The 44,374-nt window shown below is 69.1% G+C and carries 41 protein-coding genes and 2 pseudogenes (1 of these 43 cut by a window edge); 28 read left to right on the plus strand and 15 right to left on the minus strand.

What is annotated here, in order from left to right:
• The 3 genes and pseudogenes from ACZ7KI_RS32755 to ACZ7KI_RS32765 form a co-directional block, all read left to right on the plus strand.
• A pseudogene (locus tag ACZ7KI_RS32755) lies at positions 1-620 on the plus strand (dienelactone hydrolase family protein) (it extends 69 nt beyond the left edge of the window).
• 390 nt (positions 621-1,010) lie between these two features.
• Positions 1,011-1,805, plus strand: coding sequence for a PIG-L family deacetylase (locus ACZ7KI_RS32760; protein WP_470276906.1), 795 nt, complete (start codon positions 1,011-1,013; stop codon positions 1,803-1,805).
• Between the two features lie 3 nt (positions 1,806-1,808).
• Entirely contained in the window at positions 1,809-2,273 is a 465-nt protein-coding gene (locus tag ACZ7KI_RS32765; RefSeq protein ID WP_465330260.1) for a YfbM family protein, read from the plus strand.
• A 56-nt stretch (positions 2,274-2,329) separates the two neighbouring features.
• On the opposite strand, the gene ACZ7KI_RS32770 is transcribed toward ACZ7KI_RS32765, so the two are convergent.
• On the minus strand, positions 2,330-2,728 hold the full coding sequence (locus ACZ7KI_RS32770; RefSeq protein WP_470276907.1) for a RidA family protein: 399 nt from the start codon (positions 2,726-2,728) through the stop codon (positions 2,330-2,332).
• Between the two features lie 61 nt (positions 2,729-2,789).
• Here ACZ7KI_RS32770 and mtnA point away from each other — a divergent pair, with 61 nt between their 5' ends.
• Entirely contained in the window at positions 2,790-3,755 is a 966-nt protein-coding gene (gene mtnA, locus ACZ7KI_RS32775) for an S-methyl-5-thioribose-1-phosphate isomerase (RefSeq protein ID WP_470276942.1), read from the plus strand.
• On the opposite strand, the gene ACZ7KI_RS32780 is transcribed toward mtnA, so the two are convergent.
• From ACZ7KI_RS32780 to ACZ7KI_RS32795, 4 genes are all read right to left on the minus strand, one after another.
• Positions 3,727-4,614 (minus strand): nuclear transport factor 2 family protein, encoded by an 888-nt coding sequence (locus ACZ7KI_RS32780; protein WP_470276908.1) that lies wholly within the window; start codon positions 4,612-4,614, stop codon positions 3,727-3,729. The two genes, mtnA and ACZ7KI_RS32780, sit on opposite strands and share 29 nt — an antisense overlap.
• A gap of 135 nt (positions 4,615-4,749) precedes the next feature.
• The gene (locus tag ACZ7KI_RS32785) at positions 4,750-5,970 is read right to left on the minus strand and encodes a GNAT family N-acetyltransferase (RefSeq protein ID WP_470276909.1); all 1,221 of its coding nucleotides are present in this window, start codon (positions 5,968-5,970) and stop codon (positions 4,750-4,752) included.
• A gap of 53 nt (positions 5,971-6,023) precedes the next feature.
• Complete coding sequence (locus tag ACZ7KI_RS32790) at positions 6,024-6,239, minus strand: ferredoxin (protein WP_465330256.1); 216 nt, start codon at positions 6,237-6,239, stop codon at positions 6,024-6,026.
• Positions 6,240-6,241: 2 nt separating this feature from the next.
• A complete protein-coding gene (locus ACZ7KI_RS32795; protein WP_470276910.1) occupies positions 6,242-7,432 on the minus strand; it encodes a cytochrome P450 in 1,191 nt (396 codons plus the stop codon).
• 113 nt (positions 7,433-7,545) lie between these two features.
• On the opposite strand from ACZ7KI_RS32795, the gene ACZ7KI_RS32800 reads away from it, so the two are divergent.
• Both ACZ7KI_RS32800 and ACZ7KI_RS32805 read left to right on the plus strand, forming a co-directional pair.
• A complete protein-coding gene (locus ACZ7KI_RS32800; RefSeq protein WP_470276911.1) occupies positions 7,546-8,112 on the plus strand; it encodes a TetR/AcrR family transcriptional regulator in 567 nt (188 codons plus the stop codon).
• A gap of 41 nt (positions 8,113-8,153) precedes the next feature.
• Positions 8,154-9,068, plus strand: coding sequence for a phosphotransferase family protein (locus ACZ7KI_RS32805; RefSeq protein ID WP_470276912.1), 915 nt, complete (start codon positions 8,154-8,156; stop codon positions 9,066-9,068).
• Here ACZ7KI_RS32805 and ACZ7KI_RS32810 read toward each other — a convergent pair.
• Positions 9,049-10,251, minus strand: coding sequence for a cytochrome P450 (locus ACZ7KI_RS32810; RefSeq protein ID WP_470276913.1), 1,203 nt, complete (start codon positions 10,249-10,251; stop codon positions 9,049-9,051). The two genes, ACZ7KI_RS32805 and ACZ7KI_RS32810, sit on opposite strands and share 20 nt — an antisense overlap.
• 76 nt (positions 10,252-10,327) lie before the next feature.
• Entirely contained in the window at positions 10,328-10,888 is a 561-nt protein-coding gene (locus ACZ7KI_RS32815) for a TetR/AcrR family transcriptional regulator (RefSeq protein WP_470276914.1), read from the minus strand.
• Positions 10,889-10,940: 52 nt separating this feature from the next.
• On the opposite strand from ACZ7KI_RS32815, the gene ACZ7KI_RS32820 reads away from it, so the two are divergent.
• The gene (locus ACZ7KI_RS32820; protein ID WP_470276915.1) at positions 10,941-11,486 is read left to right on the plus strand and encodes an SRPBCC family protein; all 546 of its coding nucleotides are present in this window, start codon (positions 10,941-10,943) and stop codon (positions 11,484-11,486) included.
• Positions 11,487-11,876: 390 nt separating this feature from the next.
• Here ACZ7KI_RS32820 and ACZ7KI_RS32825 read toward each other — a convergent pair whose 3' ends face one another.
• Entirely contained in the window at positions 11,877-14,642 is a 2,766-nt protein-coding gene (locus tag ACZ7KI_RS32825) for an FAD-binding and (Fe-S)-binding domain-containing protein (protein ID WP_470276916.1), read from the minus strand.
• A 94-nt stretch (positions 14,643-14,736) separates the two neighbouring features.
• Here ACZ7KI_RS32825 and ACZ7KI_RS32830 point away from each other — a divergent pair, with 94 nt between their 5' ends.
• The 7 genes from ACZ7KI_RS32830 (at position 14,737) to ACZ7KI_RS32860 (ending at position 21,711) form a co-directional block, all read left to right on the plus strand.
• On the plus strand, positions 14,737-15,906 hold the full coding sequence (locus ACZ7KI_RS32830) for a GAF domain-containing sensor histidine kinase (protein WP_470276917.1): 1,170 nt from the start codon (positions 14,737-14,739) through the stop codon (positions 15,904-15,906).
• The gene (locus ACZ7KI_RS32835; RefSeq protein ID WP_470276918.1) at positions 15,876-16,517 is read left to right on the plus strand and encodes a response regulator; all 642 of its coding nucleotides are present in this window, start codon (positions 15,876-15,878) and stop codon (positions 16,515-16,517) included. The genes ACZ7KI_RS32830 and ACZ7KI_RS32835 overlap by 31 nt, the downstream gene beginning before the upstream one ends.
• A gap of 327 nt (positions 16,518-16,844) precedes the next feature.
• Complete coding sequence (locus tag ACZ7KI_RS32840; protein ID WP_470276919.1) at positions 16,845-17,654, plus strand: ABC transporter ATP-binding protein; 810 nt, start codon at positions 16,845-16,847, stop codon at positions 17,652-17,654.
• Positions 17,651-18,427, plus strand: coding sequence for an ABC transporter ATP-binding protein (locus ACZ7KI_RS32845; protein ID WP_470276920.1), 777 nt, complete (start codon positions 17,651-17,653; stop codon positions 18,425-18,427). Before ACZ7KI_RS32840 ends, ACZ7KI_RS32845 begins: the two co-directional genes overlap by 4 nt.
• Entirely contained in the window at positions 18,424-19,302 is an 879-nt protein-coding gene (locus ACZ7KI_RS32850) for a branched-chain amino acid ABC transporter permease (RefSeq protein ID WP_470276921.1), read from the plus strand. Before ACZ7KI_RS32845 ends, ACZ7KI_RS32850 begins: the two co-directional genes overlap by 4 nt.
• Complete coding sequence (locus ACZ7KI_RS32855; RefSeq protein ID WP_470276922.1) at positions 19,295-20,464, plus strand: branched-chain amino acid ABC transporter permease; 1,170 nt, start codon at positions 19,295-19,297, stop codon at positions 20,462-20,464. The genes ACZ7KI_RS32850 and ACZ7KI_RS32855 overlap by 8 nt, the downstream gene beginning before the upstream one ends.
• Entirely contained in the window at positions 20,461-21,711 is a 1,251-nt protein-coding gene (locus tag ACZ7KI_RS32860) for an ABC transporter substrate-binding protein (RefSeq protein WP_470276923.1), read from the plus strand. Before ACZ7KI_RS32855 ends, ACZ7KI_RS32860 begins: the two co-directional genes overlap by 4 nt.
• Here ACZ7KI_RS32860 and ACZ7KI_RS32865 read toward each other — a convergent pair.
• Positions 21,653-22,726, minus strand: coding sequence for a Glu/Leu/Phe/Val dehydrogenase dimerization domain-containing protein (locus ACZ7KI_RS32865; protein ID WP_470276924.1), 1,074 nt, complete (start codon positions 22,724-22,726; stop codon positions 21,653-21,655). The genes ACZ7KI_RS32860 and ACZ7KI_RS32865 overlap by 59 nt on opposite strands.
• 111 nt (positions 22,727-22,837) lie before the next feature.
• Here ACZ7KI_RS32865 and ACZ7KI_RS32870 point away from each other — a divergent pair, with 111 nt between their 5' ends.
• The 3 genes from ACZ7KI_RS32870 to ACZ7KI_RS32880 all read left to right on the plus strand — a co-directional run bounded on the left by ACZ7KI_RS32870 (position 22,838) and on the right by ACZ7KI_RS32880 (position 24,339).
• Complete coding sequence (locus tag ACZ7KI_RS32870) at positions 22,838-23,317, plus strand: Lrp/AsnC family transcriptional regulator (RefSeq protein ID WP_470276925.1); 480 nt, start codon at positions 22,838-22,840, stop codon at positions 23,315-23,317.
• Between the two features lie 132 nt (positions 23,318-23,449).
• Positions 23,450-23,716, plus strand: coding sequence for a hypothetical protein (locus ACZ7KI_RS32875; protein WP_470276926.1), 267 nt, complete (start codon positions 23,450-23,452; stop codon positions 23,714-23,716).
• Positions 23,717-23,757: 41 nt separating this feature from the next.
• The gene (locus tag ACZ7KI_RS32880) at positions 23,758-24,339 is read left to right on the plus strand and encodes a GNAT family N-acetyltransferase (RefSeq protein ID WP_470276927.1); all 582 of its coding nucleotides are present in this window, start codon (positions 23,758-23,760) and stop codon (positions 24,337-24,339) included.
• 398 nt (positions 24,340-24,737) lie between these two features.
• Here the strand turns inward: ACZ7KI_RS32880 and ACZ7KI_RS32885 are convergent, their stop codons facing one another.
• Positions 24,738-25,373 carry a YigZ family protein gene (locus tag ACZ7KI_RS32885; RefSeq protein ID WP_470276928.1) on the minus strand — a complete coding sequence of 212 codons (636 nt, stop codon included), beginning with the start codon at positions 25,371-25,373 and terminating at the stop codon, positions 24,738-24,740.
• A 551-nt stretch (positions 25,374-25,924) separates the two neighbouring features.
• Between ACZ7KI_RS32885 and gltB the strand changes: the two genes are divergently transcribed.
• The 4 genes from gltB (at position 25,925) to ACZ7KI_RS32905 (ending at position 34,691) form a co-directional block, all read left to right on the plus strand.
• Positions 25,925-30,463 (plus strand): glutamate synthase large subunit, encoded by a 4,539-nt coding sequence (gene gltB / locus ACZ7KI_RS32890; RefSeq protein WP_470276929.1) that lies wholly within the window; start codon positions 25,925-25,927, stop codon positions 30,461-30,463.
• The gene (locus tag ACZ7KI_RS32895; protein WP_470276930.1) at positions 30,456-31,907 is read left to right on the plus strand and encodes a glutamate synthase subunit beta; all 1,452 of its coding nucleotides are present in this window, start codon (positions 30,456-30,458) and stop codon (positions 31,905-31,907) included. The genes gltB and ACZ7KI_RS32895 overlap by 8 nt, the downstream gene beginning before the upstream one ends.
• Before the next feature lie 286 nt (positions 31,908-32,193).
• Positions 32,194-33,606: a Dyp-type peroxidase gene (locus tag ACZ7KI_RS32900; RefSeq protein WP_470276931.1), complete on the plus strand. Its 1,413-nt coding sequence runs from the start codon at positions 32,194-32,196 to the stop codon at positions 33,604-33,606.
• Between the two features lie 296 nt (positions 33,607-33,902).
• A complete protein-coding gene (locus tag ACZ7KI_RS32905; protein ID WP_470276932.1) occupies positions 33,903-34,691 on the plus strand; it encodes a DeoR/GlpR family DNA-binding transcription regulator in 789 nt (262 codons plus the stop codon).
• 162 nt (positions 34,692-34,853) lie between these two features.
• Here ACZ7KI_RS32905 and ACZ7KI_RS32910 read toward each other — a convergent pair whose 3' ends face one another.
• A complete protein-coding gene (locus ACZ7KI_RS32910; protein WP_470276943.1) occupies positions 34,854-35,747 on the minus strand; it encodes an ROK family protein in 894 nt (297 codons plus the stop codon).
• A 208-nt stretch (positions 35,748-35,955) separates the two neighbouring features.
• Here ACZ7KI_RS32910 and ACZ7KI_RS32915 point away from each other — a divergent pair, with 208 nt between their 5' ends.
• Positions 35,956-36,165, plus strand: a complete 210-nt coding sequence (locus ACZ7KI_RS32915; RefSeq protein ID WP_465501614.1) for a CbtB domain-containing protein — start codon at positions 35,956-35,958, stop codon at positions 36,163-36,165.
• Positions 36,166-36,179: 14 nt separating this feature from the next.
• Positions 36,180-36,944, plus strand: coding sequence for a CbtA family protein (locus ACZ7KI_RS32920; RefSeq protein WP_470276933.1), 765 nt, complete (start codon positions 36,180-36,182; stop codon positions 36,942-36,944).
• On the opposite strand, the gene ACZ7KI_RS32925 is transcribed toward ACZ7KI_RS32920, so the two are convergent.
• Positions 36,925-37,734, minus strand: coding sequence for an SDR family NAD(P)-dependent oxidoreductase (locus tag ACZ7KI_RS32925; RefSeq protein ID WP_470276934.1), 810 nt, complete (start codon positions 37,732-37,734; stop codon positions 36,925-36,927). The two genes, ACZ7KI_RS32920 and ACZ7KI_RS32925, sit on opposite strands and share 20 nt — an antisense overlap.
• 58 nt (positions 37,735-37,792) lie before the next feature.
• On the opposite strand from ACZ7KI_RS32925, the pseudogene ACZ7KI_RS32930 reads away from it, so the two are divergent.
• A pseudogene (locus ACZ7KI_RS32930) lies at positions 37,793-38,353 on the plus strand (TetR/AcrR family transcriptional regulator); the annotation flags it as partial.
• A gap of 33 nt (positions 38,354-38,386) precedes the next feature.
• Here ACZ7KI_RS32930 and ACZ7KI_RS32935 read toward each other — a convergent pair.
• Both ACZ7KI_RS32935 and ACZ7KI_RS32940 read right to left on the minus strand, forming a co-directional pair.
• A complete protein-coding gene (locus ACZ7KI_RS32935) occupies positions 38,387-39,844 on the minus strand; it encodes a cobyric acid synthase (protein WP_470276935.1) in 1,458 nt (485 codons plus the stop codon).
• Complete coding sequence (locus tag ACZ7KI_RS32940) at positions 39,841-40,773, minus strand: cobalamin biosynthesis protein (protein WP_470276936.1); 933 nt, start codon at positions 40,771-40,773, stop codon at positions 39,841-39,843. The genes ACZ7KI_RS32935 and ACZ7KI_RS32940 overlap by 4 nt, the downstream gene beginning before the upstream one ends.
• Before the next feature lie 36 nt (positions 40,774-40,809).
• Here ACZ7KI_RS32940 and ACZ7KI_RS32945 point away from each other — a divergent pair, with 36 nt between their 5' ends.
• Genes ACZ7KI_RS32945 through ACZ7KI_RS32960 form a run of 4 tightly spaced genes read left to right on the plus strand, consistent with a single transcriptional unit; the run spans position 40,810 to position 43,615 of the window.
• The gene (locus ACZ7KI_RS32945; RefSeq protein ID WP_470276937.1) at positions 40,810-41,415 is read left to right on the plus strand and encodes a bifunctional adenosylcobinamide kinase/adenosylcobinamide-phosphate guanylyltransferase; all 606 of its coding nucleotides are present in this window, start codon (positions 40,810-40,812) and stop codon (positions 41,413-41,415) included.
• A gap of 9 nt (positions 41,416-41,424) precedes the next feature.
• Positions 41,425-42,444 (plus strand): nicotinate-nucleotide--dimethylbenzimidazole phosphoribosyltransferase, encoded by a 1,020-nt coding sequence (gene cobT / locus ACZ7KI_RS32950; RefSeq protein ID WP_470276938.1) that lies wholly within the window; start codon positions 41,425-41,427, stop codon positions 42,442-42,444.
• Entirely contained in the window at positions 42,441-43,187 is a 747-nt protein-coding gene (locus tag ACZ7KI_RS32955; protein ID WP_470276939.1) for an adenosylcobinamide-GDP ribazoletransferase, read from the plus strand. Before cobT ends, ACZ7KI_RS32955 begins: the two co-directional genes overlap by 4 nt.
• 53 nt (positions 43,188-43,240) lie before the next feature.
• A complete protein-coding gene (locus ACZ7KI_RS32960) occupies positions 43,241-43,615 on the plus strand; it encodes a hypothetical protein (protein ID WP_470276940.1) in 375 nt (124 codons plus the stop codon).
• Here the strand turns inward: ACZ7KI_RS32960 and ACZ7KI_RS32965 are convergent.
• Entirely contained in the window at positions 43,596-44,228 is a 633-nt protein-coding gene (locus tag ACZ7KI_RS32965) for a hypothetical protein (protein WP_470276941.1), read from the minus strand. The two genes, ACZ7KI_RS32960 and ACZ7KI_RS32965, sit on opposite strands and share 20 nt — an antisense overlap.
• Between the last annotated feature and the right edge of the window lie 146 nt (positions 44,229-44,374).

Genomic DNA, 44,374 nt, shown 5'->3' on the forward strand with positions numbered 1-44,374 from the left:
CCCGGACTGGTGCTGATCCAGGAGATCTTCGGGCTCGACGACTACCTGAAGTCCGTCGCCGCCGACCTGGCCACGCTCGGCTACGTCGTCGCCGTGCCCGAACTGTTCTGGCGGATCTCCCCCGGCTGGTCGGCCACCCACGACGAAGCCGGTATCTCCGCCTCGATGGAGTCTCCGGCAAACTCGACCCGGCACGCGCGGTGACCGACGTGCTCGCGACGCTGGTGATGCTGCGGTCACTGCCCGAAACCGACGGCCGCGCGGGCGTCTTCGGCTTCTGTCTCGGCGGCTCGATGGCCTACGCGGCCGCCGCCGAGGGCGACCCGGACGTCGCCGTGTCGTACTACGGCTCGACCGTGCCGGGGCGGCTTCCGTTGCTGGACAAGATCACCTGCCCGATCCAGTTCCAGTTCGGCGGCGCGGATCCCTACATCCCGGTGGAGGGCGTGCGGAAACTGGCCGACGCGGTGGCCACCCACGAGGGGGCGGAGATCCACATCCACGAGGGTGCCGGGCACGCGTTCCACAACCATGTGGCGCCGATGTTCCACCAGCCCGAACCCGCCGCGGCGGCCTGGGCGCTGACGCTGGAGTTCCTCGGGCGGGTCTTCCCGGCGTGAGTCAGCGGCCGGGTCGTGAATGGTGATGACGGTTGGAACGAACCCTCTCTTAGGTACCTGCTTGTGGCCTGCGGACTGGCTCGCGTGAAGTACATGAAGGCCTCCTTGGCGATCACTGATTTGTTGACCTACTGGTGGAGTTCTCACCCCAGTAGGTCAGCGCCGAGCCGGTGCGACGCGCGGCCGTTGTGACTGGTGGTGCTGCTGAGGCTCGTGACGGCCGTCCGAGCCGGATGAGGGGAGCTTTGAGGGACTCTGAGTCCCTCAAGGAGTCCTTCACGGCCCGGCCGCTATCGCGGCTTACCCGCCGTAGGCACCTAAAACACCCTTGGTCAGAACCGTCACCACTCATGACGGAATATGTCGGTACCTCGCGGTAGTTTCCCCAGCATGGCCACATTGGTGAGTTTTCACGCCCACCCCGACGACGAGTGCATCGTCGCGGGCGGCGTCATGCGCAAGGCCTTCGAGGAAGGCCACCGTGTCGTGCTCGTCGTCGCGACCAGGGGCGAGGCCGGCGAGGTGCCGGAGGGCTTCCTCGACGACGGAGAGGAGTTGTGGCAGCGCCGCGTCCAAGAGACGCACGCTTCGGCCGAGGTACTGGGGGCCAAGCGCGTGGAGTTCCTGGGGTACACCGATTCCGGCATGATGGGCGAACCGCGCAACGACGAGGCGGGCACGTTCTGGCAGGCCGACGTCGAGGAGGCAGCGCAGCGGTTGGCCGCGATCCTGCGCGAAGAGCAAGCCGACGTCCTGACCATCTACGACGACAACGGCGGTTACGGGCATCCGGACCACATCCAGGTGCACCGCGTCGGCAAGCGCGCGGCCGAGCTGGCGGGGACGCCGCGGGTCTACGAGGCCACGAGCAACAGTGACGAGATGCGCCGCGGCATGGAGGAGGCGGTGCGGACCGGGCAGATGAAGCCCGAGGACCTCCCCGATTTCGAAGACGGCGCCGAGTTCGGCAAGCCGGAGGCGGTGCTGACGGCGAGGGTCGACGTCACCGAGTACCTGCCGCACAAGCGGGCGGCGATGCGCGCGCACGCCAGCCAGATCAGCGAGGACTCGTTCTTCCTCGCGATGCCCGATGAGGGTTTCGCGCAGGCGTTCGGCGTCGAGTGGTTCATCCGCGAAGGGCAGGGGCCGGGCATCACCGAGACCGACCTCATGGCGGGCCTCTGATCGATGGGAATGTACGGCGCTTATCTCCGGGTCACGGCCGAGGAACTCCGTGAGCTGAGCGAGAAACCCGAGCGGTACTGGGAGTACGCCGACGACGCCCGGGACACCGAGCGGGCGGCGGACATCGACAAGGCCTGGCACGCGCTGTGGTACCTGATCGACAAGGCCGGGTTCGAAGTCGACTTCGTGCTGGGCGGGGCGCTGCTGGGGGAAGCCGACAGCGACGGGCCGCCACGGTACTTCACCGCGGCCGAAGTCGAGACGATCTCGGCGGAGTTGTCCCGGACAGGGTTCGAACGACTCTCCAGCGGCGTCACCCTCGCGGAACTCGACGCCAACGAAATCTACCCACGGTTCTGGGACGACCCCGACGCGCTGGACTACGTACGGGCGGGCTACGACGACCTCGTGACCTTCTTCGCACGTGCCGCGAAGGCCGGTGACCAGGTGGTCACCGTCATCACCTGAGCACGCGATTCGGCGCCTGCTCGCGCGCGAAGCAGGTGCCGAATCGCGGCGGGGGTTCAGGCCGTCGCGGCGGTGACGTCGAGTTCGACGAGCTGCCCGGGGTAGCCGAGCTGCGCGACACCGAGCAGGGTGCTCGCGGTCGTGAAGGCCTCGCCGATCTCGGACTCGACGAACCGGTCCCATACGGCCGAAAGAACATCTCTGTCCGGCGTCACCACGTAGATCACCGTGCGCACGACGTCGGCCGGGGTCGCCTTGGCGAAGGCGAGCGCGGCGGCGGTGTTCGCGACGACCTGGTCGACCTGGGCGAGCACGCCGCCCTCGACGACCTTGCCGTCTTCGGCGAGCGGGCACTGTCCGGCGAGGTGGACGTCCCGCCGTCCTTCGACGATGGTCACGTGGTGGTAGGTGGGCGTCGGATGCAGACCGGGCGGATGGTGGCGTTCAATGGTCACGAGCCGCATCCTCACCGAACCGGCAACGACCGGCCAACTGGATTTCCGGGGGAACCTCGCCATGCGCAGGACGATCGACTGGACCGGTGACGCGGTCACCATCATCGACCAGACGGCGCTGCCCGCCGAATACCGCGTGCTCGAACTGCGCACGGTCGGCGAACTCGTCGACGCCATCAAACGGCTGGCCGTCCGCGGCGCCCCGGCGCTCGGCGCGGCCGGTGCGCTCGGGGTCGTGCTCGCGACCCGCGCCAGAGGCGACGTCGAGGCCGAGGCTGACCGCGTCGCCAAGGCCCGGCCGACCGCGGTCAACCTGAGCTGGGGCGTCTCCCGCGCCCTCGCGAAGCTCCCGGAAGGGCCGGAAGCCGTCCTCGCCGAAGCGCTGGCGATCCTCGACGAGGACGAGCGGATCAACCACGAGGCGTCCCGGCTGGCGGCCGAGGTGGTACTCGAACACTGCGAACGGCGGCCCTTGCGGCTGCTCAGCCACTGCAACGCCGGCCGTCTCGCGACGGTCGGCTGGGGCAGCGCGCTCGGTGTCGTCTGGCATCTGCAGGCCCGCAACCTGGTCGAATCCGTTCTGGTCGACGAGACCCGGCCCCTACTGCAGGGCGCCCGCCTGACCGCATGGGAACTGGCCGAAGCCGGTGTCCCGTACCGGATCCAGCCCGACGGCGCGGCCGCCGCCGCGATGAGCCGCGGCCTGGTCGACTGCGTCCTCGTCGGCGCCGACCGGATCGCCGCCAACGGCGACGTCGCCAACAAGATCGGCACCTACGGACTGGCGATCGCGGCGAAGCACCACGGTGTCCCGTTCGTGGTCGTCGCCCCTTCGTCCACTGTGGACTCCGAGATGCCGGACGGCGCCGGGATCGCGATCGAGGAACGCGATCCCGGCGAGGTACTGAGCTTCGGCGGCACGAAGGTCGCGCCCGAAGACGCGAAGGTGTTCAATCCGGCCTTCGACGTGACGCCGTTCGAGCTGGTCACCGCGGTGGTCACGGAGCAGGGCGTGCTGCGCCCGTGAGCAGCTTGGTGAACAGCTCCGCCATCTCCTGGTCGTCGTAGCTCAGCGGGAGAGTGTCGAAGTAGTAGCGGACCCGGCCGGGTTCGGTACCCACGATCATCCCGTAGTCGATCGTCCGTCCTTTCGCCTGCACGGTTCCGCGGTATTCCTGGAACCTCGTGTGCGCGCCGGCCGCCGTCTGATCGGGCGCCAGCCGGACGTCGGTCATCGCGCCCGACAACCGGCCGAGGTAGGCGGCGTGGCAGACCGGGTCCGTCACCGGCGCCGTCAGTCCCGGTCCGGTGAAGGACGGCCCCGGCCTCGGGCAGTCGTCGGCGACACCGGCGAACAGTTCGCGGAGGGCGCCGGTTTCGATCGGGCGGAACCATTCCGTCCGATCGTGGTAGCGGCGCCCTTGAGCGACCTCGCCTCCTCGCAGGACGACCCGGTAGACGGCCGGATACCGCACGACCTGACCGTGGATGGTCATTTCGTTGGCCGCCTCGTAAAAGACGGTGTCGCCGTTCACCACGATCTTCACCGGGGTGAACCGGAACGTCGGGAAGGCGCCGAGCAGCGTCCGCAGGCTGTTCGCGATGTTCGTCCTACCCACGACCGGTGGCGCGCTGCCCGATTCGGCCAGTGTGCCGTCGGCGGCGAAAATGCTGCCGTACAACCGGACCCGGGCATCCCGCGTTTCCGGCGTGTCCGACCGCATCGCCCCGAACTCGGTCTGTTTGGCGATGAAAGCGCAAGCGCCCGGCGAAACCGTGCCCTCGACCCGATCCCCCAGCTGCTCCAGTACCGGGCAGTCTCCCCTCGCTTCCGCCACCGCCGTTCCCTCCCCCATCGCCATCGCACCGAGCAGAACCGCCGTCACACCAAGGAATCTCTTGATCTTTCGCACCCGCTCACTCTCGCAAGGGGGACGGCATGACGTCGATTACCCGGCAGGTAATGCGGTGCTAGCGAGAGGCCGCCCAGGGTGGCGGCAGTGCCTCATACGCCACCCTCACTAAAAGGACTCCAGGCAGCACGGCTCCCGGTCGGTGGCGAACGCCGCCGTCGCCCGCGAGACCGCGCCGGCCGTCCACTCCTTGATCCGCCCCGCCGCGGCCAGCGTGCTCGGCCGGGTTCCGCCGAGGAAGATCGCGCCGAGGTCGGTCACGTCCAGTTCGAGATCCGGCGCGTCCTCGACGCGGGTCACCTCGGCGTGGCCGTCGGTACCGGTGACGAGCCGCCAGTTCCCGGTGTTCCACGGGCAGAAGGTGTCGCGCACGCCGAAAACCAGGTCCACCGGAGCGTTGTAGCGGCGAGTGACCAGGGCGCGATCGACGTCGACGAGCCGGAACCACAGCGAGTCACCGGCGGAGCGGGTCATGGCGCGGGGATTGGCCAGCAGGTGGATGAGCGGTTCGTCAAGGGCCGCGAAGGTTTCCACCGTGACGACAAGGTCGTAGTCGAGCAGGAAACGATACAGCGCCGCGTACGCCTCCGGCGTGGTCGCGACCAGTTCCTGCACGGTCAAGCTCCCCTGTGGGCCCTCTTCGTTCCAGTCGTTCTTCACACGGTAAATGGCGTAGCCGTCCGGCAGGACGGCGAACTTGAGCGCCGTCGCGCCGTGACGGCGGTACTCCGGGTCGTCGAGGGTGAACTCCCATGTCGACTCCGGCCGGTCGAGCGCGCCGACCCGCTGCGGCGCTTCCTTCTCGTAGATCGCCTTGATCAGCGGGATCGCTTGCTCGCGCTTGATTTCGCGCACGGGTTCGGTGTCGAGTTCGACACCGGGACGGAACGCGGACTTCGCGCGCACCTTCGCGCGATAGAACTGCGTCGCGAGGCCGTAACCGAAGCGGGGATAGATGACCGGTTCGGACGCCCACAGCGCGGCGATCGGGTCGCCGCCGTCCTCGTGCAGGCCGTCCAACTGCGCCCGCATGACGCGGGTGAGCGCCCCGCGCCTGCGATGTCCTGGAGCGACGCCTACCGCGGTCACCGCGGCGAGTGGCGTCTGCCCGGCACCGGGAACGGTGATCTTCCGGGTGAGCAGTCCCCCGGTCCCGATGAGTTCGTCGCCGTCGAAGACGCCGTGCGCGCGTTCCGGCTCGAACATCAGCTTTTCGCGGTGCTTCACCTCCTCCGTGAGATCAGTGAGGAAAGCGCTTGCGAGCAGCTCGGCGAACGCGGGCAAGTCGTCGGTGGTCAGGGTGCGGATGGTCAGGCTGTCATCGCTCACACCCTGGTCCTACGCCTGTTCACCGACGACCGCCACGCATTAAAGCGCGGAAATCAGGGCCGTGGCCCGATCACCTTTCCGTCTTCCTTGACCTCGATGGCCATCGCGGGACAGGAATCGGCCGCGTCGAGCACGGTCTCGTCCGCGTCGACCTGGTCCGCGATCACCGTCGCCGTGGCGCCTTCGAGTTCGAAGACCTCCGGCATCAGCGAAGCGCACATCCCCGAGCCGATGCACGTACCGCCATCGACCTCGACTTTCCAGCTCATGCTCACCATCCGATCGGCATGGTGCGGGGCCCCCGCACCAGCATTTGCGTCTTCCACACGATATCGCCGTCGAGGCGCAGTCCGGGAAGATCGCGGAGCAAGGCCCGCAGGGCCTCCTGCAGTTCCAGCCGGGCCAGCGGGGCACCGAGACAGTGATGCACGCCGTGGCCGAAACCGAGATGCGGATTGGCTTCCCGGTCGAAGTCGAGGGTTTCCGCCGAGCCGAACTGGAGCGCGTCCCGGTTGGCGGCGCCGATCGCGACCATCACCGGTTCGCCTTCCTTCACCAGCACGTCACCCACCTGGATGTCTTCGGTGGCGTAGCGGGCGAATCCGGCTCCGGCACCCAAGGGGATGAACCGGAGCAGCTCCTCCACCGCGGCCGGGATCAGGTCCAGGTCCGCGCGCAGCCGGGCCAGCTGTTCCGGCTGGTCGAGCAGCGCGTAGACGAAGTTGGGGATCTGGCTCGCGGTGGTCTCGTGCCCGGCGATCAGGATGCCGATGCACATGTCGACCAGTTCCAGCTCACTCAGCCTGTCGCGGACGTCGCGCGCCTCGATCAGCGCGGTCATCAGGTCGTCCTGCGGCCGGGCACGGTGTTCTTCGACGAGCACGTGCATGTACGCCCGCAGCTCCTCCTGGTTGGCCATCATCTGTTCGGTGGTCAACGGGCTGGTCGACAACGCGGCGTCGCTCCAGACGCGGAACTTCGGCCGGTCCTCGACGGGAACGCCGAGCAGCTCGCAGATCACCGCGACCGGGATCGGCAGCGCGTAGTCCTCGACCAGGTCGGCGGGCTGGCCCTTGGCCTTCATGTCCTCGATCAGGCCCGCCGCCAGTTCCGCGACCCTCGGCCGCAGCAGTTCGACGCGGCGCATGGTGAACGCCTTCGCGACCAGCGTGCGCAGCCGGGTGTGGTCGGGCGGGTCCATGCTCAGGATCCCGCCGGGCCGCCTGCCCGGCGCCATCCGCGGCTCGTCCCGGTCCGTGGCCATCGCGCGGGAGAACCGCCGATCGCCCAGCACGAAACGCGCGTCGGCGTACCGGACGGCGAGCCAGGCGGGCTCACCGTGCGGCAGGCGGACGCGGAGCATGCCCTCGGCGTCGCGGGCGGCGGCGTAGGCCTCGTTGAGTTCGAGTCCCGCGTCCTCGTTGAACGGATAGGCGACGTATTCGGTGTGCGTGGTGGTCATTTGTCCGGAAACCCCCCGGCTCGGCGGTTTGTAAGCGGCTGCTTACAACGCTAACCATGATCACGGACAGCGTCAATGCGCCTACCGTGCGACAGCCGGATAGCCTGTGCCCGATGACGGAAGAACCGCAGGTCCGCAAGCGCGACGCGGCCGCGACCAGGGCGGCCCTGCTCGACGCGGCCGGGGTCCTGTTCGGCGAGCGCGGTTTCGACCGGACGACGGTGCGCGACATCGCGAAGCTCGCCGGGGTGAACCAGGCTCTGCTGTTCCGTTACTTCGGTTCGAAGGACGCGCTCTTCGAAGAGGTGCTGGCACGCGGCGGGCGCGAGCAACTCGCCACCACCCCGCCGGGTGAACTCCTCGGGACGGCGCTGCGCAGCATGCTGCAATCCGACACCGACCGCGATCGCACCCTCGACGCCTACCTGCGTTCGACCGGGCACGACAGCGCCGCGGCCGCGGTCCGGCGGCAGCTCGGTGAGGAATACGCGAAGGTACTGGCCACGCTGACCGACGCCGAAGACGCGGATCTGCGCGCCGATCTCATCCTGGCCTGGCTGCTCGGGATCGGTCTCGTCCGCGAGATCACCGGCAAGGAACCCCTGGCCAGCGCGGATCCGGACGACGTCAGCCGCCTCGTGCTCGGAGCCGCGCGGACCCTGCTGGAACGCAGCGGGTAATTCGGTCGCCGCCCGTGGCGCGCTGTTCTACGGTCGCGTCCGTGATCTCGTTCCCACCCGCCGGCACCGAAGCCGAGTTCGACGCGCTGACCAGGCAGGACCTGCTTCCGGCGGTGACGTCGCTGACCGGGTCGCTCGGCCTCGGCGACGTCGTCCCGTTCACCGAAGGCTCGCTGCCGGTCTACGCCGTCGGCGAGGACCTGGTGCTCAAGCTGTTCCCGCCGGTGCACCTCGACGAACTCCCCACCGAACGGGCGATGCTCGAGGTCCTGCACGGCAAACTGCCGATCCCGACACCCGCGGTGCGGGACGTGGGCGAGCGGGACGGCTGGGGCTACGTGCTGATGGAACGCCTTCAGGGCGAAACGCTGAAGGACGCCTGGCCGAAACTGTCCACAGAGGACAAACACCGGCTCGCTCCCGAACTCGGCGAGGCGCTGGCGGCCCTGCATTCGCTGCACGCCCCCCGGCTGGACGTCCTTGGCCCGCCGGACTGGACCGCCTTCATCGCCGGACAGCGCGCGAAAGCCGTCGAGCACCATCGCCGGACCGGTCTCGACGAGAGCTGGATCGGGCAGATCCCGGCGTTCCTCGATTCCGTCGAGCTGGGCAGCCCGCCCGTCGTCCCGCTGCACACCGAATTCATGCGTGATCACGTCATGGTCACCCACGACGGCGAACGCCCGCGGCTGAGCGGGCTCTTCGACTTCGAACCGGCGATGCGCGGCGCGGCCGAGTACGACTTCGTCGCCGTCGGCCTGTTCGTTTCCGGTGGGGACAAGGACTTCCTGCGGCGACTGCTCGCCGGATACGGCGCCGATCCGGACGAAGACTTCGCACGACGCTGCCTGGCGTACGCGCTTTTGCACGTCTACAGCAATTTCACCTGGTACTTCAAAGCTCTTCCGGCACCGGAAGAAGCGACGCTGGAGAGCGTCAGCCGCGCTTGGTGGTAGCCCACGTCACCGGCACCGCTTCGGGACCGCGGATCGAAAGCGGCGGCCGCCAGACGATGGCCGACGCCGGAACCGCGAGATCCAGTCCCGGCAGTCCGTCAAGCAGGGTCCGGAACGCGATCTCCCCTTCGAGCCGCGCGAGTGCCGCGCCGAGGCAGAAGTGGAGTCCGTGCCCGAAGCCGAGTTGCGGCGCGTTCCGGCGCCGGATGTCGAACCGCGACGCCCCGGGAAAGGCGCTCTCGTCGCGGTTCGCCGCACCTGTGTGCGCCAGCACGGCCTCACCCCGCCGGACCAGGCCGGCGCTCAGTTCGACGTCCTCCAGCGCGACCCTCAGCAACGACGCGTCAGCCGGTCCGTCGAATCGCAGGATCTCCTCTACGGCGCCTTCCGTCAGGGCGGGATCCGAGCGCAACGCGGCGAACTGCTCCGGATTCTCCGACAGCAGCACGATCCCGGTCGCGATCAGGCTGACCGTGGTTTCGTGCCCGGCCAGGAGAAGCTGGGTGGCCAGGTCGATCAACTCGGCCTCGGTGAGCCGGTCGCCGTCCTCGTCGCGGGCGTGCACTAGCACGCTCAGCAGGTCTTCACCCGGCGTCGCCCGCTTGACGGCGACGAGGGCCGCCATGTCCTCCGCCCCGTCTCGCCGGGCCTGCGCCACTTCCTCGGGGCTGTGCGCCACCGGTGTGACGATCACCCGCGACCACTGGCGGAACCGTTCCCTGCCCGCGAACGGGACGCCGAGGATCTCGCACATGACCGCGGTGGGCAGCGGGAAGGCGAACATCTCCACGAGATCGACCGGCGGCCCGTGCGCGACCATCGCGCGCAGGAGATCGTCGGCGATCTCCTGGATCCGTGGCCGCAGCGCGGCGATCCGGCGGACGGTGAAGGCCTGCGCCGACAGTTTCCGCAGCCGCGTGTGATCCGGCGGGTCCATGTTCAGGATGCTGTGCTCACCGGTGGAGAAGTCGCCCGGCTCGATGAGGCACGGCGCGCCCGGAGCCAGCAGGTTCCGGGAGAACCGCTTGTCCGAGAAGATCAGCCGGACGTCTTCGTACCTGGTCACCAGCCAGCCTTCGCAGCCGCTCGGGAAGACGACCTTGGACATCGGCGGATGGTCGGCGTAGATCGCGCCCATCGGCGTCGCGGGATCGTCCTTCGCCGCGGGATACGTGGCTGTCATGGGCCGATGATGAGCGGGCGGTTCCGGGATCGGAAGCCTCGGGCCGATCACCCGCCCGAAGAGCCGAAGATCATTATCAGTCCGTGATAATCCCGCGCAGGAACTCCAGGTAACCGGGCCGGTCCGCCACGGGCAGCAAGGTCCCGCCACCGGCCCGCTGCGCCTGGATCAACCCGATGAAAGCCGTGTAGGCCAGCAAACCGCGATGTCCGGCCTCGGTTTCCGGGAAGCCCATCACCCGGAAGCAGCGGACGATGAAGCCGACACGGCGGGTGGTGACCTCGGCCAGCACCGGGCCGATCACCGGGTCGGCGGCGTGTGCGAGCAGTGCCAGTTCGGCCCGCTGCTCGTCGTTCACCCCGAAGACGAGTCCGAAGAGTTCCCGCAGCCGCCGCGCCGGATCCGAAATCCCGTCCAGCAGCGTGATCAGCGCCTCGGTGTCCTGCTCGGCCCATCGGCGCACGGCGGCTTCGACCAGCGCGTCCCGATTCGCGAAATGCCAGTAGAAGCTGCCTTTCGTCGTCCCGAGTTTCGCCGCGATGGGCTCGACGGCTATCGCGGCGACGCCGCCTTCGCACAGCGCTTCGAGCGCCGCGTCCGCCCAATCCTCGCGGGCGAGCCTCCGGTTACGAGCCACGCCGACATACGCTACCGTATGGAAAACCATACGGCACCGTACGGAGGCGGCCATGCCCTTCGGATCACCCGCGAACTGGGGCGCGACCCCGGAGGAACGTCGGCGCGCGCAACCGGCGGACACCCTGTTGGACGGCCCGGTCGCGCTCTTCGACCGCGCGGTCACCGTGCGCGCTCCCGCCGCGCTCGCCTATCGCTGGCTCTGCCAGATCTCGGTCGCGCCCTACAGCTACGACCTGCTGGACAACCTGGGGCGCCGCAGTCCGGACACGCTCACCCCCGGCGCCGACGAGCTCGCACCCGGCGACACGCTGATCGTGTTCGAGCTGACCGACGTCGACCCTGGGCACAGCCTGACCGGCCGCACCTTCGACGGCTCGGAGAAGCTGTTCGGACCGGTGGCGGCGACATACTCGGTCGAGCCGATCGACGCGGAGACCTGCCGGATGCTGTGCCGCATCGTCGTGACTTCGCGAGGGTTCGGCGGGCGCCTCAAGGAGTTCCTGCTCGGCTGGGGCGACCTGGTCATGATGCGGAAACAGTTGCTGACGCTGAAGAAGTACGCCGAACGGGACCACCGCCTCGGCCGGGTGTCGTGAGTGGTAATGACGGTTATTGAGGGGTAAGGCAAACGTGGCGGGTTGGGGCCTGGTCCGTGAAGGACTCCTTGAGGGACCCAGAGTCCCTCAAGGAGTCCTTCACGGACGCGAGAAACGCCCCGCACGTCGCCGCGCCGGATCGCGATCAGGGGGCGAAACGCACGTGCGCCCGGAGCGCGTTTAGCGGGCTAAACGCGAGCAGTCGGCCCACGGTCCGGGACTTGGCGTCACGATGTGTCCTAGCGTCACGGCGGATCGTCCCGGCGGGTAGTGAAGGGCCCCTTCACTACCCTCACGGTAGGCAAGGAGGCCTTCACAGCGCGATGACTCATACGCCACGTTTGCCTTACCTCTCAATAGAACCGTCATTACCACTCACGAGGGCGAGCCCTAGGGAAGCGCGCGCCGCAGGAGTTCCGCGAGGTGCACGGCCCGGCGCCCGTCCAGCTGTTCGATCTGCGTCCGGCAGCTGAACCCGTCGGCGACCACTTCGGTCCCCTCGGCCGCGGCGCGGATCGCGGGCAGCATGCGATCCTCGGCGCAGGCGACGGAAACGTCGTAGTGCCCGCGTTCGAAGCCGAAGTTGCCCGCCAGTCCACAGCAACCGGAGTCCATTGTGGAATTGTGGACACCCGCGGCGCGCATCGCGGCCTCGTCGGCGTCGAAACCGAGCACGGCGTGCTGATGACAGTGGACCTGGCTGAGCGCCTCGACGTCGAGCGAGCGGAATTCCAGCGGTGAGTCCTCGACGAGTTCAGCGAACGTCCTGGTCTGCCCGGCGAGCAGTTTCGCGACCGGGTCGCCCGGCAGCAGGGCCTCCAGATCACCGCGGAACAGCGCCGTGCAGCTCGGTTCCAACCCGGCGACCTGGTATCCCGCGCGCAGATACGGTTCGAGGACGGAAAGCGTGTTGCGCAAGACTTTCTTCGCCATGTCGAGCTGTCCGGTGGACACCCAGGTGAGCCCGCAGCAGACACCGCGATCCGGCAGGACGACGTCGTACCCCGCCGCGGTGAGCACTTCGGCCGCGGCGTCGAGGACGTCCGGGGTCAGGTAGTTGTTGAACGAGTCCGGCCACAGCACCACCGGCCTCGGACCGGTCGCCCAGCGCCGGAGATCCTTGCGCCGCTTGGTGAACGGCAGCCGGGCGAAGGTGGGCAGTTCCCGTTCCGCCGCGATCCCGCCGAGCCGTTTCAGCAGGCCTGAGAACCGGCGCGACATCGTGTTCGCCAGCCGCGGCGCCAGCGCGGCCGCGCGCAACCACACCGGGAGCCAGCCCATCGAGTAGTGCGACGCCGGACGCAGCCGCCCCTTGTGATGCTGGTGCAGGAATTCCGCCTTGTAGGTCGCCATGTCGACATCGACCGGGCAGTCGGACAGGCAGCCCTTGCACGACAGGCACAGGTCCAGCGCTTCGGCGACCTCCTTCGAGCGCCAGCCGTCGGTGATCAGCTCGCCGTTCACCATCTCGGCCAGCAGATGCGCGCGGCCCCGTGTCGAGTGTTTTTCCTCGCGAGTGGCGCGGTAACTCGGGCACATCACGCCCGCGCCGGTGGTGTTGCGGCATTTCCCGACGCCGACACAGCGCCGCATCGCCTGCCCAAAGCTCCCCTCATCCTCCGGATACGCGAGCGCGGTGACGTCTTCGAGTTCCAGCGGCGCGCGCCGCACCCGGAGATCGGCGTCGACCGGCCTCGGGGCGACGAGGATACCGGGGTTCATTTTGCCGTCCGGGTCGAAGATCCCCTTGAAGCGCGCGAAAAGCGCGAGGATCTCGGGGCTGTACATCCGGGGCAGCAGTTCCGAGCGGGCCTGGCCGTCGCCGTGTTCCCCGGACAGCGAGCCGCCGTGTGCGGCGACCAGGTCGGCCGCCTCTTCGAGGAAGGACCGGAAACCGGCGATCCCTTGCGGGGAAAGCAGATCGAAGTCCAGCCGCAGATGCAGGCAGCCCTCACCGTAGTGGCCGTAGACGACGCTCTTGCGGCCGTGCGCGCGCATGAGTTCCTTGAACTCGCGCAGATACGCGCCCAACCGCTCGGGCGGGACGGCGGCGTCCTCCCAGCCGGGCCAGGCCTCCTCACCGCCGGCGAGCCGCGTCGCGAGACCGGCGCCCTCTTCCCGGATGCGCCACAGCCGCTTCTGCGCGGCCGCGTCGTCCAGCAGGGTGGATCCGGTCAGCGCGCCATGCAGTCCGTCGATCAGGCCGCGCGCTTTGTCCGGGTCAGCCATCTCGACGAACAGCCAGGCACCACCGGGCGGCAGGCCGTCGGCGCGGCCGGGTTCCAGCAGCGCGACGAGGTCCGCGTCGACGCCCTCGACGGTCAGCGGCGACCAGGGCAGGATCGCCGGGACGGCGTCGGCCGCGGCGATGTCGGACTCGAAACCGAGCACCGCGAGCACTTTGTGCTTCGGGACCTCGGCGAGGGAGACGGTCGCCTCCAGCACGGTGACGCAGGTGCCCTCGCTGCCGACCAGCGCCTTGGCGACGTCGAAACCGTTCTCCGGCAGCAGGTGTTCCAGCCCGTAGCCGGACACTCGTCTGCTGAACGTGGACAGTTCGGTGCGCAGCAACGCAAGGTTGTCCCGGACCAGTGCGCGCAGTTCGGAGAAGACCCGGCCTTCCGTGCCCGGCATGGCCGCGCGAGCGTCCACTTCGGACGGTGAGGTCGGTCCGACGGTCAGCCGGGTGCCGTCGTAGAGCAGCACGTCGAGTTCGCGGACGACGTCGACCGTGCGGCCATAGGCGACCGAATGCGAGCCGCAGGCGTTGTTGCCGATCATCCCGCCGATCGTGCAGCGCGAATGCGTCGACGGATCGGGCCCGAACCGGAGCCCGTGCGGCGCGGCGAGCGCCTGGAGGTCGTCGAGGACGGTCCCCGGCGCCACCCTCGCCGTCCGCGCGGCGGGATCGAGGTCGAGGACCCCGCCGAGGTGGCGCGAAGTGTCGATCACGACGCCCGGCCCGCACGAGTTGCCCGCGACGCTGGTGCCGCCGCCGCGGGCGATCACCGGCAGCCCGGCCTCGCGGCAGGCTGCGACGGCCTCGATCACCTCGTCGACGCTCCGCGGCAGCACCACGCCCTGGGGCACGTGCCGGTAGTTGGAGGCGTCGGTCGTGTACAGGGCCAGTGTCGCGGCGTCGGCCAGTATCTCCACGGGTCCATTCAAGACAACCGCGGCCGAGAACGCATCGGTGAACCTCTCCGGACGGGTGTGTCGGAAACCACGTCCGGTATGCGATCGTGAGCGCGTGACGGCGAAACGCCAGGTCGCGGAGGAACTCGCCGCCGAGCACAGCGCGGTGCTCGGCGGGCTTCTGCGCGAGCGCGAAGAGCTGCTCGCCACCCTCGACCGGGTCGCGGCGCTCAACGGGACGGCGCGGCTGATCCGCGAGTCCATCGGTACGCATTCCGGCTTCGTCGCCGAGCTGGCGGGCCCCGAACAGGCGGTGATCCGCTGGACGTCGGGGACCCGCACGGACGCGCTGCAGGATCTCGCCGTGCCGATCGGCCAGGGCATCGGCGGCCGGGTGCTCGCACTGGGCAGGCCGGTCCGGGTCACCGACTACGTCAGCTCGCCGAGTATCACCCACCAGTTCGACGCGCAGGTCCGCGGCGAGGGCCTCGCCGCGATGATCGCCGTCCCGATCATCAGCGGGACCGAGACCGTCGCCATCGCCTACGCCGCGATGCGCGAGCCCCGCGACTTCGGCGACGACGCGGTGCAGTCACTCGAAGACATCGCCGGTGAGGCCGGCCGGGCGCTGAAACTGGCGTCGGTCGCCGAGTCCGACCGTGAGACGGCCTTGTCCGCCGAACGGCTCCGGATGCAGAGCGCGCTGCACGATTCGGTCGGCGCGCTGCTGTTCTCCATCGGCGTCCAGGTCCGGAACCTGCACGAGGACATCAGCGACAACCCGGCGCTGGAATCGCGGCTGCGGCGGCTGGAAGGCGACGTGTCGGCCGCGTCGCGGGCACTGCGCGAGTCGCTGCTGGCGCTGTCGGAGTCGAGCCCGGAACGCGCCCTGCCGGTGGAACTGGCCGAGCACTGCCGCTCGTTCCAGGCCCGCTGCGGCGTCCCGGCGCGGTTCGTCCAGCTCGCCCCGGTGCCGCGACTGGACGCCGAGCGCACCGGGCTGCTGGTGGCGGCCGTCCGGGAAGGCCTGCTCAACGTCGAGAAACACGCCGACGCGCTGTCGGTCGTGGTCAGCCTGCTGCCCAGCGAGGACGGCGTGCAGGTGGTCGTCGCCGACGACGGTGCCGGTCATCGCGACGAGGAACCCGCTCCCGGCACCGGGATGGGCCTGCGCGCCCTGTCCGAACGCGCCGCGCGGCTCGGCGGCCGGGTCAGCCTGGTCCGCGACGATGACGACGGGTGCACACTGCGCGCTTGGGTGCCGGAACCGTGCCGTCGCCGGTGACCGTGCTCGTCGTGGACGACCATCCGGTGGTCCGCGACGGGGTGAGCCTGCTGCTGCGTTACGACCCGTCGATGACCGTCGCCGGGTCGGCCGAGACCGGGCGGGCCGCGATCCAGCGGGCGGGTGAGCTGAAACCGGTGCTGATCCTGCTGGACCTGCGGCTGCCGGACATGCTCGCGCCCGAGGTCATCGCCGGGCTCCGGCGGGTGCATCCGGCCGGGCGGATCGTGGTGTTCACCGCGCACGGTGACCATCAGGGGGTGCGGGCCGCACTGGACTCCGGCGCGCACGGCTGCCTGCTCAAGGACGTCGCCGGGACGGATCTGGTGGCGGCGTTGCGGCAGGTGCTGAAGGGCGAACGCGTCGTCGATCCGCGCATCTTCCCCGACGACGGCCAGCGGTCCGACGCGCTGGCCCGCAGCGGCCTGACGCGGCGAGAGTACGAGGTTTTACGACTCGCGGCGCAGGGCCAGACGAATCCGGAGATCGCGGAGTCGACCGGCCTGGCGCGGAACACGGTGAAGACGTATCTGCAGTCCGCGCTGCACAAGCTCGGTGCCCGCAACCGGGTCGAAGCCATCGGCAAGGCCTCCGAAGCCGGCCTCCTCTGACCCCGCCTTTAGAGGACTAAACGCGGTACTTGAACACGCCCCAAGACGGTCTCCCCAAGGGCGCCCAGCGCCCGACGGAGACTTCACCGTCGCGCGCCCTCTTTCGGCCGAAGGCCACGGAAACGTTTTGTAGGGCGCCTTGCAAGATCACGCGAGTCCTCTTTGGTCTGGCGCCCTGCGGAACGTTTCCGTCAGCGCGCGACAGATAAACACCGTGTCCGTTTTGTAGCCGGGTGGGTCTCCAAGTGGGGGTAACGCGGCGGAGGGTGCCCACGCAGGATGACCGCCACCGATCGTGACTCGCGTCACACGAACGGAGGAGGCGGCTTGCTGAGTGTCCGTGATCTTCAGGTGCGGTACGGCCGATCGGTGGCCGCACTGCACGGGGTCGACCTCGACGTTTCACCTGATGGGGTACTGGCCGTCCTCGGCAGCAACGGCGCCGGGAAGTCGACCCTGCTGCGGACCATCTCCGGGACGCTGCGCATGCACCGGGGCTCGGTTTCCGCCGGCGAGGTCCGCTACGACGACAAGCCGCTGACCGGGCTCGACCCGGCCCGCATCGTCGGTCTCGGTGTCGTCGGCGTCCCGGAAGGCCGTCAGGTCTTCGCGCGGATGACGGTCGAGGAGAACCTGCGCGCGGGCGGGATCGGCGCCCGCTCCCCCGGGCAGCGCGCCGCCGCGAGGAAACGCGTCGACGAGCTGTTCCCCGTTCTGTCCGAACGCGCCAAGCAGCGCGCCGGCCTGCTTTCCGGCGGCGAGCAGCAGATGCTCGCGATCGGCCGCGCGCTGATGTCCGGCCCGCGACTGCTCCTGCTCGACGAACCTTCGCTCGGTCTCGCGCCGAAGATCGTCGAGCGGATCGGCGCCATCATCCGCGAGATCCACGAGCAGGGCACGGCCGTGGTGCTGGTCGAGCAGAACGCCGTGATGGCGTTGCGGGTGGCCGATCACGCGATCGTCCTCGAGGTCGGCCGGGTCGCCCTGTCCGGCACCACGGCCGAGCTCGCCGCGAGCGAGGACGTCCAACGGCTCTACCTCGGCGGTCACGCCGAATCGCAGGCCACCGCCGAAGCCGAGGCCGAAGACGCCCGCAAGCAGCTCGCGGGCCGGAGCCTGTCGAGGTGGGCCAGATGACGCCGCCTGAGTTGCACCTCGAGAACGTGACCCTGCGCTTCGGCGGGATCCGGGCGCTGGACGGCGTCTCGTTCACCGTCGGCTCCGGTGCGCTGCACGCGCTCATCGGTCCGAACGGCGCCGGGAAGTCCAGTTGCTTCAACGTGATCAGTGGGCTCTACCGGGCGAACACCGGCAGCGTCCGGCTCGGCGACACCGTCCTCACCGGACTCCCGCCGCATCGGCTGGCCGGGCTCGGCGTCGGCCGTTCGTTCCAGAACGCCGCGCTCTCCCCCGGCTCGACCGTCCTCGACAACGTCATGCTCGGACGGCACGCGCTGACCAAGGGCGGTTTCCTCGCGTGTGGTCTCCGGCTGCCGTGGACGGTCCGGGCGGAACGGCGGCATTCCGCGCGGGTCAAGGAGATCTGCGACTTCCTCGGCATCGGCGCGCTGGTGGACCTCCCGGTCGGGGCCCTGCCCTACGGCGCGGTGAAACGCGTCGACCTCGCCCGCGCGCTCGCCGTCGAACCGGTCCTGCTGCTGCTCGACGAACCCGCGGCCGGGATGAACGCGACCGAGACCGCCGAACTGGCCGGGACGATCCGCGACGTCCGTGACGAACTCGGCATCTCGATCCTGCTGGTGGAACACGACATGGGGCTGGTGATGGGCATCGCGGACCGGGTCACCGTCCTGGACTTCGGCAAGCGCATCGCCGACGGCACACCGGCCGATGTCCAGTCGGATCCGGACGTGATCAGGGCATATCTCGGCACGGAGGCCACGGCGTGAACACTTTCCTGCAACTCGTGGTGAACGGACTCGGCAAGGGCGCGGTGTTCGCGTTGCTGGCGCTGGGTTTCGTGATCATCTTCAAGGCCACCGAAGTGGTCAACTTCGCGCACGGCTCGCTCGTGCTGTTCGGCGGCTACCTGGTCGTGGTGACCAGGGACGCGCTCGGCTGGGCCGGCGCGTCGCTGGTCGGCATCGTTTCGGCCGGGCTGCTCGCGCTGCTGCTGGAACGGTTCCTGCTGTCCCGTTCGCGGCACGCGGACGCGAACAGCCTGGCGTTGCTGACCATCGGCGTCGATGTGATCATCACCGAGGAGATCGTCCGGCGCCTCGGCGTCACGTTGCCGTTCCTCGGCGACGCCTGGGACGCGCAGCCGTTCCGGATCGGCGGGATCACCCTGTTCCGCACCCATCTGGTCGCGCTGCTGGTCGCCGCCGTGCTGATCACCGCGTTCACCCTCGCGTTCAAGTACTCGAACTGGGGTGTCGCGATGCGGGCGCAGGCCGAGAACCGCGAGGCCGCCGCGCTGATGGGGATCCGCAGTTCCCGGGTGACGGCGACCGCGTGGGTGGTCGCCGGGGTGCTCGCCGGGGTCGCGGTGCTGTTCATCGCCACGCAGGACTTCTCGGGCGCGGGACTGTCCCGCGGCACGCATTCCATCGCGCTCGCGGCGTTCCCCGCGGCCATCCTCGGCGGGCTGGACTCGACGGCGGGCGCGGTGGTCGGCGGGCTGGTCGTCGGGCTCGTCGAGGCGCTTTCGGCGCAGTACGTGTCGTTCGACTTCTCCAAGAGCGCGGTCTTCCTGGTGATGCTCGTGGTGCTGGTGGTGCGGCCGTCCGGGTTGTTCGGGACGAGGGAGAGCACCCGTGTCTGACACCGCCGTGAAAACCCCGCCCGCAGCGCCGCCGACACCGCCGGTGAAACGCGCTCGGGGACGGCTGCTCAAGGCGATGGCCTGGCTCGCGCTGCTCGTCGTCCTGCTCGCGATCCCGCTCTATCTCGACGCCGCCTGGCTCAAGGCCGGGCAGTACATGATGATCGGCGGCGTCGGCGCGATCGGGCTGACGCTGCTGGTCGGGCAGGCCGGGCAGTTGTCCCTGGCGCACGCGTTCTTCCTGCTGGCGGGCGCGACCGGGTACACCGTCCTTTCCGGACCGACCGACGACGAGCGCGTGTTCGGGCTCGGCCTCGATCCCGGGCTGTCGCTGGTCGGCGCGGTGGTCATCGCGGCCCTGCTCGGGCTGGCGTTCGCCCCGGTTTCGGGACGGCTGCGCGGGATCTACCTCGGTGTCGCGTCGCTGTCGTTGGTGTTCCTGGGACTCTACTTAGGACAGTCCGCCGAGACGCTCACCGGCGGGACGTCGACCGGGCGTACACCGGAGCCGTTCTCCCTGTTCGGCTTCCCGTTCACCAACGGCGGCCCCGAAATCGAGCTGATGGGCGTCCCGATCCGGCAGGCGGAACGGCTCTGGTACCTGTTCCTCCTGCTGACCGTGCTCGCGTTCGTGGTCGCCCGAGCGGCGGTCTCCAGCCGGGTCGGCCGATCGTGGCGGGCGGTGCGGGACAACGAGGCGGCCGCGTCCGTGATGGGCGTCAGCGTCACCAGGGCCAAGGCGGGCGCGTTCGCGGTTTCCTCGGCGTACGCGGGACTCGCCGGCGCGATGACCGTGCTGTGGTTCGACATCCTCAAACCAGACGAGAGCGAATTCGGAACGTACGGCATCAACATCTCCATCGCCTTCCTGGCCATGGTGATCATCGGGGGACTCGGCTCGGTGCCCGGCGCGCTGGTGGGCGCGCTGATCGTCAACGGGCTGCCGCAGGTGCTTTCGCTGTACTCCGCCGATCTCGGCTGGTTCTCCGGAACCGGGGACGGCGCCTTGACCCCGATCCTGGTCAGCTCGTTCGTCTACGGTGCCGCGATCATCCTCGTGGTGCTCTTCGAACCGGGCGGTCTCGCCGCGATCGGCCGCCGGATCACCCGGCGTCTCACCCCCTCGAAGAAACCTCATCTCCCGGAGGAGCAAGACAAATGAAGCGCACATATCCGGCCGTCGCGCTGGCGGCGGTCCTCGCCCTCTCGGCGTGCAGCACGAAAGCGGGCGACTCGGGGTCCTCGGGGGCGGACGGTTCGGGGGTCAAGGCCGGCAAAGGGGTGACCGCCTCGGAGATCACCCTCGGCGTGATGACCGACAAGACCGGGGTATTCAAGAACCTCGGACTCGGCATCACGCAGGGCAACGAGTTGTGGGCCAAGGACTTCAACGCCGCGGGCGGGGCGTGCGGGCGCCAGGTCAAACTCGAGACCGTCGACCACGGCTACAAGGCGGACACGGCCAAGACGCTGTATCCGCAGATCGAGCCGAAGGTGCTCGGCTTCGTGCAGTTGCTCGGCTCGCCGGTGGTCGCCGCGCTGAAACAGAACATCGCCTCGGACAAGACCGTCGCCGCGCCCGCGTCGTGGTCTTCGGAGCTGCTCGACAACCAGTACGTGATGATCGTCGGGACCACCTACGACCTGGAGATCATCGACGGGCTGTCCTATTTCCAGGAGAAGGGGCTGGTTAAGGACGGTGACACGATCGGGCACGTCTACATCGACGGCGAGTACGGCAAGAACGGTTTACGCGGCTCGCAGTTCTACGCCAAGAAGCACAATCTGACGGTCAAGGAGGTCAAGGTGACCTCGACCGACAACGACCTCACCAACATCATCACCGGGCTCAAGGGCAGCGGCGTGAAGGCCATCGTCTTGACCACCACTCCGGCGCAGACCGGTTCCGCGCTCGCGGCGAACAAGGCGCTCGGGCTGAACGTGCCGGTGCTCGGCAACAACCCGACGTTCGACCCGGTGCTGCTCAAGAGCCCGGCCGCGAACGCGCTGGACAAGCTGACGATCGTCGCCAGCAGCGTCCCGTTCTCCGCCGACATCCCGAAGGCCAAGGACGTCGCCTCGAAGTACAAGGCCGCGTACAAGGAGACCCCGAACGGCGGCGTGCCCTACGGCTACGCGGTCGGCGAGGTGTGGGGCGCGGTGCTCAAGAAGGCCTGCGAGAACAAGGACCTCACCCGGGACGGTATCGCCGCCGCGCTGAAGCAGACGACGTCCGCCGGCACGGAGGATCTGGTGGCGGCACTGGACTTCTCGAAGGCGGGCACCCCGGCGACGCGCCAGGTGTACGCGGCGACACCGGACGCGTCGGCCGAGGGCGGGGTCCGCTACGTCAAGCCGCTGTTCGAGGCTCCCGAGGCGAAGGAGTACGTGGCGCCGCACCAGAAGTGAGGCGCGCTTCGGCGAGTGCGTTCGCTTCGGCCAACGGTTTGGTGCCGTTGGCCGAAGCGGCGTCGAGGAGGTGGCGCGTGGTCGTCTCCAGGGTTTCGACGCGGGCGAGTGCCTCGGCGTGGGTCAGCGCTTCGGCTTCGCGTCCGAGTGTGTAGAGGACTCCCCCGGCGCTCGCGACGAAATCCGGGATCCACAGGACACCCCTGGCGGCGAGGTCGTCCGCCACCGTGTCGTCGGTGAGCTGATTGTTGGCCGGGCCGACGACGAGCGGTGCGGCGACCGCGGTGCCGTGGTCGAACACCCCGCCGACCGCTGCCGGGATCAGGACGTCGGCGGGGAAACCGAGCACCTGCTCCGGCCGGATCACGCCCAGTCCCTGTTCCGCAGCGAGAGCGAGCCGTCGTTCGTCCACATCGGACACGGTGACTTCGGCGCCCTGTGCGGCCAGTTCGGTGGCCAGATACGCGCCGACCGAACCGTACCCGCCGATGACCACCTTTCGTTCTTTCATCGAGGCGTCACCGAAGGCCGTCCGTGCCCCGGCCCTCAGTGCCGCGAGCACCCCGATCGCGGTCGGCCCGCTCGACGAACCGGTGCCGCCGTGCTCCTCCGGTACGCAGAACGCGTACGGGGTCCGCTCACGCAGCACGAGCATGTCTTCCGGACCGGTGCCGACGTCCGGACCGGCGCGATAGGCGCCGTCGAGTGAGGCGATGAGGTCGGCGTGGTCGAGCAGGATGTCGCGGCGCTCCGCGGGCGTCGGCGTCCTCTCCAGCGCGACGACGCTCTTGCCGCCGCCGAAGTCCAGGCCCGCGACGGCGCATTTACGGGTCATGGCCGCGGACAGCCTCAAGACGTCGTCGATCGCGTCGTGGATACCCGGATAGACCTTGAACCGGCATCCCCCGACGGCGGGTCCGAGCGTGCGGGAATGCACGGCGACCATCGTGGTGACCCCGGAGCGGGCGCCTCGCCGGACGACGAGGCTTTCGTGTCCCCAGTGCTGTACGGACATTCTGCTTCCTTCCGCGCAATTAGTCGGCTACTCGCGCTGAAGTTAGACTGATCACCAGGTCTATAGGGCTCCTGGCGAACGATATTCGGCAGACTCGGGGAAGGAAGCGTCGTGGACGAACTTGATTCGGCGATCATCCGGGAACTCCAGGCGGATGCGCGGCAGTCGAACCGCGACATCGCCCGCAAGGTCGGCGTCGCGCCGTCGACCTGTCTCGAACGCACGCGGCTGTTGCGGGAACGCGGCGTCATCCGCGGCTATCACGCGGACATCGACCTGCGCAGCCTCAACCGCGGCGTGCAGGCGATGGTCTCGGCGCAGGTGCGGCCGCTGAGCCGGGAGGTGATCGACTCCTTCCAGCGCTCGGTCGCGGAATTGCCGGAGGTCCTTTCCGTCTTCGTCACCGCCGGCAGCGATGATTTCCTGATCCACGTCGCCGCGCAGGACGTCGATCAGCTCCACTCCTTTCTGGTGGATCGATTGTCGAAGCGCAAGGAGATCGTCGGCTTCCGGAGTTCGATCATTTTCCGGCATCTGCGCAAGACCGAGCTGGAACCGCTTCCGCGACGAATACCGGGTGACAACGACTAGGAGTTCACCCTTGATTACGCGACACACCGCCCCTAAGTACGTCCGAAATCCGAGGAATCGCATCGGAGAAGACGGAAACTGTCGGTGGTATGGGTTTAACTGTTCACCAGCGGAACGGAAAGGAGGCACGCCATGGACGCCCGGACCGAGCTGAACCATCGCGAGCGGGCCACCCTGAGAGCCGTGGCCGAGGGCCACGCCGAGATCAGCTGCAGCTGCGAGCCGGACCTGTTCGTCGACGGTCTCGCCTGCTGCGACCAGCACACCGCGCACCGCCTCGCGCGGCTCGGCCTGGTGACGGCCGCCAGGGTCGGACGGTGGGGCGAGCGCGTCCCCGCCCTGCTCACCAAGGCGGGAGCGGCGGCACTGGGGGTCACCACACCGGGGCTGGCCGCGTAAAACGGGTTGCCCTGACGGTTCCCGGGCGCGACGCTTTGCCGATGCGTGTCTTTCTGGAGACCGAACGGCTCCTGCTGCGGCAGTTCACCGGCGACGACGTCGACAATCTGTTCGCGCTCTACGACGACCCCGAAGTGATGCGGTACCTCAATGGGGGCAAACCCGCCGACCGGGCAGAGATCGAAAAGCACGACCTTCCCGCTTTCCTCGGTTACTACGAGCGTTTCCCCGGTTACGGGTTCTGGGCGGCGATCGAGAAAGCCGGCGGGACTTTTCTGGGATGGTTCCATTTCCGGCCGCTGCGCGGTCATCACTCGGACGATCCCGAACTGGGTTACCGGCTGAACCGCTCGTCTTGGGGCAAGGGATACGCGACCGAGGGATCACTCGCGCTCCTGGAGAAGGGCTTCACCGAACTGGGGGTCCAGCGGGTCTGGGCGGGGACGATGGCGGTGAACCTCGGGTCGCGGCGGGTGATGGAGAAGATCGGGATGCGCCACATCCGGACCTATCACGAGGACTTCGACGACCCGATCCCCGGCACGGAGGAGGGCGAGGTCGAGTACGCCATCACCCTCGACGAGTGGCGCGAGCGCCGAAGCGCGGCGCATTCAGAGGACTAAACGCGGCGGGCGGGGAGCCCTCGTCATCGCAAGCCACGAACCGGACGCCGTGAAGGCCTCCTTCCCCACTTTGAGGGTGGGGAAGGGATTTGAGCTCCGTGATCTGCGGTCTTGCTCGCGTGAAGTACATGATGGTCCCCTTCCTTGCGCTAGGCGCAGTGAAGGGGGCCTTCATGTACTGGGAAGCGTTCCGGGGCGGGTGAGGGGAACTTCGAGGGACTCTGGGTCCCTCAAGGAGTCCTTCACGGACCGACCGCTACCACCCCCAGTCACACCAGCACCACCGATAGCGCCCACGCCACGACCCGGACGCCGTGATGGCCTCCTTCCCTACTTTGAGGGTAGGGAAGGAGGCCTTCACGACGGGCCGTGCGATCAGGAGCCCCGCATTTAGTCCTCTAAATGCGGCGGGTGGGGAGCCAGGTCTCGCCGACATCTTCGGCGAGGGCCTCGCCGCCGGTCAGGTCCGCCAGCCAGGAGTGGAAGGCGTCACCCTGGTCCGGCGCGAGGCCGACGTCGAAGTGCGCGACATCCTCGAAGCGGGTCGCGTGCAGCAGGTAGGGCGACGAGCGGAGGTCGTTCTCCAGCCGCCCGGCCCGGTCGTAGTCGACGATGACCTCCACCAGCCGCAACCGCCGATACTCCCGCACCCCGACGACGTCGACGGCTTCCGACACCGCCTGCCCGTACGCGCGGATCAAGCCGCCCGCGCCGAGCAGCACCCCGCCGAAGTACCGGGTCACCACCGCGACGGTGTCGGTCAGCTCCCGGCGCCGGAGTACCTCGAGCATCGGCGTGCCCGCCGTCCCCGCGGGCTCCCCGTCGTCACTGGAGCGCTGGGCCCGACCGTCGGCACCCAGGACGAAGGCGTGGCAATGGTGCCGAGCCGCCGGATCGGCCTTCTTCCGGGCGGCGATCACCTCACGGGCGGCCTCTTCCGAGGTGACCGGCGCGAGGGCGCACAGGAAGCGTGAACGCCGGATTTCGATCTCGTGGACCCCGGTGCCCGCCACGGTCAGGTAACGATCCGCCATCAGCCAAGCCTCTCAAACCAGACGGATCACTCTGCCGTTCGGGCGATCCGACGGTCACGTCAGGTGACCGCAACACCCGCGATACGCACTCCAATGCGCGATCCAGGTCACACTTCAGAGTGACGTGAGCGATCGTTCACGCAGGTCAGCGCGCTGATGCCCCACTCAGTGGACACATCGTTCCAGCCAGTGGGCAGATGATGTTTGAAGTCAACGCCCGCGTGGCATTTCCCACCCCGACCAAGCGACGTATGTCGATAACAGCGATTTCACACTATCGTCATAAGACCGGCGAACCCGGGAGTAACACGTGTACCCGTCAGCCACTCACCACAGCGGCCAGGCGGCACCCACGTGCACAGCAGTACCGATATGCGCATCGGCCGCCCAATGCAGTGCGGCTTTACGAGGCCTGCCCCCGTTTCCGCGGGCGGGATCGTTCCCTCTCGACTGACCATCGCGGTCCCGGACCACTCTGTTAACTGGTTCACGCACGAACCACCCGAACGGAGTGGTACCGGTCGCGCCGACGCCTTGGGAGGCGGCCAGCCGTGACCCACCATGCCAGCTACAAGGGCAGCAAGGCCCCCGAAGGCCTGTACGACCCGGAGTTCGAACATGACGCCTGTGGTGTCGCGTTCGTCGCGGACCTCTCCGGCAAACGCGATCACGGCATCGTCGCCAAAGCACTGATCGCGCTGCGGAACCTGGAACATCGCGGGGCCCGCGGCGCCGACCCGGAGACCGGCGACGGCGCCGGGATCCTCATCCAGGTCCCCGACGAGTTCTATCGCGAGGTCGTCGACTTCGACCTGCCCGAGCCCGGCGCCTACGCCGTCGGCACGGCTTTCCTTCCGCAGGACGAAAACCTCCGCGGCCGGGCGATGACGACCATCGAGCGCGTCGCCGCCGAAGAAGGCATGCGCGTCCTCGGCTGGCGAGACCTTCCCGTCCACACGGAACACGTCGGGACGGGCGCGGCCGAGACCATGCCGCATTTCAGCCAGCTGTTCCTGGCGGGACAGGACGCGTTGGAGGGCCTGGCCCTGGAACGCGCCGCCTTCGTGGTGCGCAAACGCGCCGAGCACGACCTGGCCGGGGACGACGTCTACTTCCCGAGCCTGTCCTCGCGCACGATCGTCTACAAAGGAATGCTCACCGAGCCGCAGGTCGAGAAGTTCTTCGACGACCTCACCGACGAGCGCGTCACCAGCGCCATCGGCCTGGTGCACTCCCGCTTCTCCACCAACACCTTCCCGTCGTGGCCGCTGGCGCACCCGTACCGGTACGTCGCCCACAACGGCGAGATCAACACCCTGCGTGGCAACCGGAACTGGATGGACGCACGCGAGGCGCTGCTCGAATCCGACCTGATCCCCGGTGACCTCAAGCGGATCTACCCCGTCATCACCCGCGGCGCGAGCGACTCGGCGTCCTTCGACGAGGTGCTGGAGCTGCTCCACCTCGGCGGCCGGTCACTGCCGCACGCGGTGCTGATGATGATCCCGGAGGCCTGGGAGAACCACCAGGAGATGGACCCCGCGCGCCGCGCGTTCTACGAGTTCCACTCGACGCTGATGGAACCGTGGGACGGCCCCGCGCTGGTCTCCTTCACCGACGGCACCCAGATCGGCGCGGTGCTCGACCGCAACGGCCTGCGCCCGGCGCGCTACTGGGTCACCGAGGACGGCCTCGTCGTCCTCGCCAGCGAGGTCGGCGTCCTGGAACTGGAGCAGTCCACGATCGTCCGGAAAGGACGGTTGGAGCCGGGCCGCATGTTCCTCGTGGACACCGCCGCGGGGCGGATCGTCGAGGACGAGGAGATCAAGGACCAGCTCGCCACCGCGCACCCGTACGACGAATGGGTCGAGGACGGGCTGCTGCCGCTGGACGGGCTCCCCGAACGCGAGCGGGAGATCCCGCCGCACGCCGCGCTCGTGCGCCGTCAGCAGGCCTTCGGCTACACCGAGGAGGAACTCGACGTCCTGCTCGAACCGATGGCCCGCAATGGCGCGGAGCCGATCGGCTCGATGGGCAACGACTCCCCCATCGCGTCGCTGTCGAGCCGTCCGCGGCTGATCTTCGACTACTTCATCCAGCTCTTCGCCCAGGTGACCAACCCGCCGTTGGACGCGATCCGCGAGGAACTGGTCACCGCGCTCGGCACCCAGCTGGGCGCGCAGCCGAACCTGCTGAGCGGCGACGCGTCGTCGTGCCGCCGGATCGTGCTGCCGTTCCCGGTGCTGGACAACGACGAGTTCGCGAAGCTGGTGCACGTCAACGACGACGGCGACCTGCCGGAGTTCCAGTCGGTCACCGTGCACGGCACCTACGACGTCCACGGCGGCGGCGAGGCCCTCGTCCGGCGGCTCGACGAGATCCGCGCCGAGGTGTCCGCGGCCATCGCCGAGGGCGCGCGGCTGATCGTGCTGTCCGACCGCGGGATCGACGAAGACCACGCGGGTATCCCGTCGCTGCTGCTCACCGGCGCGGTGCACCACCACCTGGTGCGCGAGAAGACCCGCACGCAGGTCGGCCTCATCGTCGAGGCAGGCGACGCGCGCGAGGTCCACCACATCGCGCTGCTGATCGGCTACGGCGTCGCCGCGGTGAACCCGTACCTGGCGATGGCGACCGTCGAGGAGATGGCCGATCAGGGCCTGATCCCCGGCGTCACCGCCAAGCAGGCGACCGCGAACCTCATCAAGGCGCTTGGCAAGGGCGTCCGCAAGACGATGTCGAAGATGGGAGTGTCCACAGTGGCCTCCTACACCGGCGCGCAGATCTTCGAAGCGGTCGGGCTCGGCGAAGAGGTGATCCAGAACTGCTTCACCGGCACCACTTCCCGGCTCGGCGGCGTCGGCTTCGACACGCTCGCACTGGAGGTCGCGCAGCGGCACCGCCGGGCGTTCCCGCGCGACGGGTTCCGCGCGAACCACCGCGAACTGGAGACCGGCTCGGACTACCAGTGGCGCCGCGAGGGCGAACCACATCTGTTCAACCCGCAGACGGTGTTCAAGCTGCAGCACTCCACCCGTGCCGGGAAGTACGAGGTCTTCAAGGAGTACACGAAGGCCGTCGACGACCAGGCGCAGAAGCTGTACACGCTGCGCGGCCTGTTCGACTTCAAGATCGGACAGCGTCCCGCGGTGCCGATCGAGGAGGTCGAGCCGGTCTCCGAGATCGTCAAGCGGTTCGCCACCGGCGCGATCTCCTACGGGTCCATCTCGGCGGAGATGCACGAGACGCTGGCCATCGCGATGAACCGGCTCGGCGGCAAGTCGAACACCGGTGAAGGTGGCGAGGATCCGGAGCGGCTCTACGACCCCGAACGCCGCAGCGCGGTCAAGCAGGTCGCGAGCGGCCGGTTCGGCGTCACGAGCGAGTACCTGGTCAACGCCGACGACATCCAGATCAAGATGGCGCAGGGCGCGAAGCCCGGCGAGGGCGGCCAGCTGCCCGGCGCGAAGGTGTACCCGTGGATCGCGAAGACGCGGCACTCCACGGCGGGCGTCGGGCTGATCTCGCCGCCGCCGCACCACGACATCTACTCGATCGAGGATCTCGCCCAGCTGATCCACGACCTCAAGAACGCCAACCCGGCCGCGCGCATCCACGTGAAGCTCGTGTCCGAGGTCGGCGTCGGCACGGTCGCGGCAGGCGTGTCCAAGGCGCACGCGGACGTCGTGCTCATCTCCGGGCACGACGGCGGCACCGGCGCTTCCCCGCTGTCGTCGATCAAGCACGCCGGCGGGCCGTGGGAACTCGGGCTCGCCGAGACGCAGCAGACGTTGCTGGCCAACCGGCTGCGCGACCGGATCGTGGTGCAGACCGACGGCCAGCTCAAGACCGGCCGCGACGTCGTCATCGCCGCGCTGCTCGGCGCGGAGGAGTTCGGTTTCGCGACCGCGCCGCTGGTGGTGTCCGGCTGCATCATGATGCGGGTGTGTCACCTCGACACCTGCCCGGTCGGCGTCGCGACGCAGAACCCCAAGCTGCGTGAGAAGTTCAGCGGCAAGGCCGAGTACGTGGTGAACTTCTTCGAGTTCATCGCACAGGAGGTCCGGGAGTACCTGGCGGAGCTGGGTTTCCGGTCCATCGCCGAGGCCGTCGGGCACGCGGAGATGCTCGACAAGCGCAAGGCGATCGACCACTGGAAGGCCGCCGGGCTCGACCTGTCGCCGATCTTCCACGTGCCCGAGATGGCTCCCGCCGGACGGCGTCACCAGCAGACGGTGCAGGACCACGGACTGGAGAAGGCACTCGACAACACGCTGATCCAGCTCGCCGAGGGCGCGCTGTCCTCCGGCGACAAGGTCCGGCTGGAACTGCCGGTGCGCAACGTGAACCGCACCGTCGGCACCATGCTGGGTCACGAGCTCACCAAGCGCTGGGGCGGCGAAGGCCTGCCGGACAACACGATCGACGTCACCTTCACCGGGACCGCGGGTCAGTCGTTCGGCGCGTTCGTGCCGAAGGGCATCACCCTGCGGCTCTACGGCGACGGCAACGACTACGTCGGTAAGGGCCTGTCCGGTGGACGGCTCATCGTGCGGCCGCCGAAGGTGGCGCGCTACAACGCCGAAGAGCACATCATCGCGGGCAACGTGATCGGCTACGGCGCGACCAGCGGCGAGATCTTCATCCGCGGCAAGGTCGGCGAGCGGTTCTGCGTGCGTAACTCGGGCGCGCTGGCCGTCGTCGAAGGCGTCGGTGACCACGGTTGCGAATACATGACCGGTGGCCGCGTGGTCGTACTCGGCGCGGTGGGTCGCAACTTCGCGGCCGGTATGTCGGGCGGTGTCTCCTACGTGCTGGACCTGCCGGTGCACCGGGTCAACCCGGAGATGGTCGACGTCGACCCGCTGGATTCGTCCGATGTGGACTTCCTGCGCGAGGCGCTCGAAAAGCATTACGACGAAACGGAGTCCGCGGTCGCGCGCACGCTGCTCGCCGACTGGGAGGCCGCCGTCGAACGGTTCGGCAAGGTCATGCCGAAGGACTACAAGCGGGTGCTCGCGGCGCAGGCGAAGGCCGAACGTGACGGGCGCGACGTGAACGAGGCGATCATGGAGGCCGCACATGGCTGACCCCAAGGGCTTTCTGACCACCACTCGCGAGACGCCGAAGAGCCGTCCCGTCGACCTGCGCCTGATGGACTGGCGCGAGGTGTACGAGGACTTCGCGACGTCGAAGCTGCAGAAGCAGGCCGGACGCTGCATGGACTGCGGTATCCCGTTCTGTCACCAGGGCTGCCCGCTCGGGAACCTCATCCCCGAGTGGAACACGCTGACCTGGCGCGACGATTGGCGCGACGCGGCCGAGCGGCTGCACGCGACCAATAATTTCCCGGAGTTCACCGGGACCCTCTGCCCGGCGCCGTGCGAGACGGCGTGTGTGCTCGGGATCAACGACGATCCCGTCACCATCAAGCGGGTCGAGATCTCGATCATCGACCGGGCCTTCGAAGAAGGCTGGGTCGCGCCGCAGAAGCCGGTGGCGCTCACCGGCAAGAAGGTGGCGGTGGTCGGATCCGGTCCGTCGGGACTCGCCGCGGCGCAGCAGCTCACGCGCGCGGGCCACAGTGTCGTGGTCTTCGAGCGGGCCGACAAGATCGGCGGGCTGCTGCGCTACGGCATCCCCGAGTTCAAGATGGAGAAGCGACGGCTCGACCGGCGTCTCGAGCAGATGCGGGCGGAGGGCACGGAATTCCGCACTTCGGTGAACGTCGGCGTGGACGTCACCGTCGAGGAGCTGAAGTCGTCGTACGACGCGGTGGTCCTCGCCGGTGGCGCGACGGCGTGGCGCGACCTGCCGATCCCGGGCCGCGAGCACGACGGCATCCACCAGGCGATGGAGTTCCTGCCGCCGGCCAACCGGGTCGCGGCCGGTGAACTGGACGTCTCGCCGATCAGTGCCGAAGGCCTCGACGTCGTCGTCATCGGCGGCGGTGACACCGGCGCGGACTGTGTCGGGACCTCGCACCGGCAGGGCGCCAAGTCGGTGACGCAGCTGGAGATCATGCCGAAGCCGCCGCTCGCGCGGTCCGACGCGCATCCCTGGCCGACGTACCCGATGATCTACCGCGTCTCGTCCGCGCACGAAGAGGGCGGCGAGCGGCTGTACTCGGTGAACACCCAGGAATTCCTGGCCGACGCCGACGGGCGCGTCCGCGCGCTGAAGCTGGTCGAGGTGCGCAACGAGGGCGGCAAGTTCGTCCCGGTCCCGGGTACCGAGAAGGAACTCCCGGCACAGCTGGTCCTGCTCGCGATGGGCTTCGTCGGCCCGGAGCGGGAAGGCCTGCTGGAGGCGCTCGACGTCGAATTGGACCAGCGCGGCAACGTCGCCCGCGACAAGGAGTTCAAGACCAGCGTCGACAACGTCTTCGTGGCCGGGGACATGGGTCGCGGCCAATCGCTCATCGTGTGGGCGATCGCCGAAGGCCGCTCCGCCGCGGCGGGCGTCGACGCGTTCCTCACCGGACGTGACGTGCTGCCCGCGCCGATCGCGCCCACCGACCGGCCCATCTCCTGACGCGCGTTTAGTCCTCTAAATGCGGTAGTTCAACGGCGAACTACCGCATTTAGTCCTCTCCTTGCGGTGGTTGCGCGCGCAACTATCGCAAGGAGAGGACTAAATGCGTGGCGTGATCACATCGTTGGTTCTTTCGGGTGAAGAAACCGCCGAAAGGGCTCACTTACCGGTGCGGGCGGCGCGCTTTCGGTATCGGTTGTAGCAAGGGGTAAGGCCCGCGCGGCGGCGGGGACCGGCAAGACCTGCCGGAGCCGTCGAGCGGGATCCGATGAGGGGGTTCCTTGCTATGACCATTGACCTGAGCGCGCCCTTGGAATGGAAGAAGGCGACCGGCGACGCCGCGAAGATGCTCGACGAACTTCAGCCGAACATCCTCAAGGCTCACGCTCGCGACCATTTCTCCGCGCTTTTCCTACGTTTTTCGGAGGCGACGGACGCGAAAACGTTCCTCACGTCGCTCGTCCCGCTGATGAAGTCCGCGAAAACGCATCTGACGGAGGTCGACCGCTTCAAGGCCGAGGGCGTGAAGGGATCGCCCTACGTCGGCACCGGCCTGACCGCGGCGGGCTACCGGTTCCTGAAGATCGACGCGCCGCAAGACAAATCCTTCCTCCTCGGCATGCGCGACCAGGAGACCCGAGAGAAGCTGAACGACCCGCCTCGCTCCACGTTCGACGGCGGATACCACCACGACATCCACGCCGTCGTCATCATCGGCGACGGTGCCGACGCTCCGATGACCGCGCGCCGGAACGAGGTTCTCGCGCTGATTCCGCCGACCGTTTCCGTTGTCGCGGAGGAAACCGGACTCGGCCGGGTGAACGCCCATGGCGAAGGGATCGAACATTTCGGGTACGTCGACGGCCGGAGCCAGCCGCTCTTCCTGGTGGAAGACCTCCGCGAGGAAAAGTCCGAGACGGACGGCATCACCACCTGGGACCCGGCCGCTCCGCTGAGCCAGGTACTCGTCCCGGATCACTCGGCCCCCGATCCCGCCGTGCATTTCGGCAGCTACTTCGTTTTCCGCAAACTGGAACAGAATGTGCGGCGATTCAAGCAGGCCGAGGAGGCGTTGGCGGATCAGCTGGGTCTGGTCGGTGACGATCGGGAACGTGCGGGTGCGATGATCGTCGGCCGGTTCGAGGACGGCACACCGCTGACCGCGCAACGGGAAGACGGAGTGGAAAGCCCGGTACCGAACAACTTCGACTACCAGAGTGACGCCGCCGGCGCGAAATGCCCCTTCCAGGCGCATATCCGGAAGACGAACCCGCGGGGCAGCGGCGGCGCCGAGGAGCCGCCGCTGGAGCGCCTGCACCTGATGGCGCGGCGGGGTGTGCCCTACGGCGAACGGGCCGACGACCCGAACGCCGACCTGCCGCCGTCGGCCCGGCCGAGCGGCGGGGTCGGCCTGCTGTTCATGGCGTTCAATTCGGCACTGGGTGACCAGTTCGAGTTCACCCAGTCGGTCTGGGCGAACAACCCGTCGTTCCCGATTCCCGCCGACGGGGTCAAGCCGCCCGGCCTCGATCCGGTCATCGGCCAGGGGCCGCGCCCGGAATCGGTCTACACCAAGGAATGGGCGGGCACCGAGACGGTGACCGCGGATCCGTTCCCGCAGGCGGTGACGCTGAAGGGTGGCGACTACTTCTTCATGCCGTCACTCGCCTTCCTGCGCGGACTGGGCGGGAAGGGCTGATTTCTCACGCACTGTGGCCGGTTCCGGTCACCGGGCGACTGGATATCCGCTAAACGTCACCGGAACGGACGCAAAGCGGATATCAGTCCGCGGTCGGCGGCACTAGCCTCCGATGCGGGCCGGTTCTGGGCGTACCGGCCACGGGGCGGGCGCCGGTCACACTGGGGGTGGCCGGCGCCCGCTTTCCCCGTTCTCCTCCTTTTCCCGAACCTGCCGCTTCTCCCCGCCCGCACCGCGACGCGTAGTACTTTGTCCGGTGCGGTAAGCGACATCGCGCTTCGGGGAGGGAGCTGGGGATGAATCGGCATGAACGGCTGACGGCCTTATTGGACATGGTGGGAGAGCGGGAAAAAGTCGACGTCGAAGTCTCGGCGGACGAACTCGGTGTCTCCCCCGCGACGATCCGGCGGGACCTCGATCACCTGGCGGGCCGCAATCTCGTGGTCCGCACCCGCGGCGGCGCCGTCGCGAGCAACGTCGCCTACGACCTTCCGTTGCGGCACAAGGCCGCGCGCAACGCGCCGGAGCAGCAACGGATCTCGGCGGCCGCGGCGAGAATGGTCGATCCCGGCATGGTGGTCGGCCTCAACGGCGGCACCACGAGCACCGAGGTGGGCCGCGCGCTCGCCACCCGGCCGGACATGGGTGAGCCGAGTGGCGGCGGCCCGTCGCTCACCGTGGTGACGAACGCGCTCAACATCGCCCACGAACTCGCCGTGCGGCCGAATATCAAGATCGTGGTGACCGGCGGGGTCGCGCGGCAGCAGTCGTTCGATCTGTCCGGCCCGCTGTCGCACCTGTTCCTCGACCAGATCTCGCTGGATCTGGTGTTCCTCGGGGTGGACGCGTTCGACCCGGTGCACGGCGCGCAGGCGCATCACGAGGGCGACGCGAGCACGAACCGGCTGATGGCGGCCCGTGCGCGGCAGGTCGTCGTACTCGCCGACGCCGGGAAACTCGGCGGTCACGCCTTCGCGAAGATCTGCGCGGCCGCCGACGTCGACGTCCTCGTCACCGACGGCCGCGCGGATCCCGAGCGGGTGCACGCCTTCGAGGAGAAAGGCGTGCGAGTCGTCAAGGCTTGACCGATTGGCGAAGCTGAGAAAGACCTGCGAACAGGACCAAACGCGTGAACCCGCCTCGGCCGAAGGCCCCGCTATCGCGGTGGCAGGACGCTTTGCCCGCCATCGTGAGATGGCTGACCAGGCAGCGTCCTGCCGACGTCGATCGCGGACGCGGGTTCACCATCAGGCACTGAGCCGGTCCAACGCCAGAAGGGCCGCGCCGAGCCTGCCCGCCTCGTCGCCGAGTTGCGCGATCCGCAGTTCCGGCATCCGCTGGAACTGCAGGTTCGCGGTGAGCCAGGCACGGACCGGTTCGAGTACGTAGTCGCCCGCGGTGAACAGGCCGCCGCCGAGCACGACGACCTCGGGGGCGAGCAGCGTGACCAGGGTCTTGATGCCGTGACCGAGTCCATCGAGCGCGTCGTTGACGACCGAGATCGCGGCCTCGTCGCCGTGCCGGGCGGCGTCGACGACCTGCTCGGCGCCTTCGGCGGGGCGTCCGGTGTGCTCGCTGTAGCGGCGGGCGATGGCCGACGCCGAGGAGATCGCCTCGAGGCAGCCCGTCGCGCCGCAGCCGCACGACAACCGGTGGCCGACGTCGATGTGCCCGACCTCGCCGCCGAGCCCGCCCGCAGCGTACAGCCTCCCGTCGAGCTGGAGCGCGGCCGCGATCCCTGTGCCGACCGGGATGAAGGCGGCGTCGGCACAGCCTTTGCCCGCGCCGACGCGGAACTCCGCGAGCCCGCCCGCGCGGACGTCGTGCCCGAACGCGAACGGCAGCCCCAGCCTGCTGTCGAGCATTTCGCCGAACGGCACGTTCCGGAAGTCGAGGTTGGCCGAGAACCGCGCCACCCGCTCGACCTCGTCGACGATGCCGGGGATGACCACGCCGACCGCGTCCGGGGTGCCGGTGCCCGCCTGCTTGCCCAGTGTTTCCACGATCCGCGCGACCTGGTCCGCGAGCGCCTCGCCGTCCGCTCCGCGCGCCGTCGGCTCGCGCAAACTGGCCAGATCCTTCAGGTCCGCGTCGTACAAGGCCGCCTTGATGGATGTGCCGCCGACATCGAGTGCCGCCACCGCAGGTGTCATACCCGCGATTGTCACATTGACCGGACGCTTTGCGGAGACCTACGCTCGACCGGCCAGACGACGGTATCCGGAACGCGGTGAGATTCCGCGCGGTCGCGCCACTGTGACCTCGGACCGGCAGGTTCGGGGAAGCCAGACCCGGCGCCGTCGTGTCACCCCTGAAGAGGCCGCGCTAGCCCGAGGAGGTCCCACCGCCATGTCGTCCCCCGCGGTAACCGCAATTCCCGTCCCGATCCGGATCCCCGTCCGCGAGATCCTGCCCTGGGCGGTGCTCGTCATCCTCCTTTCGCTGATCACGCTGTACTTCGTCAGCGCCGAGCAGGGTGCGGTGTCGGTGTTCGCGAACTCGTACGTCCACGAGTTCGTCCACGACGGCCGGCACCTGCTGGCCTTCCCCTGCCACTAGGCGGCACGCGCCCCATGATGAGGACCTTGCTGGTCCGCGGCATGCTCGCGGGCCTGGTCGCTGGTGTCTTGGCGACCCTTTTCGCCTATTTCTTCGGTGAGCCTTCGGTCGATACCGCCATCGGTCTCGAAGGCACCTCCGCGCACTCGCACAGTGCCCCCGGCGCCCACGAGCACGCCGCGCCGGAGGCGGCGGAGGAAGAACTCGTGACCCGTGGTGTGCAGAGCACGGTGGGCCTGCTGACCGGTGTCGGGCTCTACGGCGTCGCCGTCGGCGGGCTGTTCTCGCTGGCGTTCGCCTTCGTCTACGGACGGCTCGGCACACTGCGGCCCCGGGTGACCGCCGCCCTGCTCACCGGCGGCGCCTTCGTGGTCGTGTTCCTGGTGCCGTTCCTGAAGTACCCGGCGAATCCACCGGCCGTCGGGCAGGCGGGCACCATCGGGAGCCGGACCTCGCTGTATTTCGGCTTCGTGGCGCTTTCACTGCTCATCGGCATCCTCGCCGCGGCGTTCGGCCGAAAGCTGGCCGACAAGATCGGCGCCTGGCGTGGCGGTCTGATCGCCTCGGGCGGGTACATCGTGCTGATCGCGGTGGCGGCGGCGTTGTTGCCGTCGATCGACGAGGTCCCCGCCGAGGTCCCCGGGTCCACGCTGTGGACCTTCCGGCTGGCCTCGGTCGGCACGCAGGTGGTGCTGTGGACCGCGCTCGGCCTGGTCTTCGGCGCGCTGGTCGAGAAGGCCCTGGCGCGTAAGGAAGTCACTAGCCCGCAGCCCGGCTGACCGATTCCCGGGACCGCCACTCCGCGACACGTTCGTGGTGCAGGGCCACGATGACGTCGAAGTCCCCGTCGCCGAGCAGAAGGCGGCGGGGTGGCGCGTCGTCGGCCACCAGATCGAGGACGGCCTCGGCGACCCTCACCGGGTCGCCGGGGACACCGTCGGCGTACTTCGCCATCAGCGCCGCGCGCACCGGGTCGTAGGCGGCGTTCATCGGTGACATCCTGAGGCTGGCGCCCATGAAGTCGGTCGCGTAGATCCGCGGCTCGACCAGCGTCACGTGGATGCCGAATCCTTCGACCTCCTGCGCGAGCGCGTCACTGAGGCCTTCGAGGGCGAACTTGCTCGCGTTGTAGAGCCCCATGGTCGGCACCGCCATCAGGCCGCTGACGCTCGACATCTGCAGGATGCGGCCCGCGCCCTGCTTCCGCAGCACCGGGAGCACGGCCTGGGTGACCCACAGCGTGCCGAAGAAGTTCGTCTCCATGATGGCGCGCGCGTCGTCCTCCCCGACCTCTTCGACCGCGCCCATGAGGCCGTGACCGGCGTTGTTGACGACGACGTCGAGCCGGCCGAACGCCTCGGCCGCCTTCTCGACGGTCACGAAGACGGCGGCTCTGTCCGTGACGTCCAGCGGCAGGACGACCAATCCGCCTTCGCTCGCGGCCACCAAGTCGGCCAAGTCCTCCGGGCGGCGGGCGGTGCCGACGACGTTGTCCCCCGCCTTGAGCGCGTGCTCGGTGATGAGGCGACCGAACCCACGGCTTACTCCAGTGATGAACCAGGTGCGCATTTCGTCTCCTTGACTCGGCGAGACGGTCCGTCTCGTCTCGTGGTGCTACGATACCGCCATGGCTGAAAACGTCAAGGCCCCGGATCCGACCCGGCGCAGCGAACGCTCCCGGCAGGCGATCCTGACCGCGACGACCGAACTGCTCGGCGAGGTCGGCTATCCGAAACTGGCGGTCGAGGCGATCGCGGCCCGGGCGGGGGTCGGGAAACAGACGATCTACCGGTGGTGGCCGGACAAGGGCGCACTGGTGCTGGACGCGTACTTGACGCTGGTCCAAGGGACGGGCGAGCTGGGCTTCCCGGACACCGGCGATCTGGAGGCGGATCTGCGCACAGCACTCCGGTCCACTGTGGACCCCTTGGCGGAGAGCGGCTTCGAGGCGTTCTACCGCGCGTTGATGACCGCGATCCAGGGCGACGCGAAACTGTCGGCGGAACTCGACGAGCGGCTGATGAGGCCCTGGCTGGAGGCGACCAAGGCACGATTCCGGGCGGGAGCCGAGGCGGGGCAGATCGACGGCGCCGACATCGACGACGCGGTGGACCTGTACTACGGAGCTGTCTACTACCGGTGGCTGCTGCGGACCGGACCGCTCACCGAGGGGTTCGTCGAGTCGGTGGTCCGGCTGGTGCTGCGCGCGCTGCGGTTCCGCTCAGGCGCCGGGCGGGACGAAGGGCAGGTCGACGTCGACGCCCGTTTCGATCAGACGCAGGAGCCGCGCGGTGCCGACGTGTTCCTCGACGGCGTCGGCGAGCCGGTCCAGCATGCTCTCCCGCAGCGAGCCGAACCCCAGCGCTCCGGGGGCGGGTGACCAGTCCGCCACTTCGCCCAGCCAGGCGCGACGGAAACCGTCGTTCTCGAAGGCACCGTGCCACATCGTGCCCCAGACCGGCCCGCTCCGGTATCCGTCCAAAAAGGACTCGGCGGGCCCGGTCGCCGAGATCACGCCGTGGTGGATTTCGTACGCCTCCACCGGCTGGCCGCGCCATTCACCGGCGGGACGGGCCAGCACCTTGTCGGCACTGAACGAGACCCTGGTCGGCAGCAGCCCGAGGCCGGGAACCGTGCCCGCGCCGGACTCGACGTCGTCCTCGATCTCGGCGGCCAGCATCTGGTAGCCACCGCAGATCCCGAGTACCGGACGGCCCGCACCGGCACGTTTTTCGACCGCGGCGGCGAGCCCGCGGGCCCGCAGCCACGCCAGATCGTCCACGGTGGCACGGGAACCCGGCAGGATCACCACATCGGCGGACAGGACCGTGTCCGGATCCGCGGTCAGCGCGACCGAGACCCCCGGCTCCGCGGCCAAAGCGTCTACATCGGTCGCGTTGGAGGCGCGCGGGAACCGTACGACCGCGACCCGCAGGGCGCCACCGGTGGCGCCCCAGCCCGCCGCGGCCAAGGCGTCCTCGGAGTCGATCCACACCTGGTCGAGCCATGGCAGCACACCGAAGACCTCGCGGCCGGTGAGTTTCTCCAGCGTCTCCAGCCCCGGCCGGAGCAGGCCGACGTCACCGCGGAACTTGTTGACCAGCCAGCCCGAGACCAGCGCCTGGTCTTCGGCGGAGAGGAGCGCGAGGGTTCCGAACATCGCGGCCATGACGCCGCCGCGGTCGATGTCGCCGACGACCACCACCGGCAGGCCGAACCGCCGCGCCAGCCCCATGTTGACGTAGTCGCCCTCGCGCAGGTTGATCTCGGCCGGGCTGCCCGCGCCTTCGCACAGCACGACGTCGAAGCGCCGCCTCAGGGAGGCGAAGGTGTCGAAGGCGATCTCGGCGAGCCCCGCCCGGCCGGTCGCGTACTCCCCCGCTTCCAGCGTGCCGAACGGTTTCCCGAGCGCGACGACATGGCTGCGGCGGTCGCTGCCGGGTTTCAGCAGGACCGGGTTCATCGCGGCCTCGGGTTCGACGCGGGCCGCCCGCGCCTGGAGCCATTGCGCGCGGCCGATCTCGGCGCCGTCCGCGCACACCATCGAGTTGTTCGACATGTTCTGCGACTTGAACGGCGCGACCCGCACCCCGCGTCGGGCGAGCCAGCGGCAGAGCGCGGCGGTGACCAGGCTCTTGCCCGCGTCCGACGTCGTACCCGCGACGAGCAGGCCGCTCACCGCGTGACCGCCACCGCGACGGCCAGCGCGGCGAGACCGACCGCTCTCGACAGCCGGACCGCGCGGCGCACGTCCACCGGTTCCGGCTCGCGGCCGTCACCGAGGAGGCCGCGCCGCTCGCTGCGGCCGCCGTAGCTGTTCGTCCCGCCGAGCCGGACCCCGAGCGCGCCGGCGAAAGCGGCCTCGACCTGGCCTGCGTTGGGACTCGGGTGGTGCTTCCCGTCGCGGCGCCAGGTCCGGAACGCGGGTTTGGCGAAGCCACCGGCCAGTGGCGCCGACCCCACGGTCAGCACCGCGCCGACGCGGGACGGGACCAGGTTGGCCAGATCGTCCGCGCGCGCCGAGGCCCAGCCGAAGTTCGCGTACTTCGGCGAGCGGTAGCCGACCATCGCGTCCAGGGTGTTGAGCGCGCGGTACCCCACCAGCCCGGGGATTCCGGCGACCGCTCCCCACAGCAGTGGCGCGACGACGGCGTCCGAGGTGTTCTCGGCGATGGACTCGGTGGTCGCGCGCGCGAGCTGCTCGGTGTCGAGCCCGGTGGCGTCGCGGGCGCACAGGTGCGACAGCCGCTGCCTCGCGCCGGGCAGATCGCCGTCGTCGAGCAGCCGGGCCATCCGCGTGCCCTCCGCCGCGAGCCCGCGTCCGCCCAGAACCACCCAGGTGGACGCCGCGGTGAGCGCGAACCGCGCGAACGGCCGCTTCTTGGTCAGCAACTGCGCGGCGACCCCCAATCCGGTGACGGTCCCCGCGCAGGCGGCGGTGTACGCGGCACCCCGAACCTTCGAATCCGCCCAAACCCGCTGTTCAAGGGCTTGCGCGGCGCGGCCGAAGCCGGCGACCGGATGCCATCGTCGTGGATCTCCGAAGACGGCGTCGGCGACGTAACCGGTAACGAGTCCGGCTGCGGTGGCGGCTTGTCGGAGTGGCACGTGGCGAACCGTAGCGCGTGCACGAGAATGCGGGGTATGACCAAGCTGACGCATCGCCTCGCGGGGGTTCTGGAGACTCTCGCGCGGGCACTTCGCCGCTATTCGCGCGACGACGGCAAGGTGCTGATACTGGGCGGCGTCCGCTCCGGGAAGTCGCATCACGCCGAGCGGCTCGCGTCCCGCCACCCGCACCTGACCTACCTCGCGCCCGGACTGCCGCCGAGCGCCGAGGATCCCGAATGGGCCGCTCGCGTGGCCGCGCATCGCGCGCGGCGGCCGAGCACCTGGAAGACGGTCGAGACCACCGATCTGGCCACGGTGCTGCGCACGGCGACGCATCCGCTGCTCATCGACTGCCTCGGCACCTGGATCAGCCGTGTTCTCGATGAGGTCGGCGCCTGGGAGCAGCGCGCGGGCTGGGAACGGCGGCTCGACGAGCGGCTCGAGGACTTCCTGGCGGCGTGGGCGCAGGCCGGCGTGCCGGTGATCGCGGTCAGCAACGAGGTCGGCAGCGGTGTGGTGCCCGCGACGGTGTCGGGACGTGTGTTCCGTGATGTGCTTGGCGCGCTGAACAACCGGGTGTCCGCCCTTTCCGATCGGACCGTGCTGGTCGTCGCCGGGCGGACGCTCGACCTGCCTTAGGGAGCCGCTATGCGTTTCGCCATCGCCACCCCCGACGCCGCCGCCGAAGCCGCCGCGCGCACCAGACTGGACGGCCTGGTCAAGCCGCTGGGTTCGCTGGGACGGCTCGAAGACCTCGCCGCGTGGCTCAGCGCCGCGCACGGCGTCGTCCCGCCGCGGCCGCTGGACGACGTCCGGGTGGTCGTGTTCGCCGGGGACCACGGGGTTTCCGGTATGTCGGCGTATCCGCGCGAGGTCACCGCGGCGATGGTCCGGGTGTTCCTCGCCGGGAAGAGCGGCGTCGGCGTGCTGGCCGAACTGGCCGGGGCGAAGGTGCGGGCGCTGGACATCGCGGTGGACTGGGACGGCGGGGACGTGCCCGCCGAGGTCACCGCGCACAAGGTGCGGCGGGGTTCCGGCTCGATCGACGTCGAGGACGCCCTTTCCGAAGGTGAGGCGCGCACGGCGTTCGAACACGGCCTCGCGATCGCGGACGAGGAGATCGACGGCGGCGCGGATCTGCTCATCCCCGGCGACATGGGGATCGGCAACACGACGGTCTGCGCGGCCGTGGTCGCTTCGGTACTCGGCCTGGCCGCGGAAGAAGTCGTCGGCACGGGGACGGGCATCGACGAGGACGGGCGGGCGCGGAAGGTCGCGGTCGTCGAAGCCGCGTTGGCGCGGGCCGGGGCGATGAAGGACCCCTTCGCGGTGTTGACCGCGCTCGGCAGCGCCTGTCTCGCCGCGACGGCGGGCTTCCTCGTACAGGCCGCGGTCCGCGGCGTCCCGGTGCTGCTCGACGGTGTCTTCTCCGGCGCGGCCGCGCTCGTGGCCAGGGAGATGGCGCCGGGTGCGGAGCAGTGGTGGCTGGCGGGACATCGTTCCACCGAGCCCTCGCAAGCGTTTGCGTTGAAGGCGCTCGGCCTGGAACCGATCCTCGACCTCGGGCTGCGGCTCGGTGAGGGCAGCGGCGCGGTGCAGGCGGTGCCGACGCTGAGGGCGGCGCGGGCGATCCTCGCGGAGATGGGCCTGCTGGCGGATCTCGCTTGATCGGCGACGCGCTGAAGATGGCTGTCGGCACCCTGACCACGGTCCGGGTGCCCGCGCCGGGGGTGATCGACCGGCGGGTGGCCGGGGGCGCGATGCTCCTCGGCCCACTGGCCGCCCTGCCGCTCGCGGCCGTCGCCGCCGTGCTCGTCTACTTGGGTGAACTCGTCGGCCTGCCCGCCTTCGCGTCGGCGGCACTCGCGTTGGGTGCGGTGGCGCTGGGCAGTCGCGGGCTTCATCTGGACGGCCTCGCCGACACGGCTGACGGGCTCGGCGCCTCCTACGACCGCGCGCGGGCGCTGGAGGTCATGCGCCGCGGGGACTCCGGGCCGACCGGGATCGCGACGCTCGTGCTGGTCCTGCTCGTGCAGGTCGGCGCGCTGTCCGGGGCGATCACGGCCGGGCACGGGATAGCGGCGGCCGCGATCGCGGTCGTCGCCGGACGCGGCGTGCTTTCCCTGTGCTGCGCGCGGGGTGTCCCCTCCGCGCGGCCTGAGGGTTTGGGCGCGACCGTCGCCGGTTCGGTGCCGGTGTGGGCGGCCGCGGCGGTGTTCGTCGTGCTCGCGGGTTCGGCGGCGCTGGTGCTTCCTTGGTGGCAAGGCTTGGTCGCGGTGGTGGTCGGCTATCTGGCCGCGTCGGCGTTGCTGGCGCGGTGCGTTCAGCGGCTGGGCGGAGTCACCGGAGACGTGCTCGGGGGCTGTGTCGAGGTCGCCGTCGCGGGGGTCTTGCTGGCTTCGTCGTTCTGACGGAGGCAACTTTCCGGGCCGTTCGCGCGTGGACGCGGTGAACGGGAGGTCCGATGCGCACTGTCTGGCTTGTTTCGGCCGCGCTCGCCGCGCTGGCGGTGGTGGCCGCCCTGACCGGTTCCCCACGCTCCGAGGGCGTCCCGTCGGCTCCCCCGGTCGCGGTCTTCCCGCCGACGAAGTCGCTCCCGTTCGCGCTGTACACCCATTGCGGCATCGACGAAGCGCTCGTCGACGGCGTCTACTTCGAGGCCGACCGGCCGCTGATCGGCGAGGCGTTCAGTGCCCCGCCCGGCTGGGACAATCCGTACCAACGCGGCACGATCAACTTGCCGAGCACGGGCCGCGCGGTGTTCCGGGACCACCTCGGCCATGAGGTCACCTTTCACGCTCGTCCGGGCGCGAACGCGTTCAAGCGGATTTGCGACTGACGTCGTCCATCGCCAGCTTTTCGTCGATTTCCGGAAGCCAGAAGCACAGTTCGAGGGTCTTCATCCCAGCCCAGAGCCCGAGTTTGCGGCCCTGCGAAACCAGCGTGAGCGCCGCGAGCATGAGCAGCACCGCCATTCCGGCGGCGATGAACGGGTGCTTGCCGGTGAAGATCTCGACGATCGCCGCGACCGCCCCGAACAGCAGCGGCGGCGCACAGTTGCGCACCATGAGTCCGGACGCGCGCAACCGGGTGACATCGACCGCGACGTCCTTGTCGTGCAGTTGCAGCGCGCACAGCAGGAGATGCGGGCTCTCGTTCAGATACGGGCGGTCCTTGGCCGACGGCATCCGGCGGAGGAACTCCTCGGCGGGGATTCGCTGCCGCCTGCGCGGCACGATCCGTTCCATGGCGTCACCGAGCGGATAGGCCAGATAGCCCAACAGGAAGCTCAGCACCACGATCACCACGACCAGCACCACGGTGGGCACCCCGCCGATACTCGCCGCGGTGAGGAGGTGGAGCTTTGTCCCGAGGTAACCGAAGAACGCGACGTACAGCGCGCCGGGGATGGTGTAGGCGAAGAGATCGAAGACGCCGATCGCGAAGTTCACCGGCTCATCCAACCATCTTTGGCCGGCGGGTGGTCGTGAGTGGCGATTCGGGTTCTATTGATCCGTAAGGCAAATGTGGCGTGGTCAGTCTGCGGCGTAGCGGACTTCTTCCTTGCCGAAGAAGGCTTTCACGTGGTCGGGTTGGT

The organism is Amycolatopsis sp. NPDC039088 (assembly GCF_055598845.1).

Bases quoted from the DNA above. Each gene is read 5' to 3' on its own strand.
- ACZ7KI_RS32760 (WP_470276906.1), top strand. From the start codon at position 1,011: ATGGCCACATTGGTGAGTTTTCACGCCCACCCCGACGACGAGTGCATC.
- ACZ7KI_RS32765 (WP_465330260.1), top strand. From the start codon at position 1,809: ATGGGAATGTACGGCGCTTATCTCCGGGTCACGGCCGAGGAACTCCGT.
- mtnA (WP_470276942.1), top strand. From the start codon at position 2,790: ATGCGCAGGACGATCGACTGGACCGGTGACGCGGTCACCATCATCGAC.
- ACZ7KI_RS32790 (WP_465330256.1), bottom strand. From the start codon at position 6,239: ATGAGCTGGAAAGTCGAGGTCGATGGCGGTACGTGCATCGGCTCGGGG.
- ACZ7KI_RS32795 (WP_470276910.1), bottom strand. From the start codon at position 7,432: ATGACCACCACGCACACCGAATACGTCGCCTATCCGTTCAACGAGGAC.
- ACZ7KI_RS32800 (WP_470276911.1), top strand. From the start codon at position 7,546: ATGACGGAAGAACCGCAGGTCCGCAAGCGCGACGCGGCCGCGACCAGG.
- ACZ7KI_RS32810 (WP_470276913.1), bottom strand. From the start codon at position 10,251: ATGACAGCCACGTATCCCGCGGCGAAGGACGATCCCGCGACGCCGATG.
- ACZ7KI_RS32820 (WP_470276915.1), top strand. From the start codon at position 10,941: ATGCCCTTCGGATCACCCGCGAACTGGGGCGCGACCCCGGAGGAACGT.
- ACZ7KI_RS32845 (WP_470276920.1), top strand. From the start codon at position 17,651: ATGACGCCGCCTGAGTTGCACCTCGAGAACGTGACCCTGCGCTTCGGC.
- ACZ7KI_RS32860 (WP_470276923.1), top strand. From the start codon at position 20,461: ATGAAGCGCACATATCCGGCCGTCGCGCTGGCGGCGGTCCTCGCCCTC.
- ACZ7KI_RS32865 (WP_470276924.1), bottom strand. From the start codon at position 22,726: ATGTCCGTACAGCACTGGGGACACGAAAGCCTCGTCGTCCGGCGAGGC.
- ACZ7KI_RS32875 (WP_470276926.1), top strand. From the start codon at position 23,450: ATGGACGCCCGGACCGAGCTGAACCATCGCGAGCGGGCCACCCTGAGA.
- ACZ7KI_RS32880 (WP_470276927.1), top strand. From the start codon at position 23,758: ATGCGTGTCTTTCTGGAGACCGAACGGCTCCTGCTGCGGCAGTTCACC.
- ACZ7KI_RS32885 (WP_470276928.1), bottom strand. From the start codon at position 25,373: ATGGCGGATCGTTACCTGACCGTGGCGGGCACCGGGGTCCACGAGATC.
- ACZ7KI_RS32895 (WP_470276930.1), top strand. From the start codon at position 30,456: ATGGCTGACCCCAAGGGCTTTCTGACCACCACTCGCGAGACGCCGAAG.
- ACZ7KI_RS32900 (WP_470276931.1), top strand. From the start codon at position 32,194: ATGACCATTGACCTGAGCGCGCCCTTGGAATGGAAGAAGGCGACCGGC.
- ACZ7KI_RS32905 (WP_470276932.1), top strand. From the start codon at position 33,903: ATGAATCGGCATGAACGGCTGACGGCCTTATTGGACATGGTGGGAGAG.
- ACZ7KI_RS32915 (WP_465501614.1), top strand. From the start codon at position 35,956: ATGTCGTCCCCCGCGGTAACCGCAATTCCCGTCCCGATCCGGATCCCC.
- ACZ7KI_RS32920 (WP_470276933.1), top strand. From the start codon at position 36,180: ATGATGAGGACCTTGCTGGTCCGCGGCATGCTCGCGGGCCTGGTCGCT.
- ACZ7KI_RS32925 (WP_470276934.1), bottom strand. From the start codon at position 37,734: ATGCGCACCTGGTTCATCACTGGAGTAAGCCGTGGGTTCGGTCGCCTC.
- ACZ7KI_RS32945 (WP_470276937.1), top strand. From the start codon at position 40,810: ATGACCAAGCTGACGCATCGCCTCGCGGGGGTTCTGGAGACTCTCGCG.
- cobT (WP_470276938.1), top strand. From the start codon at position 41,425: ATGCGTTTCGCCATCGCCACCCCCGACGCCGCCGCCGAAGCCGCCGCG.
- ACZ7KI_RS32960 (WP_470276940.1), top strand. From the start codon at position 43,241: ATGCGCACTGTCTGGCTTGTTTCGGCCGCGCTCGCCGCGCTGGCGGTG.